The sequence below is a fragment of the Streptomyces sp. NPDC025784 genome (genome assembly GCF_055558435.1).
In genome coordinates, this window is record NZ_JBVHMN010000007.1 from 112,909 (window position 1) to 167,168 (window position 54,260).

Genomic DNA, 54,260 nt, shown 5'->3' on the forward strand with positions numbered 1-54,260 from the left:
TCGGCGGGCTGCTGGGTGTCGCGGTCCTGCGTGGGGTCGGGCGTGCTGGGCGATTCGGCCATAGGTCCCTCCTTCAGGCGCGAAGGCGTGCGAGGCACACTGCACCGCACAGCTCCTGTCGCCCATTTCATGCCCAGTGCGGCAGGCGCATCAACGGCGCATTGAGGTGCACACGCGCCCCACAGCGGGACGACGACCGCCGGACGAACCCCGATCGAGCCCCCGCAGAACCCAGATCGAGCCCCGGCCGTGGGCCGTGACCGAGTTCCTGCGGGGACCCTGGCCGAGCCCCCGCAGGGATCCGGTCGTGCCGCCCGCAGGACCCCGGTCAGGCCCCCGCGAGGCCTCTGATCAGGCCCCCTCGACTCCCGTCACCGGCTGGATGTCCTGCTGGAGGTCGTCCGCGTGCTCGCCCGTGACCAGGTACACCACCCGCTTGGCGACCGAGACCGCGTGGTCGGCGAAGCGCTCGTAGTAGCGGCCCAGCAGCGTGACGTCGACGGCCGTCTCGATGCCGTGCTTCCAGCGGTCGTCCAGCAGGTGCTGGAAGAGCGTGCGGTGCAGCAGGTCCATCTCGTCGTCGTCCTGCTCCAGCTGGAGGGCCAGGTCGACGTCCTTGGTGATGACGACCTCGGCGGCCTTGGCCATCAGGCGCTGGGCGAGCTGGCCCATCTCCAGGACGGTGGCGTGCAGGTCGCTGGGGACCGCGCGCTCCGGGAAGCGCAGTCGGGCCAGCTTCGCGACGTGCTGGGCCAGGTCGCCGGAGCGCTCCAGGTCCGCCGACATGCGCAGGGACGTGACGACGATGCGCAGGTCCGTCGCCACCGGCTGCTGCCGGGCCAGCAGCGCTATCGCCCGGGCCTCCAGGTCGTGCTGCAGATCGTCGACCTTCTGGTCGGCCGCGATCACACTCTCGGCGAGCTTCAGGTCGGTGTCGAGGATGGCCGTCGTGGCGCGCCCGATCGCCGACCCGACGAGCCGGGCCATCTCGACCAGGCCCTCGCCGATCGAGTCCAGTTCCTCGTGGTACGCGTCCCGCATCTGGTTGTCCCTCTCTCACGTCGGCTTGGGGGTCCGGGGGCAGGGCCCTGACCTCGGACAGGCCCCATGAACCCCACGCTCCCACGTTCCGGCCCGTACGCGTCCGTTTCCGTCACCTCAAGTGAACCGACCCTGGCTCCCAGGTGAACTCTGGGCGACGAGTGTTCGAGGTCGCACTGTGATGGCTGTGGCCAGGCATGACGGCATGCCTAACCTGGACGCATGGACGTGAACGCGGCGGTCGCCGCAGCGGCAGCGATCGCCGGAGTGCTCACCGGTGTCATCGCCATGCTGGCGTTCCGCTGGAGCGAGCGCGACCAGAAACGCCCTACCCGTACTTCACTGCACACGGACCCGGTGCTTCCGCCGGGTGTCGACACCGTGCTCTCCGTGCTCCGGTCCTCCGCCGTCGTGCTCGACGAGGCGGACGCCGTGGTCAAGGCCAGCTCGGCAGCGTACGCGCTCGGGCTGGTGCGCGGCGGCAAGCTGTCCGTGGAGCCGATGCTCCAGATGGCACGTGACACCCGCCGCGACGGGGAGATACGCCAGGTCGAGCTGGACCTCCCGCGGCGCGGGACGGGCCGCGGCGAGGCCCTCGCCGTCTCCGCCCGCGTGGCACCGCTCGGCTCGCGGCTCGTGCTCCTGCTCGTGGAGGACCTGACGGAGGCCCGGCGCATCGAGGCCGTGCGGCGCGACTTCGTCGCGAACGTCAGCCATGAGCTCAAGACCCCGGTGGGCGCCCTCTCCCTGCTCTCCGAGGCGGTCATGGACGCCTCGGACGATCCGGAGGCGGTGGAGCGCTTCGCCGGGCGCATGCAGATAGAGGCCACCCGGCTGACCAACCTGGTCCAGGAGCTCATCGACCTGTCACGGGTGCAGAACGACGACCCCTTGGAGGACGCCGAGCCGGTGCGTGTCGACGAGCTCGTCGCCGAGGCGATCGACCGGTGCCGCCACCAGGCCGGCACCAAGCAGATCACCATGGCCGCGGGCGGCACCGCCGACCTGAGCATCTGGGGGAACCGCGGCCAGCTGGCCGCGGCCCTCGGCAACCTCGTCGAGAACGCCGTCAACTACTCCCCGGCCCGTACCCGTGTGGGCATAGCCGCACGCAGGGTGACCGCGCCGGGCGGGGACCTCATCGAGATCGCCGTGACCGACCAGGGAATCGGCATCTCCGACAAGGACAAGGAGCGCATCTTCGAGCGCTTCTACCGCGTGGACCCGGCCCGTTCCCGCCAGACCGGCGGTACGGGCCTCGGCCTCGCGATCGTCAAGCACGTGGCCGCCTCGCACGCGGGAGAGGTCACGGTCTGGAGCTCCGAGGGTCAGGGCTCCACGTTCACCCTGCGGCTGCCGGAGGCGGGCGCGGCCCGCGACCGTGCGCACGAACACCACATGCCCGGACTCGACGACGAGGACGAGACCGGGCAGCCCGACGGGACGACCACCGTCTCATCCCCGTACGAACCGCTTCCTGCCCCGGAGGTCCTTCCGTGACCCGTGTGCTCGTCGTCGAGGACGAGGAGTCCTTCTCCGACGCCCTGTCGTACATGCTTCGCAAGGAGGGCTTCGAGGTCGCCATCGCGACCACCGGGCCCGACGGACTCGACGAGTTCGAGCGCAACGGCGCCGACCTCGTCCTCCTCGACCTGATGCTGCCGGGCCTGCCCGGCACGGAGGTGTGCCGTCAGCTGCGCGGCCGCTCCAACGTTCCGGTGATCATGGTCACCGCCAAGGACAGTGAGATCGACAAGGTCGTGGGGCTCGAAATAGGAGCCGACGACTACGTCACCAAGCCGTTCTCCTCCCGTGAGCTGGTCGCCCGCATCCGCGCCGTCCTGCGGCGCCGCGGGGAGCCCGAGGAGGTCACCCCGGCCGCCCTGGAGGCCGGACCGGTCCGCATGGACGTCGACCGCCACGTGGTCACCGTCTCCGGCTCCAAGGTCGACCTCCCGCTGAAGGAGTTCGACCTGCTGGAGATGCTGCTGCGCAACGCGGGCCGGGTGCTGACCCGCATGCAGCTCATCGACCGGGTCTGGGGCGCCGACTACGTGGGCGACACCAAGACGCTCGACGTCCACGTGAAGCGGCTGCGCGCGAAGATCGAGCCCGACCCGGGTGCGCCGCGGTACCTGGTGACGGTGCGTGGCCTCGGCTACAAGTTCGAGCCGTAGACCGGCCTCACGTCCGGGCGCGTGTGAGGCGCGGTGCCGTCGCGGCGGCCCGGTCGCGCGAGTACGACGAAGGGCGGGACCCCTTTTCCGGGGGTCCCGCCCTTCGTCGTAGGGACAGGTCAGTGACCGGCCGAGGCGGTCGCCGTGCCCGTGGCGGTCGCCGTGGCCGTCGCGCTCGACGAGGCGGCGTCCGTGGGCTTGCCCGTGGCGGACCCGGACGGCGTGCCGGTCGCGCTGCCGGACGGCTTGGTGGTCGCCGTGGCGGTCTTGGAGGCTCCCGGGGCCGCCGGGATGTCGCTCGGGCCCCACTTGGAGAAGTAGCTCTCGGCCGGGACGACGAAGGCGCGCAGGCTCACGTCCCCGGTGCTGCTGAAGCTGAAGGTGACCTTCTGGGCGTTGCCGTCCTGGACGGCCTCGCTGCTGTTGTCGAGGACCGCGGAGGCGTTGCCCTTGCCGCCGATGACGACGGAGCCGCCGGCGGGGATGGTCAGCTTGCCGGAGCCCTTGGCGGGCGAGATCGTGGCCGTCTTGTTCGTCTCGGCGACGGTGATCGAGTCCAGCGTCTGCGGGGTGCGGCCGTTGTTGAAGATGGTCGCGGAGATCACGGCGGGGCCCGTCGACTGGAGGTCGGGCTGTGTGATCACGGTGGCGTTCTGGATCTTGATGGTGCCGACGGAGGTGGCCGCGTTGTCGGGCTTGACCTCCAGCGTCTGTGCGTTGCTGCCGGCACCGCACGCGGCGAGCGAGGCGATCGAGAACGCGATGGCGGCGGCGGCGAGAGCGCCGCGTCGAAGGCTGCTGCTCACGGCGGCGGCAACTCCTTGAACGTGGGCGAAGCAGGGCGACTTCGTTGTAAAGCCGCCCTAAGGGTCTGTCAGCGGCCTTAGGTTACCGAGCCGTTCCCACGCCACCGCACCCGACCCGCCTCTAAGCGTCGACGGGCTCCGCCGCGCGGGGTGCCCGGCGCGTCCGTCGCACACTTCACGGACGCGGCGGGACTGTTTTGGTGACACGCTGGTCCGCCATTCACATAAGTTCCCCCGTCATCGGCTTGCGGATTTTCCCGTAAGGCGTCGTAAGAGGGTGAAGGAATGCTCGGCGCTCTCTAAAATCGATCACGGACTGAACGGCGGTTGATCGCGGCCGGATGGCGGCCGGATCGGCGGTCGATCATGGGCCTTCTTGATCAATTCCGGATTCGACCCGTACTCGGCTCCGCTCCTCGAACGGAGTAGCGGAAGTCGCACCCTTGGAGCGGGACAAAACGGGATGTTCGGACGCTGGTCAGGGGCTCTCGTTGTGTGTAACGTGCGCGTTTCGCTCCCCCTGGACAGCGGCTCCGACCTGCGAATACCCTCTTCCGCTCGCCCCTCGCAGCACGTTCCTGTTGTGGTTGTCAAGCCCCGAGATATGCCCTGACCTGCGAAAACGCCATTCAGAAGACGCCGTATCCGTGTTACCCTGGATAGCCACGGAAGGGGTACCTGTCACATGACGTTCAAGGTTGGCGACACCGTGGTCTATCCCCATCACGGGGCCGCGCTGATCGAGGCCATCGAAACTCGCCAGATCAAAGGCGTGGACAAGACCTACTTGGTGCTGAAGGTCGCCCAGGGCGACCTGACGGTGCGTGTGCCAGCGGACAATGCGGAGTTCGTCGGCGTGCGTGATGTGGTCGGTCAGGACGGGCTGGACCGGGTCTTCGAGGTGCTGCGCGCGCCGTACGCCGAGGAGCCCACGAACTGGTCGCGTCGCTACAAGGCAAATCTGGAGAAGCTCGCCTCCGGCGATGTCATCAAGGTCGCGGAAGTCGTGCGTGACCTGTGGCGTCGCGAGCGCGAGCGCGGACTCTCCGCCGGTGAGAAGCGCATGCTCGCCAAGGCCCGCCAGATCCTGGTGAGCGAGCTCGCTCTCGCGGAGAACACGAACGAGGACAAGGCCGAGGCCCTGCTCGACGAGGTTCTCGCGTCCTGACGCAGGCCGCGGTCGCCGAGACGGTCGCCTTTTGACGGCGGTCCTCCCGACTACGCACACGCCCGCGCAGCTGCGCAACGAAATGCCGCGGTGCCCGATGACGCATTTGCTGTCGCCGGGCGCTGCGGCATGTTCGTACCCGCGGAAGTCTTTCACCCGCGCCCACTCGGTGTTCACCCGGGAATCCGGTCCCGGGTGACCGAAGTACCCGATACTGGCGTGCCGGGCCCGTGCAGTCGCTCGACCGGATGTCACGGAAGGGTTCCGGTCGAGGCGTCGCGCCCGGCACTCCCCCGAGCTCGGTGAGCCGGGGGTTACCCCCAGGGCCATACCCATCAAGGCCGAGCACACAAACCTGACAGGAACCGATGTCTGACGATTCGCGCCCTTCGCCGTCGGGCGCACGTACCGCGGTCGTGATTCCGGCCGCCGGCCGGGGCGTGCGCCTCGGTCCAGGCGCCCCCAAAGCGCTCCGCGCGCTGAACGGCACCCCCATGCTCATCCACGCGGTACGCGCGATGGCCGCGTCCCGCGCCGTGTCCCTGGTCGTCGTCGTGGCCCCGCCCGACGGCGCGGCCGAGGTGAAGGCGCTGCTCGACACGCACGCCCTGCCCGGGGACAACCCCAGCGGCAGCTGGGGGAAGACCGACTTCCTCGTCGTCCCCGGCGGCGACAGCCGCCAGGAGTCCGTGAAGTACGGGCTCGACGCGCTGCCACCCGGCATCGACATCGTCCTGGTGCACGACGCGGCCCGCCCCCTCGTGCCCGTCGACACCGTGGACGCCGTCATCGAGGCGGTACGCGACGGCGCCCCCGCCGTCGTACCGGCCCTGCCGCTCGCCGACACCGTCAAGGAGGTCGAGCCCGCGGCCGTCCCCGGGGAGCCCGAGCCGGTCGTCGCCACGCCCGCGCGGGCGCGGCTGCGCGCCGTTCAGACGCCGCAGGGCTTCGACCGCGACACGCTCGTGCGGGCCCACGAGACCGTGACGGACGACGTGACCGACGACGCCGGCATGGTCGAGCAGCTGGGGCTGCAGGTCGTGGTCGTGCCCGGACACGAGGAGGCGTTCAAGGTGACGCGTCCCCTGGACCTCGTCCTCGCCGAGGCGGTTCTCGCGCGACGGAGGCTCAACGATGGCTTCTGAGGCACCCGTGATCCCGCTCGTCGGGATCGGCACCGACATCCACGCCTTCGAGGAGGGCCGCGAGCTGTGGTGCGCCGGCCTGAAGTGGGACGGGGAGGGCCCTGGGCTCGCCGGCCACTCCGACGCCGACGTCGTCGCGCACGCCGCGTGCAACGCGCTGTTCTCGGCGGCCGGGCTCGGTGACCTCGGCGCCCACTTCGGGACCGGGCGGCCCGAGTGGGCCGGCGCCTCGGGCGTCACGCTGCTGACCGAGGCGGCCCGGATCGTCCGCGAGGCGGGCTTCACCGTCGGCAACGTCGCCGTGCAGGTCGTCGGCCCCCGTCCGAAGATCGGCAAGCGCCGCGAGGAGGCGCAGAAGCTGCTGTCGGAGGCGGTCGGGGCGCCCGTGTCGGTCTCCGGTGCCACGACGGACGGTCTCGGCTTCCCCGGTCGCGACGAGGGACTGATGGCGGTCGCCACGGCGCTGGTGGTGCGCACCGGCTGAGGCAGCCGGGAACCCCGGAGCAGCACCGACTTGCCGGGGTGTCACCCTTCGGACCCCCGGTACGGGCCCGACTTGCCCGGGTGTCACCCCTCCATGTCACGAATACGTGCCCCTTGAGCCGGAAGGGTCGCGGGGCACTACCCGGGGGCCACTACCCTGGAGTGGTGACTATTCGCCTGTACGACACCAGCGCCCGGCAGATCCGTGACTTCACCCCGCTCGTGCCGGGTTGCGTCTCGATCTACCTGTGTGGTGCCACCGTGCAGGCAGCGCCGCACATCGGGCACATCCGCTCGGGTCTCAACTTCGACATCATGCGCCGCTGGTTCGAGTACCGCGGCTACGACGTGACGTTCATCAGGAACGTCACGGACATCGACGACAAGATCATCACCAAGTCGGCCGAGCAGGGCCGCCCGTGGTGGTCCATCGGCTACGAGAACGAGCGCGCCTTCAACGACGGCTACGACGCCCTCGGCTGCCTCCCGCCCACCTACGAACCGCGTGCCACCGGCCACATCACCGAGATGGTCGAGATGATGCGCGGGCTCATCGAACGCGGCCACGCCTACGAGGCCGACGGCAACGTCTACTTCGACGTGCGCTCGTTCGAGGGGTATCTGTCGCTGTCCAACCAGGAGCTGGACAACATGCTCCAGCCGTCCGGCGAGGGCGAGACCGGCAAGCGCGACCTGCGGGACTTCGCCATGTGGAAGGCGGCGAAGCCGGGGGAGCCGAGCTGGGAGACGCCGTGGGGCCGCGGACGCCCCGGCTGGCACCTGGAGTGCTCCGCCATGGCCCACAAGTACCTGGGCTCCGCGTTCGACATCCACGGCGGCGGGATCGACCTGATCTTCCCCCACCACGAGAACGAGATCGCGCAGGCCAAGGCCTTCGGCGACGAGTTCGCCAAGTACTGGGTGCACAACGCCTGGGTCACCATGAGCGGCGAGAAGATGTCGAAGTCGCTCGGCAACTCGGTGCTCGTGAGCGAGATGACCAAGCGGTGGCGGCCCATCGTGCTGCGGTACTACCTGGGCACTCCGCACTACCGCTCGATGATCGAGTACAGCGAAGAGGCCCTGCGCGAGGCCGAGTCGGCGTTCGCGCGCATCGAGGGCTTCGTGCAGCGCGTGGTGGAGAAGGCGGGCGGGGTCGTGGCCCCGGCCGACGAGGTGCCGCCCGCCTTCGCGGAGGCCATGGACGACGACCTGGGCGTCCCGCAGGCGCTCGCCGTGGTGCACACCACGGTGCGTCAGGGGAACTCCGCCCTGGCCGCCGACGACAAGGAGGCCGCCGTCGCGCGCCTCGCCGAGGTCAGGGCCATGCTCGGCGTCCTCGGACTCGACCCGCTGGAGGCGCAGTGGGCCGGCGAGGGCGACCGGGGCGAGGACCTGCACGGCGTCGTCGACACCCTCGTACGTCTCGTGCTCCAGCAGCGCGAGGCGGCTCGCGGCCGCAAGGACTGGACGACCGCCGACGCGATCCGCGACCAGCTCAACCAGTCGGGTCTCGTGATCGAGGACAGCCCCCAGGGGCCGCGCTGGACGCTCGGACCGCGCTAGCGGCCCGCTGCGTCGACCTTGATCGATTGTGCCGCCCGGGCCTCCGGGCGGCACACTTCATATACGTACATACGCACGCTTCACACAGACAGGTAGGTCATGGCCGCTAACAACCGCCGCATGTCCGGCAAGAAGGGCGCGCAGATCGGCAGTGGCGGTCAGCGGCGCCGTGGCCTGGAGGGCAAGGGCCCGACGCCGCCCGCCGAGATGCGCAAGGGACACAAGAAGAACCGCATCGCCTCCGCCAAGACCAAGCAGGCGCAGCGCCGTCCCGCGCCGCGCGGCCGGGGCGGCAAGGGCGCCTCCGAGATGGTCGTCGGCCGCAACCCCGTCGTGGAGGCGCTGCGCGAGGGCGTGCCCGCCACGACGCTGTACGTCCAGCAGTTCATCGACAACGACGAGCGGGTGCGCGAGGCGCTCCAGCTCGCCGGCGAGCGCGGTGGCATCCACTTGATGGAGGCCCCGCGAACCGAGCTCGACCGCATGACCAACGGGCTCAACCACCAGGGTCTCGTCCTCCAGGTCCCGCCGTACGAGTACGCGCACCCCGAGGACCTCGCCGCCGCCGCGTACGACGAGGGCGCCGACCCGCTGATCGTCGCCCTCGACGGGGTGACCGACCCGCGCAACCTGGGCGCCGTGGTGCGGTCCGTCTCCGCGTTCGGCGGCCACGGTGTCGTGGTGCCCGAGCGGCGCGCGGCCGGCATGACCGCGGGCGCCTGGAAGACGTCCGCGGGCACCGCGGCCCGCACCCCGGTCGCCCGTGCCTCCAACCTGACCCGCGCCCTGGAGGCGTACAAGAAGGCGGGCCTCATGGTCGTCGGCCTCGCCGCGGACGGTGAGGTCGAGCTCGGCGAAATCGAAGCACTCGGCGGCCCCGTGGTGATCGTCGTCGGCAGCGAGGGCAAGGGACTCTCCCGACTCGTCGGCGAGACCTGCGACTTCCGGGTGCGGATCCCGATGCCGGGTGGCGCCGAGTCGCTGAACGCCGGTGTCGCGGCGGGAGTTGTGCTGTACGAGGCGGCACGGCGGCGCGCCTGAACAAGCGTGCGCGTCGTCACCCCCGTGGGTCGATCCGGACGTTCGGGACGACCTTGACGCGGTCCGGACAGATCGGTGCGGTCAAAGCAGTGTCCTAAACACACATCACTCGGTTAGATGAGTGTGGACACCAGAACACCCCGCACACCCACGGGGGACCGCTCGTCGGGATTCGACGACGCTCCCGCGCTGAGCATGGTGAAGGTGCCGAGCGATCCGGCGCAGGTCATCGTCAATCATGCGAGCTTCCGCGTGCAGCTAGGCGCCCCGGCGCGGAAACCATCTCCGCGCATCGCGCGGCACTTGAGCTCCACCGGCGACGCCGCGCGCTTCCCTGCCGTCGGCGCGGCGGGCAGAGCGGGGTCGGCGGCCGGGGGCCGCCGCCGCGCACCCGTCGTCTGGAGCGGGCGGTCCGCCCCGGACGACACCGGCGCCCACCGGCTGCTCCAGGCCGTGCGCGGCTCCAGCGTGGGCCCGGCCGACGCCGGGGCGACCCAGGTCATCCCGCGCGTCGGCGAACACCCGGGCTACGAGGCCGGCATGGGCGTCGACACGGTCGAGACGCCCATCGTCGACAGCCGGCGCACCCCGGAAGCCGGTGAGGCCCGGCTGCTGCCGCGCATGCGCACCGTGGGCAGCGCCTACGACGAACCTCCTTACACCGACGACCAGTTCGACGAGTACGCATACGAGTACGAGTACGAGGACGAACTCGACGAAGCGGACGACGAGGACCAGGACGGACGACGCGGCTCCAGGGCGGCGTCGGGCGCCTCCTCCGGGAGCGTCCGGCACGCCTACTACCCCGGCCGCCGCATGAACCTCGGGGTCGTGCTGCTCCCGCTGCGCGTCTTCCTCGGATTCATCTCCATCTACGCCGGCATGGGCAAGCTCTGCGACCCCGTCTACTTCGACGGCGGCAAGCGCGGCTCCATGGTGAAGTGGCTCGACACCCTGCACCCCTGGGAAGTCGCCGAGCCGCTGCGGCAGTTCGCGCTCCAGCACCCCGTCGGCGCCGGTCTCGTCATCGCCTTCTTCCAGGTCATCGTCGGCGTCCTCACGGTGCTCGGGCTGTGGCAGCGGGTCGCCGCCGTCGTCGGCGCGATGCTGTCCGCCGCCCTCATCGTCACCGTGAGCTGGAAGACGGTGCCCGCCTACGACGCGCCGGACATCATCTACCTCGCCGCCTGGTCCCCGCTGATCATCGCCGGGGCCCCCGTCTACTCCGTCGACGGACGCCTGTCCGGCGAGGCGTGGCGCACGCTCGGGCCGCGCGCGGAGCTCGGGGAGCTGCGACGGCGCGTGCTGCGCCGCGGCGCGCTCGTGTCGACCGTCGTCGTCGGCCTCACCCTGCTCATCGGCTCCCTCCTCGGCGGTGCCGTCCGCGACGCCGGCCGCGTCGTGGTGCCCGGCCCCGGTGAGGCGCCGCGCAACGAACTGCCCGGCTCCCCGCTCCCCGAGTCGCCCGGCGAGCGCCACCACAAGGCGTCCCCGTCGGCCTCCTCCGAGGCGCCCACGCAGGGCAGCTCCTCGTCCCCGTCGGGCGCGGCGGCCACCACGCCGGGCGCGACCCGCGGCAGCGGCACGGTCACCAGCGGCCCCAGCCAGACCCAGGGCACCGGCCAGGCGCCGCCCCAGCAGTCCTCCCCGGTGGACCGGGCCCCGAGCACCAGCGCGGGACCGACGTCCGGTGGCGGCACCGCGAGCGGCGGCACCACCGGAGGTTCGACGGGCGGCGGCTCCGGCAGCGGCGGCGGCAGCTCCTCCGGCGGTCAGCCGGGCCTGGTGGGCGGCCTGCTGGGCTGACCCCACCGGCCGTCGGTCCGACGCCCCGTCACCGGGGTGGACGCCGTCCGGCCACGACGACGAGGGGCCCCGCACCGAACAGCGTGCGGGGCCCCTCGTCGTCGTACGGGGTGTGGCCGGGCGGGGGCCGCTCAGCGCCCCAGAGCCGCGAGCTCCTTGGCCGCCTCGGTCAGGTCCTTCGCCGTGTCGATGGCGCGCCAGTAGGCGCCCTGGGGGATCGGGAAGCCGGCCAGGCGGCGTTCGCGGGCCAGGTGCGGGAACGTGGTGCGCTCGTGGTCGCCGCGCTCGGGGAGCAGGTCGGCGAACTCCGGCGAGAAGACGTAGACACCCGCGTTGATCTCGAACGTGGAGGGCGGGGCCTCGATGAAGTCCGTGATGTGGCCGAACCCGTCGGTCTGCACGGCGCCCCACGGGATGCGCGGCCGGGCCAGCGCGAGGGTCGCGACGGCGTCGCGCTCGGCGTGGAAGTCCGCCATCTCGCGCAGCGAGAAACGGGTCCAGATGTCGCCGTTCGTCGCGTACCAGGGCCTGTCGGGGTGAGGGAGGTGCGCGGCGGCGTACTTGAGGCCGCCGCCGCGGCCGAGCGGCTCGGTCTCGACGACCGTCTTGACGGTGACCGGGAGGTCCGCCGAGTCCAGCCACTTCTGCAGGACGTCGGCGAGATGGCCGCAGGAGATGACGACGTCGGTGACGCCCTCCTCGGCGAGCCAGGTCAGCTGGTGTCCGATGATCGGGGTCCCGGTGCCGGGGATCTCGACCATCGGCTTGGGCCGGTCGTCGGTGTACGGGCGCAGCCGGGATCCCTGGCCGCCGGCCAGGACAACGGCTTGAACGGGGCGCGACGCGGCGTTCGGATCGGTCATGCCCGAACTGTACGTGGCGCCCCGCTCGTGGCTTCCGGTGGCAACCGTTCCTTAACCAGCCGTTCCCCGGCGGCCCTGAACGGGCCGTTCGCGACGGCCGTCGGCCGGCTGCCCCCGCCCGTTGCGCGGGGGAGCGCCGCGGTTCAGAGACGGGTGGTCGCGACCCCGGACGCGAACGAGGTGTCGCACACCGGGCGGGCGAAGGACTGGGCGCGCGTCGGGCCGTAGGCGCGGACGGCGGCCCGGCCCAGCGCGCGGGCGATGGAGACGCAGTGCTTGGCCAGCGACGGCCGTCCGTTCACGGCTTCCTGGAGGTGGGTGAGGGCGACGCCGGGATCCTTCTCCTGGAGCTCCAGGAGAAGCTTGTCGCGCAGGACGTCCTGGGGAGTGCGGGAGGCGGCCCGGGTGGAGACGTCCGCCGGCGAGGCTTCGGCCGCGGTGAGCACCGAGTCCGCGGGATTCCCCGACCAGTTGACTCGGGTGACCGCGAGGGTCCCGGAGAGCACCAGGACGACAGGCAGAACGAGGGCGAGGGTGCGGCCGATCCGGCGGGCGGGGCCACGGCCACGCCGGGTCCGTTGGTTAGTGGTGGAGTGCTTCACGCGAGTGAGGGTAGCGCGGGGTGATGATTTGGCGACATTTAGTCACCGGTTCGGGGGATGGGAAATCGGCGTTCTTTGGGTAGTGGGTTGACGCACACGTATCGAAATGCCCGGTCTGCCGGGGTATTTGTCGACAACGAAGAGGGCCCCGCAGCAGGCTGCGGGGCCCTCTTCGTCAACTTGGGTGAATTCCACCCCTACGGGTGTGGAATCCGCCTCGGCGGTTGTCAGTCGGAGAGACGCTCACCCGTCGAGGTGGAGAACACGTGGGTCTCGCCTGGACGCGGCACGACGTGCAGCGTGGCGCCCTTCTCCGGGACCGCGCGGCCGCTGACGCGGACGACGAGGTCCTTGTGCTCGTCGCCGACCTTGGCGCTGCCGTAGACGTAGCCGTCGGCGCCGAGCTCCTCGACCACGTTCACCGACACGGCGAGGCCGGCCGGGGCGTCCTCGGTCTCCTTGGAGAGGGCCTTCGCGGCGCCGCCGTTCTGCTCGACGATGTCGAAGTGCTCGGGGCGGACGCCGACGGTGACCGTGCGGTCGCCCTTGTCGGCGGCGGCCTTGAGGGCCTCGCGGTTGACCGGGACGACGCTGTTGCCGAACTTCACGCCGCCGTCGGTGATCGGGACCTCGACCAGGTTCATGGCCGGGGAGCCGATGAAGCCGGCGACGAAGAGGTTGGCCGGGCGGTCGTACATGTTGCGCGGCGAGTCGACCTGCTGGAGCAGACCGTCCTTGAGCACCGCCACGCGGTCGCCCATCGTCATGGCCTCGACCTGGTCGTGGGTGACGTAGACGGTGGTGATGCCGAGGCGGCGCTGGAGCGACGCGATCTGCGTACGGGTCGAGACACGGAGCTTGGCGTCGAGGTTCGACAGCGGCTCGTCCATGAGGAAGACCTGGGGTTCACGCACGATGGCGCGACCCATGGCGACACGCTGGCGCTGACCGCCGGAGAGGGCCTTCGGCTTGCGGCCGAGGTACTCGGTGAGGTCGAGGATCTTCGCCGCGTCCTCGACCTTCTGGCGGATCTCCGCCTTCGGCACGCCGGCGATCTTGAGCGCGAAGCCCATGTTGTCGGCGACCGTCATGTGCGGGTAGAGCGCGTAGTTCTGGAACACCATCGCGATGTCCCGGTCCTTGGGCGGCAGGTGCGTGACGTCGCGGTCGCCGATGCGGATGGCTCCGCCGTTGACGTCCTCGAGCCCCGCGAGCATGCGGAGCGAGGTGGACTTGCCGCAGCCGGACGGACCGACGAGGACGAGGAACTCGCCGTCGGCGATCTCGATGTCCAGGCCGTCGACGGCGGGCTTCTCGGAACCCGGGTAGATCCGGGTCGCCTTGTCGAACGAGACAGTGGCCATGTGAATGGGCCCCCTTCACCGGCAGGAACGTGCCGGACGATCCGTTGTAAAGGTGGTGGTGTAGTCCACAAGGGTGAACTGGGTCAGGACGCTACCTGGCGTTCACGTGGTCTGTCAGCACCCGGAGCCCTGTGAACTTCGCGGAAATTTTCGACGGGGCCCGACGGGGAGGTGGGTACACTGCACGGGCACGCCCGCGCTGGGCGCGCGTGCAGGCCTCCTTAGCTCAGCTGGTCAGAGCGCCGCTCTTGTAAAGCGAAGGTCGTCGGTTCGAATCCGACAGGGGGCTCAATGCCCTACCAGGGTCAACGCCCCCGTGATCATGGATCACGGGGGCGTTGACGGTGGTTCTCGACGGCAGTCGCCCTCTGCCGTGCCGACCGTTTCTGCAGCCCCGGCGGGAGGTCCCGTGACTGACGAGGTATCGGTGTGGAGTCGGCTTCGTGAGGCCGGTGACCGCTTCAAGTGGACGCTCGGGGTGATCCTCTTGTTCGTCGTCCTCGCGGCGCTCACCCTGAATGCCGTCGCGAGCCTCCTGACTCCGCTCCTCTTCTTGCTGGGCGGCATCGACCACTGAGCGAGGCGTGGGCGACGTCCGTGCGTACGGGTCCAGCCGGACCCGGCGTGCGCGTCCCGGGGTCACCCGCGCAGCAGGCGTCCGATCTCCAGCTGCACGGCGTCCGGCGGGTGCCCGTCCGCGATCTCCCACAGGCAGTTCTGCAGTACCCGGGCCAGCGTCCAGGCGCGGGCGCGCTCGCGGTCGAGGCCGAGGACGCCGGTCAGCGCGTCGAAGCGCCAGCGCACCTCGCCGGGGTCGTAGCGGTTGCCGAGGGCCGGCAGCAGGTCGAAGCCCGGGTCGCCCGCCAGCGGTTTCGGGTCGATGGCCAGCCAGTCGGCGCGGTCGGAGCCGAGGACGTTGTCGAAGTGCAGGTCCCAGTGCAGGAGCCGGTCGCCGGGCTCGGGCAGCACCTCGCGCACCGCGGCGGCGCAGTCCCGGACCAGTCGGCGGTCGGCCGGGTCGGGGACGCGTGCCAGCGCCCACGGGACCTGTTCCAGCATGGCGTGGGCGATGTCCCCCAGTCGGCGCAGTCCGGCGGGAGCGGGTACGGCGGTGAGGCGGGCGAGCAGTCCGGCGATGACGAGGACGGCCTCGCGGGCGTCCGGCAGGCCGGTCAGCAGGCGTGTCTCGTCGAGCCGTTCGAGCAGGAGCGTGCAGGTGGACGCGTCGTGTTCCAGGAGCCGGACGGATCCGTCGCCGTCCCACAGGCGCAGGGCGACGGGCTCACCGGCGCTCTCCTCGTCGAGGAGCTGGAGTTTGAGCGCGGCCCGTGCCGGACCGCCGTGCTCGCCGCCCGGAGGGGAGCCGTGGCGTACCACCGGAAGGACCAGCGCGCTCACCCCGTGCATGGCGGGCCCGTCGATGCTCAGACCCCACAGGCCGAGGAAGTGGGCCGCCCGCCGGGGCAGGCCGGCGACGAACGCGCGGCCCGCGGCGCCGTTGAACTTCTCCTGCGCGGCCGCCAGCTCGCCAGGCACGTCGATCACCTTGCCGACCATACTTGCCGGTGTGAACCGGGTCGCGAGCACGAGGAGCCGGGGCCGTGGCGCGGAACGGGGCGGCCCGGCCGGAGTGCGCGCCCGCGTCCGCGGTGGCCTGGGAGGAGTGCGCGCCCGCGTCCGCACCGGCATGGGGACTGCGCGCGCCTACGTCCGCAGCGCCCCGGGGACGTACATCTGGCTGCTGGTCCTGTTCGTCACCACGGTCGCCCTGCACCGTATGTCGCCGGATTTCGAGGAGAACTTCCTGCGGCAGCGCTCGACCAACATCCACGAGCTGTCGAACGATCCGCTGCGGGTGCTGATCTCCAGCGCGATGTGGATCGACAGCGGGCACTGGCTGCCGTACGCCGCCCTCTACACGGTCTTCCACGCGCAGGCCGAACGCTGGCTGGGCACCGCGCGCTGGCTCGTCGTGTGCGTCGCCGCGCACGTCCTGGCGACGCTCGCCAGCGAGGGCGCCCTGCTGCGGGCGGTCAACGAGGGGATCGCCCCGTACTCGGCGCTCAACACGCTCGACATCGGGGTGAGTTACGCGCTGGCGGGGGTGATCGCCGTCCTGACGTACCGGATCGCCCCGCCGTGGCGGTACGCGTACGCCGGTGTCGTCCTGCTGGGCTACGCCGCTCCGCTCACGGTCAGCCCCACCTTCACCGATTTCGGGCATTTCATCGCGGTGCTGATCGGTCTGGCCTGTCGGCCGCTGACCCTGGGCCGCGGAAAAGCATGGAATCCGAAGGAGACACTGGCCGCGCTGAGGCGTTAACGTCCCGGCCATGAGCAGCGCAGACAGCGGTGTCGTCAACGGCGGCATCTCCTTCTGGTACGCGGACGACGGCCTCCCCCTGACGCGGGAGCCCCTCCCCGGCGACGCGACCGCCGACGTCGTCATCGTCGGCGGCGGATACACCGGCCTGTGGACCGCGTACTACCTGAAGAAGGCGGCGCCCTTCCTCCGCGTCACGGTGCTGGAGCAGAAGTTCTGCGGGTACGGGGCCTCGGGGCGCAACGGCGGCTGGCTCTACAACGGCATCGCGGGCCGCGACCGGTACGCGAAGCTGCACGGTCACGAGGCGGCCGTACGCCTGCAGCGGGCGATGAACGACACCGTCGCCGAGGTGGTGCGCGTCGCCTCGCAGGAGGGCATCGACGCCGACATCCACCAGGGCGGTGTTCTCGAAGTGGCCTACACGCCCGCCCAGCTGGCACGGCTGAAGGCCTTCCACGAGCACGAGCTGTCGTACGGCGAGAAGGACCGCGAACTGTACGGCGCCCGGGAGACCGCCGCGCGGGTGCGGGTCGCGGACGCGGTCGGCTCGACATGGACCCCGCACGGGGCCCGGCTGCACCCGGTGAAGCTGGTGAAGGGGCTCGCGGCGGCCGTCGAGGAGCTCGGAGTCACCATCCACGAGCAGACACCCGTGACGGAGATCCGGCCCAAGCACGCGGTGACGCCGTACGGGACCGTCCGCGCGCCGTACGTGCTGCGCTGCACGGAGGGCTTCACCGCGAGCCTCAGGGGCCAGAAGCGCACCTGGCTGCCCATGAACTCCTCGATGATCGCGACGGAGCGCCTGGCGCCGGAGCAGTGGGAGGCCATCGGCTGGGAGGGCCGCGAGACGCTCGGCGACATGGCGCACGCGTACATGTACGCGCAGCGCACCGCCGACGACCGCATCGCGCTGGGCGGGCGCGGGGTCCCGTACCGCTTCGGCTCGCGCACCGACAACGACGGGCGCACCCAGCCGGCGACCGTCGAGGCCCTGCGCGAGATCCTCGTGCGCTTCTTCCCGTCGCTGGCGGGCGTGCGGGTGGAGCACGCATGGTCGGGGGTGCTGGGGGTGCCCCGCGACTGGTGCGCCACCGTGACCCTGGACCGCTCCACGGGCCTCGGCTGGGCCGGCGGGTACGTCGGCTCCGGGGTCGCCACCACCAACCTCGCCGCGCGCACCCTGCGCGATCTGGTCCAGCAGGACTCGGGCCAGTCGGGCGCGACCGACCTGACCGGGCTGCCGTGGGTCGGCCACAAGGTCCGCAAGTGGGAGCCGGAGCCGCTGCGCTGGATCGGTGTGCACGGGATGTACGCGACGTACCGCACGGCGGACCGCCGCGAGCTGACCACGCACAGCGCGCGGTCGTCGCGTCTGGCGCAGGTGGCGGACCGGGTGGCCGGGCGGCACTGACCGGCCGGAGCCGGGCCGCGGCCGCCCCGCCGGGGTGCCGTCACCCCACCGATTCCGGCACCGGTGCTTTCGAGGGGAGGCGTGCGGAGGGCTTCGCGGTGACCATGAGGCCCGCGACCAGCCCGGCCAGGAGCATGATGCCGACGGCCCACCAGATGGCGACGGTGTAGCCGTGCACGATGCCCTCCCGCACGACCAGCTCCCGGTGTGCGGCATCGCCGAGGTGGGCGGCGACGAACGCCGTGCCGCTGGTGGTGGCGACGGTGTTCAGCAGCGCGGTGCCGATCGAACCGCCGACCTGCTGAGAGGTGTTGACGGTCGCGGAGGTCACGCCGGAGTCCCGCGGGGCCACCCCGGCGGTCGCGGTGGCGAAGATCGGCATGAAGATCAGGCCCATGCCGAGGCCCATCAGGATCAGTCCGGGCAGCAGCCGGCTCGCGTACGCGGAGTCGACCGTGATCCGGGTGAAGAGGAACATGCCGCCGGCCGCGAGGACCGTGCCGGGGACCATCAGCACGCGGGGCGCCACACGGGGCAGCAGCCGGGCCGATATCTGCGTCGAGCCGATGATGATCGCGACCGTCAGGGGCAGGAAGGCCAGCCCCGTCCGTACGGGCGAGTAGCCCAGGACGACCTGGAGGTAGTAGGTCAGGAACAGGAACATGCCGAACATGCCGATGACGGCGAGGGTCATCGTCAGGAAGCAGCCGGCGCGGTTGCGGTCCTTGACGATGTGCAGCGGCAGCAGCGGGCTCGGGGCCCTCGTCTGCCAGCGGACGAAGGCGGCCAGCAGCACGACGGCGAGCGCGAACAGCGACAGCACCAGCGGGTCCGTCCAGCCGCGCGGCTCCGCCTCGCTGAAGCCGTAGACGAGCGAGACCAGCCCGCCGCAGCCCAGCACCGCGCCGAGGACGTCGAGCCGGGCGCCCTTCTGCGCCGGGCTGTCGCGCAGCAGCGCGTACGCGCCGATGACCGCGGCGACGGCGATCGGGATGTTGACGTACAGGCACCAGCGCCAGTTCAGGTACTCGGTCAGCAGGCCGCCCGCGATGAAGCCGATCGCCGAGCCCGAACCGGCCAGCGCGCCGTAGATGCCGAAGGCCTTCCCGCGTTCCCTCGGGTCGGTGAACGTGGTGGTCAGCAGGCTGAGCGCCGAGGGGGCCAGCACGGCGGCGAAGGCGCCCTGGAGCGCGCGGGCGCCGAAGAGCATGCCGGGGCCGGTGGCGGCGCCGCCCAGCGCGGACGCGCCCGCGAAGCCGATGAGCCCGATGACGAAGGTGCGTTTGCGGCCGGCCAGGTCCGCGATCCGGCCGCCGAGCAGCAGCAGACCGCCGAAGGCCAGGGTGTACGCAGTGATGACCCACTGCCTGTTGCCGTCGGACATGCCCAGGTCGTGCTGTGCGGAGGGGAGAGCGATGTTCACGATGGTGGCGTCGAGCACGACCATCAGCTGAGCGAGGGCGATGATCACCAGGCCCCACCAGCGGTGGGGGTCGGTGCCCGGGGCACCTGCGGGAGCGGCGGATTCACCTGTTCGGGTGCGGCTCACTTGCCCAGAAGACCATGGATCGGTAGGGGTCGCATCTCCGGTCCGGTGCCTGGTCACGGCTCCAGCACCACCTTCCCGATCGTGCCCCGGGACTCCAGGGCCCGGTGCGCGGCGGCCGCCTCGGCGAGCGGGAAGCGGGTGACGGCCGGGGCGAGGCGGCCCGCGGCGGCTTCGGCGAGGGCGCGCAGTTCCAGGGTGCGTACGGGGCTGGGACCACCCGCCTTCCGCAGCATCGCCGGGCCGAGGACCTGTTCGGAGACGCCGTCGACGAGATAGGCGGAGCCGTCCTTGATACCTTCGCCGGACCAGCCGAAGACGATGTGCCGGCCGCCCGGGCCGAGGAGGGCGACGGCGGCGCGGGCGACGTCGCCGCCGACCCCGTCGAAGACGACCGTCGCCGTGCGGGTGCCGAGGAAGTCGCGCACGTGCCCGGGCCAGGCGGAGTCCGTGTAGTCGACGGCCAGGTCGGCGCCGTTGGCACGGACCCGGGCCACCTTCTCGGGCCCGCCCGCGAGGCCGATCACGGTGGCTCCCGCGTGCCGCGCGTACTGCACGAGGAGGGTGCCGATGCCGCCCGCCGCGGCGGGCACGACGGCCACGGAGCCGGGGCCGAGGTCGGTGAACTGCACGATGCCCATGGCCGTGCGGCCCGTTCCGATCATGGCGACGGCCTGGGCGAAGTCCAGGTTCTGCGGGATCTCGTGGAGGCGGTCGGCGTCCGTGACGGCGAGCTCCGCGTAGCCGCCGGGTGCGAAGCCGAGGTGGGCGACGACGCGCCTGCCCAGCCAGAGCGCGGCGACGCCCTCGCCGATGGACTCGACGGTGCCCGCGACCTCGCGGCCCGGGATCGTCGGCAGCGGGGTGGGCTCGGGGGCAGGGCCCTGCGCACCTTCGCGCAGGGCGGCGTCGAGGAGGTGGACGCCCGCCGCGGCGACGGCGATACGGACCTGGCCGGGTCCCGGCTCGGGGTCCTCGGCCTTCTCGTAGGTGAGGTTCTCGGCCGGACCGAAGGCGTGCAGGCGGACGGCGTGCATGGTGGGCTCCTCCCGGGCGCCTCGTCGTCGGGCGCCCCGCGTCGGTTTCTGTACGCGCCAGCCTTCAACCTCAAGCATGCTTGAGGTCAAGGCGCTGCCGGATCCGCAGGGCGAGAGCCACGGATTCGAGGGCGCTGTTGAAGGACACCTCCGAGAGCACCCCCGGGGCCGCGACCTGGTCGCCCGCCAGGTACACGCCGTCGCCGCGGTCGATCCGCGGCCGGTCGCGCCAGCTGGTCCCGGGCAGGTCCACCGCGCCGGTCCGGCCGTTCGCCACGGCCTCGCGCCGCCACACGAGCCGGTCGCGCCAGCCGTCGAAGGCGAGGTCGAGCAGGTGCTCGGCACGGGCCACGCCGTCGGCCCTGGACTCGTGCGGTGCGATGGGGATCTGTCCCTGGAGCAGCTGCTCGCCGGCCGGGGCGAGAGTGCGGTCCTGCGCGGTGAACCGCTCGATCCAGCCGGGCGCGTCCAGGTCGGAGACCGCGAACGCGTCGCCGCGGCGGGTGCGCAGGGCCAGGTCGACGAGCGCGGTACGGCCGCCGGTCCAGGTCAGCGACGGGTCGCCGAGGAGACGCCGTGCCGCGTCGAGGGAGGTGGCGACGACGACCGGACCACGGTTCACGGGGACCTCGTCCACGCGGGACAGCGTCTCCATGCGCACACCGAGGTTCCACGCCCGCGCCGCCATCCGGTCGATGACGCTCGCCCAGCCGCCGCGCGGGTAGTGCGCTTCCGGGGGCAGCCTCATGGCGCGGCGCAGCCGTTCCTGCACGAACGCGGCGGACAGTGCTCCGGGGTCGTGGTGGAAGAGGGCCACGGCGGAGTAGTTCGCGGCGGCCCGCGCGCCCTCCTCGCCCGCCTCCGCCGTGGCCCAGGTCATGAAGTCGACGTCCACGGGCGCCTGCCGAGAGGCGCGGCGCAGCAGCTTGAGCATCGCGAAGGGCGGGGTGCGCCGCAGGGCGCCCCTGTGGTGCAGCCGCAGCCGCGCGGCCTCCAGGGGCGGGATCGGCGCCAGCGGCCCGATCAGGTCGCGCTGCTTGAGCCAGGTCCAGTGCGGGCCGCCGCTGTAGAGGGCGTGCGGTCCCTCGTTGGTCCGGTACGGGCCCTCGGCGGTGCGGGCCCGGCCGCCGAGCGTGTGATGCGCCTCGTGCACGGTGACCTTGGCGCCCGCCTCGGCGGCGGTGATGGCCGCGGTGAGTCCGGCGAAGCCACCGCCGATGACGGTGATGTGATGCATGACTGGGGTCTCCCTCGCGTCGTCGTCCGCTGCCGGCTGTCCGGTGCTCCTCTTCTGCGCATACGACCGATCGAGCACCCCGGAATGTGACATAGGTGGCGTCTTCGCAGGTCAGGACGTTTGTCAGTGGCGCCGTGCAGGATGGGGCCATGGCGAGGCGAGCGACGGGCGGCAAGAGCGGGACACGCGGGGCGGGCGGGGGTGCCGGGGCCGGTGTGAAGGCAGCGCGGCGTCCGGAGATCCGGCTGCCCCCGCTGGAGCCTTTCGACGGTGGGGAGTTGGAGCCCGACGGGGACTACGACGGGCTGGAGTTCCTCCAGACCGACTTCGCCGGCCAGGACGGCGGGGGCGCCCGTTTCATGGACTGCGCGCTGACGGGCTGCGCGCTGGACGAGACCCGGCTGCACCACGCGCGCTTGCTGGACTCGGTCCTGACGGGCGCCCGGGGCGTGGGCACGGATCTCGCCGAGTCGACGCTGCGTGACGTCGAGTTGGTGGACGCCCGCCTGGGCGGGGTGCAGCTGCACGGCGCCGTGCTGGAGCGGGTCCTGGTCCGCGGCGGCAAGATCGACTATCTGAATCTGCGCACGGCGCGCCTCAAGGACGTCGTCTTCCAGGGCTGCGTGCTGGTCGAGCCGGACTTCGGGGGCGCCCGCCTGGAGCGGGTGGAGTTCGTGGACTGCGTCCTGAAGGGGGCGGACCTCACGGGGGCGACCCTCGTGGACGTGGACCTGCGCGCGGCGGCCGAGCTGGACATCGCGCGCGGTGTGGACCGGCTGTCCGGCGCGGTGATCAGCCCGACCCAACTGCTCGATCTGGCACCGGTGCTGGCGGCCGAGAGGGGAATCCGGGTGGACGGCGGGGCTGTGGAGGGCTGAGGGCCCTCGGAGCGGCCGGAGCCGGGGAGTGGCGCGTCGGTGGGCCGCGCCGGCGCCCGGTCGGTGCCGGGCGCGGGCTCCCGGGGCTCCGGGGCTACGAGACGCGGGGGAAGCGGGCCTGGAGCGTCCAGATCGCCGGGTTCTCGGCGAGGTCGTCGTGCAGGTCGGTGAGGTCGGCGATCAGATCGTGCAGGAAGTCGCGGGCCTCGCGGCGCAGTTCGGAGTGCGAGAAGGTCAGCGGTTCCTCGTCGCCGGGCATCCAGTCGGCCTCGATGTCCACCCAGCCGAATCGGCGCTCGAAGAGCATGCGGTCGCTCGACTCGGTGAAGTCCAGTTCGGCCTGCTGGGGGCGGGAGGCCCGGCTGCCGAGCGGGTCCCGGTCGAGCTGCTCCACGATGTCGCACAGCGCCCACGCGAAGTCCAGGACCGGCACCCAGCCCCAGGCCGTCGACAGCTCCCGGTCGGCCTTGGTGTCGGCGAGGTAGACGTCTCCGCAGAAGAGGTCGTGCCGCAGCGCGTGCACGTCCGCGCCGCGGTAGTCGGTCTGCGGGGGGTCGGGGAAGCGGTTGGAGAGGGCGTAGCCGATGTCGAGCACGTAGCCGATGGTGTCACGCCGCCGACCCGGCCGACGCGCGACGGTCGCGCACCGCGCGGCCACCGCGCGGGCACGCTCCCACCGACGGCGCCGGGCCACGACGGGCGCGGCCGGAAGCGGGCGCGGCCTGTCGCCGGGACCGTCGCCGGGATCGAGGCCGGCCGGGACGCGGCTCGTGGCCGGATCGAGTTCGGCCGGAGCGCGGATCGGAGCCGGGATCGAGGCCGCCGGGCGCGGCCTGTCGCCGGGACCGGGGCCGGCCGGGGCGCCGGGTGCGGGTGGAGCGTGTGGTGGGGCGGGCGATCGCGTCCGGGTGACGTCATCGGCTCGTAGGATCGTGGATGTGTCCCGATCTTCCGTCGCCGTCCCCTTTGCTCTCGCGTTCGCCCTCGTCCTGGCCGGATGCGACGGGGGCGGGGTGCATGGGAAGCCCGGAGCGGCCGGTGTCCGCGACCCGTACTTCCCGAAGCTGGGCAACGGCGGCTACGACGTCACGCACTACGGCCTGACCCTCGACTACGAGCCGTCCGGCCGGCAGCTGCGGGGGACGGCGGTGATCACGGCCCGGGCCACCTCGGACCTCAGTGCCTTCGACCTCGACCTGAAGGGGCTGGAGGTGCACGGTGTCACCGTCGAGGGGCGGGAGGCCCGCTGGAACCGGGCGGGCCAGGAACTGACCGTGCACCCGCGAAACGGCCTCGACGCGGGGGAGACGTTCCGCGTGACGGTCCGCTACTCGGGCAGCCCCGAGACGATCACCGACGCGGACGGCTCGCAGGAGGGCTGGCTGCGCACCGCGGACGGCTCGCTCGCGCTGGGCGAGCCGACCGGCTCGATGACGTGGTTCCCCGGCAACAACCACCCCTCCGACAAGGCGTCGTACGACATCACGGCCACCGTGCCGAAGGGCCTGCACGCGGTTTCCAACGGGGAGTTGACGAGCGAGACGACCAAGGACGGCCGTACGACGTTCGCGTGGCACACCGCCGAGCCGATGGCCAGCTATCTGGCGACGGTCGCGATCGGCAGGTACGACATCTCGCGCTCGACGACCGGGAAGGGTCTGCCGGTGTACGTCGCCGTCGACCCCACGCAGGCGGAGGCGGCCAAGAAGGTGCCGGACAGGATCGCGGAGATCCTCGACTGGGCGGAGTACAACTTCGGCCCGTACCCCTTCTCCTCCACCGGCGCGATCGTCGAGCGCCCCGGCGACGCGGGCTATGCGTTGGAGACCCAGAACCGTCCCGTCATCCCGGGCACCACCGACACCCGGATCCTCGTCCACGAACTGGCCCACCAATGGTTCGGCGACTCCGTGACCCCGAAGTCCTGGCGGGACATGTGGCTCAACGAGGGCTTCGCGACCTATGCGGAGTGGCTGTGGCAGGAGGACCACGGCGGGGACAGTGCCCAGGACGTCTTCGACGCCCTCTACGCGGGCGACTACTACAAGAGCGGCGCGGGCAACGAGGCCCTCTGGGCGTTCCCGCCGGGCGATCCCCCGAGCGCCGCGGAGGTCTCCGACCCGCCCGTCTACGACCGCGGCGCCATGGTGCTGCACAAGATCCGGCAGAAGGTCGGCGACGACACCTTCTACGACATCGTCCAGGGCTGGGCCGCCGCCCACCGTCACGGGAACGCGGACACCGGCGAGTTCACCGCCTTCGTCGAGAAGACGGCACCGGACGAGGACTTCGGCGCCATCTGGAAGGACTGGCTGTACGGCGAGGGCAAGCCCGCGAAGCCGTGACGAGGGAGCCGGGACCGCGAAGCCGTGACGAGGAAACACCTGACGGAGCCCCCGGCCCGAATGGGCCGGGGGCTCCGTCAGGTGGTGCGGGAGACGGCGGATCAGACGTTGACGCCGAAGTCCTGGGCGATGCCGACGAGGCCCGAGGCGTAACCCTGGCCCACGGCGCGGAACTTCCACTCGGCGCCGTTGCGGTAGAGCTCGCCGAAGACCATCGCGGTCTCGGTCGCGGCGTCCTCGGAGAGGTCGTAGCGCGCGATCTCGGCGCCGCCGGCCTGGTTGAGGATGCGGATGTACGCGTTGCGGACCTGGCCGAAGTTCTGCGTGCGGGTCTCGGCGTCGTAGATCGAGACCGGGAAGACGATCTTGTCGATGTCGGCGGGGAGGGCCGCCAGGTTGACGTTGATCGCCTCGTCGTCGCCCGCGCCCTCGCCCGTGCGGTTGTCGCCGGTGTGGACGATGGTGTTGTCCGGGGTCTGCTTGTTGTTGAAGAAGACGAAGTGGGCGTCCGAGTAGACCTTGCCCTGCGTGTTGACCGCGATGGCCGAGGCGTCGAGGTCGAAGTCGGTACCCGTGGTGGTGCGGACGTCCCAGCCGAGGCCCACGGTGACGGCGGTCAGGCCCGGAGCCTCCTTGGTGAGCGAGACGTTGCCACCCTTGGACAGGCTTACAGCCATTGTTGGGAGTCCCTTCCCTCGTTGCGTACGCGGTGCTTGTGCCTCGTACGTATGGGCTTCGAACGGCTTCGTACGGTCACGAAGCTACAGCTACCTCTATGAACGCCGAGAGGGGTACGGAAGGTTCCAGCTCTCTTTACTTTCTTTACCTTCGATTCGCTCCAACGGCGCAGGCGAGCGGAAAAACGGGTGACGCGGACCGGACATCCGCGCGACCATGAACCTCATGTCCGGTCCCTATGTCGTCCGCGGCTCCGTCTCCCTTCCCGAGGCCGAGCTCATGTGGCGTTTCTCGCGCTCCGGCGGGCCCGGAGGACAGCACGTCAACACCAGTGACTCGCAGGTCGAACTGCGCTTCGACCTGGCCAGGACCGAGGCGCTGCCGCCCGTGTGGAAGGAGCGCGCCCTCGCCAGGCTGGCCGGGCGGCTCGTCGACGGGGTCGTCAGCGTCCGGGCCTCCGAGCACCGGTCCCAGTGGCGCAACCGCGAGGCCGCCGCCGTGCGGCTCGCATCCCTGCTCGCCGAGGCCACCGCCCCGCCGCCCCGGCCCCGCCGCGCCACCCGCATTCCCCGCGGCATCAACGAGCGGCGGCTGCGCGAGAAGAAGCAGCGCTCGGACACCAAGCGCGGGCGCTCCGGTCGCGACTGGTCCTGACCCCCGCCGGGTCCCGGACGCAACGGCCCGACGGCCCGCGTCACATTCGCGTCCCGCGATCCGTCATGGCTGTGACGGACGGCGACGAGGAGACGGGACCCATGAGCGAGATGAGCGAAGCCGGCGAGCCGACGGGGCCGACCGGGCCGGCCCCCGGAGGGAACGAGTTCCTGGCCGAGCGGTTCGAGGCGCACCGCGGTCATCTGCGCGCGGTCGCCTACCGCATGCTCGGCTCGCTCACCGAGGCCGACGACGCCGTGCAGGAGGCCTGGCTGAAGCTCAGCCGGGCCGACGCGGGCCATGTCGACAACCTCGGCGGCTGGCTGACGACCGTCGTCGGACGGGTCTGCCTGGACATGCTGCGCTCCCGCCGGGCCCGCGGCGAGGAGCCTCTGGAGGACCGGCCCGGGGTGCGCATGCCGGAGCCGGTGCTCAGCCCCGTCAGCGGTGTCGACCCGGAACAGCAGGCGCTGATCGCCGACTCGGTGGGCATCGCCCTGCTGGTGGTGCTGGAGACGCTGACGCCGGCCGAGCGGCTCGCCTTCGTGCTGCACGACCTGTTCGCCGTGCCGTTCGAGGAGATCGCGCTCCTCGTGGGCCGTACGCCGGCCGCGTCCCGGCAGCTCGCCAGCCGGGCCCGGCGTCGGGTGCAGGGCGGGGCGCCCGCGCCCGACGCCGATCTCGCACAGCAGCGGGAGGCGGTCGACGCGTTCCTGGCGGCGGCGCGCGGGGGCGACTTCGACGCGCTCGTCGCGGTGCTCGACCCGGACGTCGTGGCGCGGTCGGAGGGCGGTGTGACGACCGGTGCGGTCGCCGTGGCCTCGGGCGCCATCGGTTTCGCCCATCTCGCGCACTCCGCGCGGCCCGCCCTCGTCAACGGCGTCGCGGGTGTCGTGGGCATCACCGACGGGCACCTGACCAGTGTTCTCGCCTTCACGGTCGTGCACGGCCGGATCGCCGTGATCGACATCCTCAACGACCCGGAGCGGCTGGCCGCGCTCGACGTCACCGTCCTGGAGCGCTGACCGTCCCACCCGTGCGGGGGCGACGCCGACGCCGTCCGCCGTGCGGGCGCTAACCCAGCTGCCGGTAGCGGCCCTTGAAGTACGTCAGCGGTCCTCCGTCGGCGCTCGGCACCTCGGCCGTGAGCACGCGGCCGATGACGAGGGTGTGGTCCCCGGCGGCCAACCGTTGCTCGGTGCGGCACTCCAGGGTCGCCAGGGCGCCGCCCACCAGCGGTGCCCCGGCCTCCTTGCCGCGCACGTACGGGATGTCCTCGAAGAGCAGCCGGTCGCTGATGCGGCCCTTCATGGCGAAGCGGCCGGCGATGTGGCGCTGGCTCTCGGAGAGCACGGAGACGGCCCACATCGGCTGTTCGGCGAGCAGGTCGTCCATGCGGGAGCCCTCGCGCAGGCTGACCAGGACGAGGGGCGGGTCCAGCGAGACGGACATGAAGGCCGTCGCGGTCATGCCGACGTCCTCGCCGCCCGGGCCCTCCGGGTCCAGCGCGGGCTCGTGGGCGGTCACCAGGACCACGCCTGCGGCCAGCCGGGTCATGGCGGCGCGGAACTCGTCGTTGCTCACCCCCTCAGCATGCCCGGATGCGGAGGGTGGAGCGGCAGGGGAAGTCTTCAGCACGCCGAAACGCTAGTCTCCGCTTCCCGGGCGGCGCATCGGCCCCCGGCCCGAGACAGGTCCTAGGACCGGAGACGGAGATCGCGACCGCACACGTTCGCGCGGCGCCCGGCCACAATCGCTCACAGTGTCGGCACAGCTCCCCACCATGCGTTCAGGAAACGCACGGTGAAAATGCAGAAACCCCACTCAATTGTTCATCTTCAGCTGTGACTTGAGTCACAGGTGCCATATTTTGTTGACCCTGTGTACCGAGTGGGGAGCGCGCTGTGATTCAGTGGCGGGGAAGCTGAGCACGAAGCTACCAAGCAGTACGTGGGAAAGCACCCGGCAGTCCACCGAGCGGTACACCCAGTCGTAAGCGCGAGAGCACGAAGAGCACCTGGTACGCCGAGAGAACCCTGGAGTTGCTGCGAGGTCTCGACGAGGGGGGAGGGCGAATGGAGACCGAGTCGGAGCCCTACGTCCGTCTGGCGACCCTGCGGCAGCTGCATCAGGTGATGGCGGACATGAACACCGCCCGCAGCCTGGCCGACACGCTGCAGACCGTCGCGGACGGCGTGGTCACCGGTCTCGGCTTCGAGCTCGCGTGCGTCAACCTCGTGCGCCAGGACGGCGACCTGGTCGTCGCCGCGCTCGCCGGGAACTCCGCCGCCGAGGCCCTGATCACCGGCCGCGTCGGGTCCCGCGCCTCCTGGGACCGCCGGCTCACCATGGGCGAGGCCTGGGGCGACCTCCGGTTCATACCGCACACCGAGGGCTGGGTCCTGGACGAGGACGACGTCCCGCAGTGGTACACCGACGGACCCGCGCCCCGCTTCGAGGACGAGTGGCACCCCTCCGACCGTCTCTTCGCGCCGATGTACTCGCCCGGCGCCTCCGGCTCGACCGGCGGTGGCGAGCTGATCGGCGTGCTGTCCGTGGACCGTCCGCGCAACGGCCGGCGCCCCGGTGCCTGGGGTCGCGAGGCGCTCCAGATGTACGCCTTCCAGGCCGCCATCGCGATCAGCAACGCCCGGCTGCGGGCCAACATGCAGCGCGCCCTGGTCCGCCTGGAGCGTGAGCAGCAGGCCCTGCGCGCCAGCGAGGAGTCCTTCCGCCAGGCCTTCGAGTACGCGCCCAGCGGCATGGCGATCGCCGAGATGGGCGGCGACCAGCACGGCCGCATCCTGCGCACCAACGACGCGCTGTGCCGTCTGCTGGGCCGCCCGGCCTCCGCGATGCGCCGCTACTCCTTCTCCGACCTCGTGCACCCCGAGGACATCGGCACCCTGCTCAGGACGTCCGCCGAGGGCGGCCGGGCCGAGCTGCGCCTCGGCCGCCGCGACGGCACGTACGTCTGGGTCCACCTGCGCAACTCCGTCGTCGCGGACGCCGCGGACGGCCCCCGCTTCCTGCTCACCCACGTCGAGGACATCGAGGAGCGCAAGCGCCGCGAGCTCCACCTCGCCCACCGCGCCTCGCACGACGCGCTGACCGGCCTGCCCAACTCCGCGGAGCTGCGTTCCCGGCTCGGCGCCCGCCTCTGCCAGCGCCCGCAGTCCCTGCCGCCCGGCGCCGTCGCCTCCCTGGACGCGGCGTACGGGCACGGCCAGTACACGGAGCTGCCGGCCGCCGCGAACGGCGGCTACGACGGCAGTGGCGCCTTCGACGGGCACGCCCACCCCGCCTACGAGGGCAACGGCCACGGTTTCGACTTCCGCTCCGGCCCCGAGGCCTACGACGCCTTCGACCACCACGTGCACACGGTGGCGCCCGAGGGCGAGACCGACGACGGCACCAAGGGGCTCGCGGTGCTCTTCTGCGACCTCGACGGCTTCAAGTCGATCAACGACCGCTTCGGGCACAACGCGGGCGACGCGGTACTCATCGAGGTGGCGCGGCGGCTCACCAGCGGCGTCCGCGACGGCGACACGGTCGCCCGGCTCGGCGGTGACGAGTTCGTGGTGCTCGCCGACGGACTCGGCCGGGCGGACGCGCAGGACCTCGCCGTACGGCTGCGGAACGCGATCATCCCGCCGATCCGGATCGACGGGCGGGCCGTCCGCGTGGGCGCCAGTTTCGGCATCGGATGGGCACACTGCGGGATGACGGCGGACGAGGTGTTGAAATCCGCTGACGAACGGATGTACGTCGAGAAACGGTCTCGTCCCAAACAACATCGGCGTGCCGGATAAAACGCAGGTCAGTGGGTTGATGCGGTGAAGACCCCCCGTTTGGACCAGCGAGAGCGGGTAGGCTCGCCATTCACCGTGTACCGCATCTGCTGAGGAGACCAAGGGATGACGCCCGGCGACAACGGCGCGAGCACGCCCGAGGACGACGACCCGTTCGGCTACCTGTACGCCGACGGTCAGGCCAACGGAGCCACCCCGCCCACCGGGGGTGGCGGCTACGGCTACCCGGGCTCGGTCAACCGGACGCGACCGGTGGGCCAGCGCCAGTACGGGCAGCAGGCACAGACCGCGCAGTACGGCCAGCAGGCCGCGACCGCGCAGTACGGCCAGGTCCCGCAGCAGCAGGGCTACGGTCAGCCGAACCCGTACTACGCGGCCCCCGAGACCGTCCCCGGCGGTGCGCCCACCACCCGGACGCCGCTGCCCGGCGACGGTGGCGGGCGTGGCCGCGGCCCCAACACCAAGGGCCTGCTGATCGGCGCGATCGCCGTGGTCGCGGCCGTCGTCATCGGCATCGGCATCGCCATGATGGGCGGCGACTCGAACGACGACGCCAAGGACGACGGCGGCGCGGACCCGGCCACGTCGTCCTCCGAGAGCGCCGCACCGAGCCGGTCCGCCACGGCGCCCGCTTCCGAGACGGAGCTTCCGAAGATCGACGCGAAGGCCATGAATTTGGGCGCCGGAGTCACCACGGCCTCGGACGTCGAGGGCGCCGAGTCGGACGGCGGTGTCTATGTCACGGGCCTGAACACCCCCGGAGCCCAGGTCACCTGGACCGTCAACGGCATCCCCAAGGACGGCATCTACACGCTTTTCGCGCACTACAGCACGGCGGGCCCCAACTCCGCGATGACGCTCACCGTCAACGGCAAGCCGTTCGGCAGCAAGCTGAGCATGAAGAACTACCGGCACGCCGCCGACGGCGACTTCGCGAAGGGCTGGACGAAGACCTTCGCGTGGCCCACCCTCAACAAGGGCACCAACACGATCTCCATCTCGTGCGGCGCCGGCGACAGCTGCAACGTCCTGCTCGACCAGCTGTACCTGAAGGCCGGCAAGGTCGACAAGTAGGGGCCCCTCGCGGTCCCCGCAGGCACCACAGTGACCCGAGGCGGTCGGCGCGCACACGCGTACCGACCGCCTCGGGTCACTCTTGTCAGATGCGGCCGCCCTCGACGCACATGATGGCCACCCAGCCGGTCCTGCCCGCCCAGCGCACCTTGACCCAGTCGTTGTCCCGGGGCCCGCCGGTCCAGCAGGTGTACGCACCGCCGCTGTCGTTCCGCCTGCACGGCGTCGTGGTGCAGGGAACCCGGGTATCGGGACTGGTGACGGTCACGATCTTGGCTGCGGTCGTGCTCGCGCTGGTGCGGATGGTGAAGGCATGGCCGTCCCGCATCCAGACGCCCGCCTGTTCCGCGGCAGAAGCCGTGGGACCGAAGGAGAAGGCGAGGCCCACCGAGGCGGCGCCCACGGCCGCGAGACGGGCGAACTTCTTCACTGTGTACATGTATTACCCCCATGAGAGACAGATCACTGGTCAGGTGATCCGTGGTCGCCGACGATCTTAACGAACACGTGATCGTCTGCGGAGTATGGGGTGATTACGCCGCGCTGGCCTCGGGGGTCACCGTGACCCGGCCGAGCAGGTCCTCGAAGACCGCGCGGTCGAAATCGCCCGCGGTGGGCGCCGTCACGGTCGCCGTGGACAGGGCGACGGCCCGGCTCAGCCGGGCCGGCCAGGGCAGGCCCTCGACGAGGCCCGACAGGAGGCCGGCGACGGCCGAGTCGCCCGCACCGGTCGGGTTGCCGCGGGCGCGGACCGGCGGGGCCGCCCGCCAGTGACCGTCCGGGGTGTGGGCGAGGAGTCCGTCCGGGCCGAGGGAGGCGACCACCGCGTGGGCGCCGCGGCGACGGGCGTCCCGGGTCGCGCGCAACGGCTCGTGGGAGCCGGTGAGTTCGGCGAGCTCGTCGGCGTTCGGCTTGACTATGTCGGGCCGGGCGGCGACCCCGCGGCGCAGCGGCTCGCCGCCGGTGTCCAGCAGCACCGGGACCGCCAGCGCGCGTGCCGTGCGGACGAGTTGGGCGTACGCGCCGACGGGCACTCCGGGCGGCAGGCTGCCGCACAGGGCCACCGCGGAGGCGGAGCACAGCAGTTGCTCGTACGCCGCCTGGAAGGCCGACCACTCGGCGGGGGTGATCGCCGGGCCGGTTTCGTTGAGCTGGGTCGTGTCGCCGGTGGCGGCGTCGACCACGGCTATCGTGCGGCGGGTCGAGCCGGTCACCGGCAGGAGCGCGTCCACCACACCCGCCGTCCGCGAGAGCAGTTCGCGCACCGTGTGACCCGTGGCGCCGCCGGCGAATCCCGTGACCGTCACCTGGTGGCCGAGGCCGGCGAGCACCCGGGCCACGTTCAGACCCTTGCCGCCGGGCCGTTCGGTCACCTCGGTCACCCGGTGCGAGGAGTGCGGTCGCAGGGAGGGCACGCGATAGGTGATGTCGAGAGCGGTGTTCAGCGTGACCGTGAGGATCACCTGGGACGACCTCCCCCGAAGAAATTCATGGAATGGACGCCGACTGAGCGCCTGCCGGCTGTTCCGGCGGTTCGATCATGCCAAAGACAACGGCGGTCGGCCCAGACCCCCGGGCCAACCGCCGTGCGGCAACGAGGTCGTGAATCATCCCAGTTGGGGATCGACCACCCATTCACCCCTGCGCATGACGCCCTTGAGGGCGAAGTCGGAGTCGAGGACGACCAGGTCGGCGTCCTTGCCCGGCTCCAGCGAGCCCACCTTGTCGTACAGGCCGAGCAGACGGGCGGGGTTGGCGGACAGGGCGGCCACGACGCCCTCGACGGGCAGCCTGTCGACCGTGACGGCACGCTGGAAGGCGCGGTCGAGGGTGAGGGTCGAGCCCGCGATCGAGCCGCCCTCCACGAGACGGGCGACGCCGTCGGCGACCTCGACCTCCAGGGGGCCGAGCATGTAGCGGCCGTCGCCGAAGCCCGCCGCGTCCATCGCGTCGGTGATGAACGCGACCCGGTCGGCGCCCGCGTGATGGAACGCCAGCTCCAGCGAGGCGGGGTGCAGGTGCACGCCGTCGTTGATGAGCTCGACCGTGATCCGCTCGTCCTCCAGGAGCGCCGCGATCGGGCCCGGCGACCGGTGGCCGAGCGCGGGCATCGCGTTGAACAGGTGCGTCGCCACGGTCGCGCCCGCGTCGATGGCGTCCCGTGTCTGCTCGTACGTCGCGTCCGTGTGCCCGATCGCCGCGATCACCCCGTGCTCGGCCAGCAGGCGTACGGAGTCGATGCCGCCCGGGAGTTCGGTGGCGAGGGTGACCATCTTCGCCCGGCCGCGCGCCGCGTCGATCAGCTTGCGGACCTCCGCGGGGTCCGGGTCGCGCAGCAGTTCCTCGGAGTGCGCGCCCTTGCGGCACGGGGAGATGAACGGGCCCTCGAAGTGGATGCCGGCGATGTCCCCTTGCTCCGCCAGTTCGGAGAGCATCCCGGCGCGCTGGGCGAGGCCGTGCATGTCACCGGTGACGGTCGAGGCGACGACCGTCGTGGTGCCGTGCAGGCGGTGCGTGTGCACGCCCCGGAGGACCTCCTCGACCGTCCCCGAGGTGAAGGACGCGCCGCCGCCGCCGTGGTTGTGGATGTCGACGAAGCCGGGGACCAGCCAGTGACCGGACAGGTCCAGGTGTTCGTGCTGCGGGGGAGCGCTCCCGGCGATCCGCGCGCCGTCCACGATCACGCGGCCGCCGTCCACGATCCCGGTGGGCAGTACCACCCGGGCGCCGGCGAGAACCTTGCTAGGGGCCATCAGGTGGTTACCTCCGAGCGGTCGATGGTGTCGGTGGAGCCGGTGGCGAGGAGATCCCAGGCAAGCAGGCCCGCGCCCAGGCAGCCGGCGGTGTCGCCGAGGGCCGCCGGGACGATGGACGGCAGTTTCTGGAAGGTGACGCGCTGTTCGACGGCGGCACGCAGCGGTGTGAACAAGGTTTCCCCCGCCTCCGCGAGCCCGCCACCGATGATCAGTGTGCGCGGGTCCAGCAGGGTGAGCGCGGTGACGAGGCCGTCGGCGAGCGCGTCGACCGCCTCCTGCCACACGGCGACCGCCCTGGCGTCGCCCGCCTCCACGGCCTTCGCGCAGCCGGCCGCGTCCGCCGAGGGGTCGTCCGATGCCTCGGCCCAGGCCTGGCTGACGGCCGCCGCGGAGGCGAAGCGCTCCAGGCAGCCGCGCTGCCCGCACGGACACGGGGTCCCTCCGGGGCGTACGACGATGTGGCCGATCTCGCCCGCGAAGCCGTGCGCGCCCTCCTCGACGCCGCCGTCGATGCCGATGGCCCCGGCGATGCCGGTGCCCAGCGGGACGAAGAAGAAACGGTCGGCGCCCTGTCCCGCGCCGATGCGTCCCTCCGCGAGTCCGCCGGTGCGTACGTCGTGCCCGAGGGCGACGGGCACGCCGCCGAGGCGGTCGCCGAGCAGACGGCGCAGCGGCACGTCGCGCCAGCCGAGGTTCGCGGAGTAGGCGGCGATGCCGTTGCGGGCGTCGACGATGCCGGGGACGGCGACTCCGGCGGCCACCGCGGGTTGGCCGAACTGCTCCTCGCCGTGCGCGCGCAGTTCGGCGGCGAAGCCGAGGATCGACTCGACGACCGCCTCCGGACCGCGTTCCCGGCCGGTCGCGCGGCGGGCCTGGTGGAGCAGCTCGCCGTCCGCGCCGACGAGGGCGGCCTTCATCCCGGTGCCGCCCACATCGAGGGCGATGACGTGTCTCACGGGGGACAGTGTCGCCCCTTACCCCAGGAGAGGTCTAGTCCACTCACGTGGTGTAGACCTTGTATCCGCATTCCGAGACGGATGCAACGGACGCAGAAGCAAAGCGACGGCCGGAGACGGTCCCGGGGTTGGGGAGAGCAACGCAGTGCAGCGGCGTAGGACAGGACTGATCGCGGTGGCGTGCGCCCTGGGCATGACGGCGACCCTCGCGGGCTGCGGCGGCCCGGGCGGCTCCTCGGACGTCACGCTCAGACTGGTGGCCGCCGACTACGGCGACTCCAAGGCCAACAGTTCCCAGAAGTACTGGGACAAGCTGGTCGACGCGTACGAGGCCGGCCACCCGGGGGTCCAGGTGGAGGTCAGCGTCTACCCCTGGACCGACGTGGACCGCAAGGTCAAGGAGATGGTCGCGGCGGGCCACGCACCCGACATGGCACAGATCGGTGCGTACGCCGACTACGCGTCCAAGGGGCAGCTCTACAAGGTCGACGACGTGCTCTCCATACCCGTCCAGGCCAACTTCGAGTCGCAGCTCACCGACGCGGGCGAGATGGACCGGACCCAGTACGGCATGCCCTTCGCGGCCTCCACGCGCCTGCTCTTCTTCAACAAGACGCTGTTCTCGCAGGCCGGACTGACGCCCCCGGAGACCTGGGACGAGCTCGCGGCCGACGCCAGGGCGCTCAAGGCCAAGGGCGTGAAGTTCCCGTACGCGCTGCCCCTCGGCCCCGAGGAGGCGCAGGCCGAGACGATGCAGTGGCTGCTGAGCGGCGGCGACGGCTACACCGACGACGTCGGCACGTACTCCATCGACTCCCCGCAGAACGTCGACACGTTCGACTGGCTCAAGGACGAACTGGTCGGCAAGGGCCTGACCGGACCCGTCGCACCTGCCAAGCTGAACCGCGCGGACGCGTTCGCGGCCTTCACCCGCGGTGAGGTCGGCATGCTCAGCGGGCACCCCACGCTGATGAAGACGGCCGCCGCGAAGGGCGTGAAGTTCGGCATGGTGCCGATGCCCGGCGTCGACGGCAGGGCCAAGGCCACCATGGGCGTCGCCGACTGGATGATGGCCTTCAAGAAGAACGGCCACGGCGAGCAGGTCGGCGACTTCCTCGACTACGTCTACGACGACAAGAACGTGCTCGCCTTCTCCCACGAGTACGACCTGCTGCCGGTGACGTCGTCCGCGTCCGACACCATGGCCGCGGACAAGGACGACGAGGATCTCGCCCCCTTCCTGGAGGAGCTCCCCACCGCCGTGCTCTACCCGGTCGGCAAGACCTCCTGGGCCGGTGTCAGCGCCGATGTGAAGAAGCAGATCGCCAAGGCCGTGAGCCCCGGGGGCAGCCCGGCCGGAATCCTCGGCTCGCTCCAGATCGCCGCGACCACGGCCGACAGCGCGGCGCAGAGCCAGGGCTAGGGGATCCCCTGGCGGTCTCGGTCTCGGTCTCGGCGTCGGTGTCGGTGCCGAGGGCTACGGTGCTGTGCATGGACGGCATGGATGAGCTCAGCGCCCGCGAGCGGGGAATTCTCGCCATGGAGCGGCGCGGTTTCTCCGGTCCCGGCGCGAAGGAGCGGGCGGTGCGGGAGCAGCTGGGCCTGGCCCCGGTCCGCTACTACCAGCTGCTCAACGCCCTCCTGGACGACCCCCGCGCCCTGGCCCACGACCCGGTCACGGTGAACCGGCTCCGCCGGGTGCGCGATTCCCGCCGCTCGGAGCGCTGAACCCGCGGACCCGGCCCGGACAGGACCCCGAGGGCGGGGTCCCTGGTCCGCGGGCGGCCGTGGGGCGGGGCACGACGGCCGGGCCCGGCGCGGACGTGTCGCGATCAGCCATGGGTGAGCCCGCCCGTCCGTGGATAGGGTCGTCCCATGGGCAGCCCTACGGAATCCCCGGACTCCTTGCCGACGCCCGCGACCCCCGCGGGACGCGACGGCCTCGACGCCATCCTCGCCCGGCCCGGCCGGGCCCTGATCGCCCTCGACTTCGACGGGACACTCGCCCCGATCGTCCCCGACCCGGACCAGGCCCGCGCCCACCCGGACGCGGTCCCCGCGCTCGCGGCGCTCGCCCCCAAGGTCGCCTCCGTCGCCGTGATCACGGGCCGCCCGGCCGGGGTCGCGGTGCGCAAGGGCGGCTTCGCGGACGTGCCGGGACTGGAGCACCTGGTGGTCCTCGGCCACTACGGCGCGGAGCGCTGGGACGCGGTGAGCGGCACGGTCACCGCCCCCGCGCCGCACCCCGGCGTCGCCGCCGTCCGGGCCGAGCTGCCCGGCGTGCTCGACCGGGTCGGCGCCTGGCAGGGCACCTGGATCGAGGAGAAGGGCCGCGCCGTCGCCGTGCACACCCGCCGCGCGAGCGATCCGCAGGCCGCCTTCGAGGCCCTGCGCGAGCCGCTGACCGACCTGGCGACCCGGCACGGCCTGATCGTCGAACCGGGCCGCATGGTCCTGGAGTTGCGCCCGCCGGGCATGGACAAGGGTGTCGCGCTCCTGGAGTACGCCCGTGAGATCGGCGCCGAGTCCGTGCTGTACGCGGGTGACGACCTGGGCGACCTGCCGGCGTTCGCCGCGGTCGACAAGCTCCGCTCCGACGGCGTCCCCGGCCTTCTCGTGTGCAGCGGCAGTTCCGAGGTCGCCGAACTGGCCGACCGGTCCGACACGGTGGTGGACGGCCCGGGCGGCGTCGTACGTCTGCTGGCGGCGCTGGCGGCTCAGCTCGGCTGAGTGCCGCCGAGTGCCTCCAGCGCGTGCAGCTGCTCCAGGAACCACCGGGAGGGCGGCAGTGCGGTCGCCGCGGCGGCCAGCCGCTTGGTGCGCTCCGCCCGCTCGTGGGCCGGCATGGTCAGCGCCTCGTGCAGCGCCCGCGCGGTACCGGTCACATCGAAGGGATTGATCTCGATCGCGTCCTCGCGCAGCTCCTCGAAGGCGCCGGCCTCCCGGGACAGCACCAGCGCGCAGCCCTCGTCGGAGACGACGGGGACCTCCTTGGCGACGAGGTTCATGCCGTCGCGGATCGGGTTGACGAGGGCCACGTCGGCGAGCCGGTAGGCGGCCAGCGACCGGGCGAAGTCGTCCTTGACGTGCAGCACGACCGGGGTCCATCCCGGCTTCCCGTACCGGGAGTTGATGTCCTCGGTGAGCCGCTGCACCTCGGCGGTGTAGTCGCGGTAGACGGCCAGGTCCTGGCGCGAGGGGTACGCGAAGGCGACGTGCACGACGCGCTCGTGCCACTCGGGGTGGTCGTCGAGCAGCTGCCGGTACGCCAGCAGTCCGCGCACGATGTTCTTCGACAGTTCGGTCCGGTCGACCCGCACGATGGTCCTGCGGCCCTCGCCGATCTGCTCGCGCAGCGCGGCCATCCGCTCGTCGACGTCCGGTTCGTGCGCGCGCCGGCGCAGGAAGTCCGCGTCCGCGCCGAGTCCGTGCACACCGATCTCGGTGGACCGCAGCGGAGGGCGGCCGGTCGGGGTGTGATCGACGGCCCTGCGCGGGTCGCCGCTCGGCCAGCTGGGGAAGATCCGCTCGCCGTCGGTCTGTCCGGCGCAGATCATGAAGGCGTGGGCCCAGCGCCAGGTGAGGAAGCCGAGCCGGTCGGCGCCGAGCATGCCCCACACCAGCTGGGCGCGGACGTCGTCCGGCAGCATCCGGAAGTACTCCGGCGGGGCCCAGGGCGTGTGCGAGAAGTGGCCGATCCTGAGGTCCGGGCGCAGCTCGCGCAGCATGCCGGGCACCAGACACAGGTGGTAGTCCTGCACGATCACCACGGCGCCCTCGGCCGCGGCGTCGGCCAGGGCCTCGGCGAACGCGCGGTTGTACGTCTCGTAGGCGGCCCACCGGCGTCGGAACTCCGCGTCGAAGACCGGCTCCAGGGGCGTCTGGTAGAGCATGTGGTGCACGAACCAGAGGACCGAGTTCGCGATGCCGTTGTAGGCGCCGGCGTGCACCTCGGCGTCGATGTCGAGCATGCGCACGCCCTCCTCGGCGACCCCGCGGCGCACCGCCTCGCGGTCGCCGTCGCCGAGCGCCGAGCACACCCACAGGGCGCCCGCGTCCGGACCGATCGCGGAGAGGCCGGAGACCAGCCCGCCGCCTCCCCGCCTGGCGTGCAGCGAACCGTCCTCGCGCACCTCGTACGAGACCGGGCCGCGGTTGGACGCGACGAGAATGCGGTGGGCAGCGCCCTGCGCAGAAGCCGTGGAAGCCATACGCCTCAACCTAGCCCGGCCCGGAAACGCTCAAACGTACGGACGACGGTACGAACAGGCCGTATACGACCGGCGGAGTCGGTCACTCCGTGTTTTCGCAGACCGGGGCTATGCCACTTTGCGTGACTGGTATTCGGCGATGTCCGCCATCGGTGGCCGCTCCTCCGTGTCGACGGAGTAGGTGCGCGGCTCGAAGCCGTCCTCGCCCCGCTCGAACTGGGTGAGGGCCGGGCGGACCAGGTGCCCGCGGGCCAGCCGGAGCTGTGCGGTGCGGTAGATGGCGGCGGCCATCCGGCCGAGCGCCTGGCCGTCCTGGTGGCGGTGCTTGCGGACGCCGACGTCGACCTGGGCGAGGGCGTCCAGACCCACCAGGTGCAGCGCGTCGACGAGCATGCCCAGTTCGACGCCGTACCCGACGGGGAACGGCAGCTGTTCGAGCAGGGAGCGGCGGGCCGCGTACTCGCCGCCCAGCGGCTGGACGAAGCCCGCGAGCTGCGGCCAGTGCATGTTGAGCAGGGGACGGGCCATGAGTTCGGTGACACGGCCGCCCTGGCCGGCCGCCGTCGCGCCGGACGCGGAACCGTCGGACACGGTCAGCGGCCGGTCGTACATCGCCTTGACGAGGTCCACACCCGGTTCGGTGAGCAGCGGGCCGACGATCCCGGTGACGAAGTCCGAGGAGAACTCCTTCAGATCGGCGTCGATGAAGCAGATGATGTCCCCGCTCGTCACGAGCAGCGACCGCCACAGCACCTCGCCCTTGCCGGGCACGGCCGGGATGCGCGGCAGGATGTCGTCGCGGTGCACGACCCGCGCGCCCGCGGCGGCGGCGACCTCGGAGGTGCGGTCCGTGGAGCCGGAGTCGACGACGACGATCTCGTCGACGAGGGGGACCTGTTCCATCAGGTCGTGGCGGATGATCGCGACGATGTCGCCGACCGTCTCCTCCTCGTCGAGGGCGGGCAGGACCACGCTGACCGTCGAACCGGTGGCGCGTTTCGCGGCCATGAGCTTGTGGAGCGGGCGATCGGACACGGACCAGGAGCGTGTGCCCAGCCAGCGCTCAACTTCTTCCAGCACAGTCTGCGGCTCCTCACTGTTTGATCACATGCTCTCATCGGCATGCCCGCCGTGGCAGCGGCTGATCGGCTAGGGCCGTCTCGCGGTTCGGACGACAGGTTCAACTGTCCTGGCCGTCGGTTACAGTCTTGAACAACGCGGGTGACCATCGCATGTCCTGGATCGTCGGCGCGTAAGCAGTTCAATAGTCAAACAATCAAATACCGCTCATCCAGAGGGGCAGAGGGATACGGCCCGATGAAGCCCCGGCAACCCTCCAGCCGGTCTCGTACCGATCGACGTCTCGATCGCACCGCGAGGCTCCCGGCTTGGGAAGGTGCCAAATCCGTCTCACGGCGAGATGCGTCGTGAGGAAGATGAGGAGAAAGGGCCTCGCCTCCATGGCTGCGCAGACAGTTGCAACCACCACGAACTCCGTCGACCTCGGTCCCGCCGCCGCCCTCTCGTGCCGGGAGTGCGGCCACCGCGTGCCCCTCGGCCCGGTCTTCGCCTGCGAGGAGTGTTTCGGCCCGCTGGAGATCGCGTACGACTACTCGGCCTACGACACCGAGGAACTCCGCAAGCGCATCGAAGCGGGCCCCGCGAACATCTGGCGCTACGCCCCCCTGCTGCCCGTCCCCGCGGACGTCGCCGAGAAGCCGAACATCAACCCCGGCTGGACCAAGCTCGTCAAGGCCGACAACCTCGCCCGCGAACTGGGCGTGACCGGCGGCCTCTACGTGAAGGACGACTCCGGCAACCCGACGCACTCCTTCAAGGACCGCGTCGTCGCGCAGGCCCTGGAGGCCGCCCGCGCCTTCGGCTTCACCACGCTGTCCTGCTCCTCCACCGGCAACCTCGCCGGCGCCGTCGGCGCCGCCGCGGCCCGTGCCGGCTTCCGCTCCTGCGTGTTCATCCCGCACGACCTGGAGCAGGGCAAGGTCGTCATGGCCGCGGTCTACGGCGGCGAACTCGTCGGCATCCAGGGCAACTACGACGACGTGAACCGCTTCTGCTCCGAGCTGATCGGCGACCCGGCCGGCGAGGGCTGGGGCTTCGTCAACGTCAACCTGCGCCCGTACTACGCGGAGGGCTCCAAGACCCTCGCGTTCGAGATCTGCGAGCAGCTCGGCTGGAAGCTCCCGGACCAGCTGGTCGTCCCGATCGCCTCCGGCTCCCAGCTCACGAAGATCGACAAGGGTCTCCAGGAGCTGATCAAGCTCGGCCTCGTCGAGGACAAGCCGTACAAGATCTTCGGCGCCCAGGCCGAGGGCTGCTCGCCGGTCTCCGTCGCCTACAAGGCCGGGCAGGACGTCGTCCGCCCGCAGAAGCCGGACACCATCGCCAAGTCGCTGGCCATCGGCAACCCGGCCGACGGCCCGTACGTGCTCGACATCGCGCGGCGCACCGGCGGTGCCGTGGAGGACGTGAACGACGAGCAGATCGTCGACGCGATCAAGCTGCTGGCGCGCACCGAGGGCATCTTCGCGGAGACGGCCGGTGGTGTGACCGTCGGCGTCACCCGCAAGCTGATCGAGAACGGTCTGCTCGACCCGGCCCTGACCACGGTCGTGCTGAACACCGGCGACGGCCTCAAGACCCTGGACGCGGTGGCCTCGGACACCGGCCTGACCGCGACCATCCGCCCGAACCTGGACTCCTTCCGAGAGGCTGGCCTCGCATCATGAGCGTCAACGTCCGCATCCCCACCATCCTGCGTACCTACACCGGCGGCCTGGCCGAGGTGAGCGCCGAGGGCGCGACCCTCGCCGAGGTCATCGCCGACCTGGAGAACAACCACACGGGCATCTCCGCGCGGGTCCTGGACGACCAGGGCAAGCTGCGCCGCTTCGTCAACGTCTATGTCAACGACGACGACGTGCGGTTCGAGCAGGGTCTCGAGACGGCGACGCCGGACGGTGCGGGCGTCTCGATCATCCCGGCCGTCGCCGGAGGCTGACGCCCGGGCGGTGACGTGCCGGCGGCCGGGCGCGAGTCCCGCGGACTGCCGTCACCGAGAGTGAGATCGTTACCGAGGGTAATGCCCATCACCGAGAGTTCATCGAATTGCCCCCTCCGTGAGAGAAACGGAGGGGGCAATTCTGCATGGTTGAGCACGGTACAGTTGGGGAACCCGCTTGGCATTTCATGCCGGACGCATATGAGTACCTGTGCGGCACCCGACAAGAAGTAGCCAAAGTGCCCCGCCTTTTTGAGCCGTTTATGGCATTTACGGGGCCCGACTTGCCCTGAATCTTCGCACATTCTCCGCATATTCCCGATCGGCCGTGCCCAGAATTCTCGTCCGATTGACCTGTTGCAGACGGCAGTTGGGCAGATACATTCAGCCGCGGTCGACGCGTTCCGGCGCACACCCCCAACCGTTGGGGGGTGAGGTCTGACCCGGATCCGCGAAGTGTGGATCTGTGCAAGGGCCAGTAATAGGGGAGTTAGGCATGGCTCAGGGCACCGTCAAGTGGTTCAACGCGGAGAAGGGGTACGGCTTCATCGCGGTCGACGGTGGTGCGGATGTATTCGTCCACTACAGCGCGATTCAGATGGACGGTTACCGCACCCTTGAAGAGGGCCAGCGGGTCGAGTTCGAGATCTCGCAGGGTCAGAAGGGGCCGCAGGCGGACATGGTCCGTTTGGCTGCCGGCTGAAGCACGCGCCGACTGATTGTTCGACGTGACGAAGGGCTCGTATCCCCATGGGGTACGGGCCCTTCGGTCTGTCCGCGGTCCGGGGGCCGTCCCGTGGTCCGCTCCCGTGCGCCCCCGTGTTCACCTGGGGATCCGCTGGAGCCGCTTGCACTCGACAGGGGCGAGTGCTAATCATTGGCGTTAGCACTCTGAAGGTGAGAGTGACAACGAAGGACCGGGTCGGTGAGGCCCGCAGGCCGGGTGGGGCAAGGAACCACGAGGCAGGCAGGCCGTCCGTCGCGGGCGCCAGCGCGGTCCTGTGAGCTTTCCACCCCAGTCCGGGAGGACCACTTCACATGGCCAAGATCATCGCGTTCGACGAGGAGGCACGGCGCGGCCTTGAGCGCGGTATGAACCAGCTCGCCGACGCCGTCAAGGTGACCCTCGGCCCCAAGGGCCGCAACGTCGTCCTTGAGAAGAAGTGGGGCGCCCCCACGATCACCAACGATGGTGTGTCCATCGCCAAGGAGATCGAGCTGGAGGACCCGTACGAGAAGATCGGCGCCGAGCTGGTCAAGGAAGTCGCGAAGAAGACCGACGACGTCGCCGGTGACGGTACGACGACCGCGACCGTCCTCGCCCAGGCCCTGGTCCGCGAGGGCCTGCGCAACGTCGCCGCCGGCGCCAACCCGATGGCCCTCAAGCGCGGCATCGAGAAGGCCGTCGAGGCCGTCTCCGGCGCGCTGCTGGAGCAGGCGAAGGATGTCGAGACCAAGGAGCAGATCGCTTCCACGGCCTCCATCTCCGCCGCCGACACCCAGATCGGCGAGCTCATCGCCGAGGCGATGGACAAGGTCGGCAAGGAAGGCGTCATCACCGTCGAGGAGTCCCAGACCTTCGGTCTGGAGCTGGAGCTCACCGAGGGTATGCGCTTCGACAAGGGCTACATCTCGGCGTACTTCGCCACCGACATGGAGCGTATGGAGGCCGTCCTCGACGACCCGTACATCCTGATCGCCAACTCGAAGATCAGCAACGTCAAGGACCTGCTCCCGCTCCTCGAGAAGGTCATGCAGGGCGGCAAGCCGCTGCTGATCATCGCCGAGGACGTCGAGGGCGAGGCCCTGTCGACCCTGGTCGTCAACAAGATCCGTGGCACCTTCAAGTCCGTCGCCGTCAAGGCTCCGGGCTTCGGTGACCGCCGCAAGGCCATGCTCGGCGACATCGCCATCCTCACGGGCGGCGAGGTCATCTCCGAGGAGGTCGGCCTCAAGCTGGAGAACGCGGGTCTGGACCTGCTGGGCCGTGCCCGCAAGGTCGTCATCACCAAGGACGAGACCACGATCGTCGACGGCGCCGGCTCTGCCGACCAGGTCGCCGGCCGGGTCAACCAGATCCGTGCCGAGATCGAGAACTCCGACTCGGACTACGACCGCGAGAAGCTCCAGGAGCGTCTGGCGAAGCTGGCCGGCGGCGTGGCCGTCATCAAGGCCGGTGCCGCCACCGAGGTCGAGCTCAAGGAGCGTAAGCACCGCATCGAGGACGCCGTTCGCAACGCGAAGGCGGCCGTCGAGGAGGGCATCGTCGCCGGTGGTGGCGTGGCCCTGCTCCAGGCCTCCCAGGTGTTCGAGAAGCTGGAGCTCGACGGTGACGAGGCGACCGGCGCCAACGCCGTGAAGCTCGCGCTGGAGGCCCCGCTCAAGCAGATCGCCGTCAACGGCGGCCTCGAGGGCGGCGTCGTCGTCGAGAAGGTGCGCAACCTGGCCGTCGGCCACGGTCTGAACGCCGCGACCGGCGAGTACGTCGACATGATCGCCGAGGGCATCATCGACCCGGCGAAGGTGACCCGCTCTGCCCTGCAGAACGCCGCCTCCATCGCCGCGCTGTTCCTCACTACCGAGGCCGTCATCGCCGACAAGCCGGAGAAGGCCGCCGCGGCCGCTCCGGGCGGCATGCCGGGCGGTGACATGGACTTCTGATCGACCCCGGTCGATCACCGTCCTTCGTTCCGAGGGCGGCACCCTTTCCAGGGTGCCGCCCTCGGGCGTTTTCGGGTACGCGGTCCGGCTGTGTCCCCGGCGGGGCGTGGTCGGGATCACAGGTGCCGTGCGGGTGCGGCGGAATGCGGGGCCGGGGTCCGGGGGTTTACCGGGAGGGGTGGTTAATGCATGTGCACATACCACCCGGAATGTCCCGCTCGGCGTCAGAGTGACGCCTCTCCGACCCCACCCGAGGAGACCGCTCCGTGAGCGACACCGCCGCCTCCCGCGCCGCAGAGATCCTGTCCCGGCCCGTTTCCCTGAACGGGCTGACCGTCCCCAACCGGATCGTGATGGCCCCGATGACCCGCATGTTCTCCCCCGGGGGAATCCCGGGCGAGGACGTCATCGGCTACTACGCCCGCCGCGCCGCCGCGGGCGTCGGCCTCATCGTCACCGAGGGCACCTACGTGGGCCACGACTCGGCCGGGCAGAGCGACCGGGTGCCGCGCTTCCACGGCGCGGAGCAGCTGGCGGGCTGGACCAAGGTCGCCGACGCCGTGCACGCGGCGGGCGGCACGATCGTGCCCCAGCTGTGGCACATCGGCATGGTGCGCAACGCGGGCGAGCCGCCGTTCGCCGACGCCCCCGCGGTCGGCCCCTCCGGCCTCACCTCGGCCGGGGCGGACGTCACCGGCAAGGCCATGACCCAGCAGGACCTCGACGACGTCGTCGAGGCGTTCGCCGAGTCCGCCGCCGCCGCGGAGCGCATCGGCTTCGACGGCGTCGAACTGCACGGCGCCCACGGCTACCTCATCGACCAGTTCCTGTGGGAGGGCACCAACCGCCGCACGGACGCCTACGGCGGCGACCCGGTGGCGCGCGCGAAGTTCGCGGCCGAGATCGTGGCCGCCGTCCGCGCGGCGGTCTCGCCGGACTTCCCCGTCATCTTCCGCTACTCGCAGTGGAAGCAGCAGGCGTACGACGCGCGGCTCGCCGAGACGCCGGAGGAGCTGGACGCGATCCTCACGCCGCTCGCCGCGGCCGGTGTGGACGCCTTCCACGCCTCCACCCGCCGTTACTGGCTCCCGGAGTTCGACGGCTCGGACCTGAACCTGGCCGGCTGGACGAAGAAGCTGACCGGCAAGCCCACCATCACCGTCGGCTCGGTGGGCCTGGACGGCGACTTCATCAAGGCGTTCCAGGGCGAGGGCGCCCCGGTGGCCGGCCTCGACAACCTGCTGGACCGCCTGGAGCGCGACGAGTTCGACCTCGTCGCCGTCGGCCGTGCGCTGCTCCAGGACCCGGAGTGGGCGGCGAAGGTCCTCGACGGACGGTTCGAGGAGCTGGCGCCGTACGACGCGTCGGCGCTGCGCTCGCTGAGCTGACCCTGCGCCGCCCGGGCGGCACCCGTCGCGTGAGCCGCGGGTGCCGCCCCGACGTGTGCGCGTGAACGCCCTGACCTGAAGCGGGGTCTGCCGGCCGGCAGACCCCGGTGGTCAGCGCTTCAGGTTCTCGACGAAGGCCGTCCACGCCTCGGTCCGGAAGGTGAGTGCCGGACCGAGAGGGTTCTTGGAATCCCGGACCGGCACGAGTGCGGGGTGACCGTCGCCCACCTCCAGGCAGTCGCCGCCGCTTGCTCCGCTGTAGCTCGACTTGCGCCAAGTAGGCACGCTCAGAGCGTTATCAAGGCTGTTCCACATGAGCGTAATCCTCTGCCACCGAGTCGACCAGGGCCAGGGATTCCTGCGCCGAGAGCGCACTTGCCCCGAGAAGGTGGAAGGTCAGGTCGTGGTGGGCCACTGACGCCGGGTCGTCCTCCAACCGCCCTGTGCCCAGCCCTTGGAGGTAGGCGAGCGGGGGTGCGTCTTCGAAGGTCATCAGCTTGAGGGGGCCCTCCATCGCCATGTGGGCTCCCGCCGTGAACGGCAGCACCTGCACGATGATTCGGTGCCTGCGCGCGAGCCCTGTGATGTGGCGCAGCGCCTCGGCCATGACCGGTGCGCTGCCCACCTTCCGGCGCAGTACGGCCTCGTCCAGAACCGCCCACAGCAAGGGCGTTGTCGGATCGTCGAGAAGACGAGCCCGTTCCAGGCGGGTGGCGACCAAGTCGTCGATGGTGTCCTCTGTGGCGGTCGGGCGACCTCCGCGGAACATGGCTCGCGCGTACCCGTCTGTCTGCAACAACCCGGGGATCAATAGGGGCGCGTACTCTCTGATCGCCGTGGCGATCGCCTCCGCCTCCGCCGCCTCCGCGAAGTGGTCGGGGTACTTGGACTTGGCGAGAGCCTTGCAGTTGCGGGCGAAGAAGCCGTTCGTGCTCAGGATCTCGTCTATCTGGACGGCGTATTCGAGGTGGAGGCGGCGGGTCCCGGCCTCCAGCTGGCCGATGAACGAGCCGCTGACGAAGAGCGGTTCGCCCAGCTCGGCCTGGCTGAGGCCGGCGTTCTCGCGGGCGTGCCGCAGCTCCGCGCCGATCATGGCCCGGGGCGACGCGGACGGGTCGAGGTCCTTGGGGCGTCCTGGCATGGCAACTCCCTGTCGCGCAGGAGGGGTTGTTGAGGTGCCGTCTCCGGCCAGGTTAGAGAGCGGTCGGCCACGCTGTGTGCCGAACGTCGATACTCGGAGTGAAGGAAAGCGGTGCCGCCGGGCGAGGGCTACAGATTCCCCATCGGCTCGATGTCGACCCGGACGGGCGTGCCCCAGATGCGCAGGACCTCGTAGTCCGTGAACTCGTGGACCAGGCGGTAGGCCATGCCCGGGTGGGGCGTCCTGCGCTCGGCGGTGAGATAGCGCTCGGCCTCGTGGCGGTCGCGGCGCGGGGTGCCGCACAGCTGCCATTCCTGGCCGTTCCACACTTCCGGGAGCCAGCGCTGCTGGGGCTGGGGGCGGTCGCCGCGCACGCCGTAACGCGAGGTGGCGCGCTCGGGGGACTCGTCGGGGCCGGGGCGGCGGGCGCGTCCGTACGCGTCGTTGACCTCGGTGCGGCGGGCGGTGCGGCGCCGGGTCTCGCAGAGCAGGCACAGATCGGGGGCGCCCTCGTCCACCGGCCCGTTCGGATGCTCGGAGCAGCGCGTCGCGGGCGCCGCGGTCGTCACCGTCTCGTCCAGCAGGTCCAGCGCCCGCTTCAGGTCCGCCTTGACCTCGTGCAGCTTCGCGTCGGGCGTGTCGGCGGTGAGCGCGTCGCCGTGCTCGCCGAGCACGCGAAGGGCCCGGCCGAGGGCGGTCAGCTGTGCGTGGTTCATGGCTCCACCCTCGCACGCGTCACCGACAATCCGGCGAGGCCGTAGAAATAGGTGGCCGCGAAGCCGACGACGTAGCCCGTCAGCAGGCCGCCCGCGTAGACCGCCGCGGCGAGGACCGGGCCCCTGCTGCCGTTCAGGAGCGGGAACAGCGCCCAGCCCGAGGGGCCGATGGCCGTGGAGCCGACCTTGTCGCCCAGCATCGAGAAGAAGCCGACGAAGGCGCCGCCCGCGGCTCCGCCCGCGCAGGCCGTGACGAAGGGGCGGCCGAGCGGCAGGGAGACGCCGTAGATGAGGGGTTCGCCGACGCCGAGGAGGCCTGCGGGCAGGGCCGACCTGATCGTCGTGCGCAGCGACGTGTCGTGACGCAGCCGGACGTAGACCGCGAGGGCCGCGCCGACCTGGCCCGCGCCCGCCATCGCCAGGATGGGCAGCAGGACCGTGTACCCCTGCTGCTCGATGAGGGTGGTGTGGATGGGGATCAGTGCCTGGTGCAGGCCCAGCATCACCAGGGGGAGGAACAGACCGCCCAGGACCAGGCCCGCGAGGGCGCCCGTGTGGTCGAGCAGCCAGTTCGCCGCCGTGCCGATGGCCGCGGCCAGTTCACCGGCCGCGTACATCAGGCCGTAGAGCGTCACCAGGCCGGTGATCAGGACGGTGAGCGTAGGGGTGACGAGGACGTCCAGCGCGTCCGGGACCCGGCCGCGGATCCACTTCTCCACGTACGTGCCCAGCAGCGCCGCGGCCAGGGCGCCCAGGACGCCGCCCTGGCCGGGGGACAGCGCCGTGCCGGACACCGTCACCTTGGCCACCCCCGCGTACACCACGATCGCCGCCACCGCGCCGCCGAGGACGGGCGTCCCGCCGAACTCCTTCGCCGTGTTGTAGCCGACGAAGACGGGGATGAGCGCCATGAAGCCGGAGGCGATCGCGGTCAGCGCCGGGGTGATGCCCGGGAGCCATCCGAGGTTGATCAGCAGGCCGTTGAGGCCGGCGACGACTCCGCAGCCGATCAGGGCCGGGATCAGTGGGACGAAGATGTCTGCGATCCGGCGCAGCATGATCCGCACGGGTGTGGAGTTGCGCCGGCGCCGGTCGGCCTTCAGCTCCGCGCCCCTTGCCGCCAGCCGTCCGGCGGTGCTGTCCGCCGGGGGGCCGGGCGGGGCGGTGGCCGGGCGGCCGGGTGCGCCGGCCGCCGGCCGCTCCGCGGCGCCGGCCGGAGCCGCGGTCAGCAGGACCTCGAACGCGGGGGTGACCCGGGCGACCGTCCCCGGGCCCAGGACGATCTGGTAGGTGGCGTCGTCGGCGACGACGCCGAGCACGGCGGGCAGCGCCCGCAGCGCCGCCTCCTGGACCAGGCTCCGGTCCCGCAGGCCCAGCCGGAGGCGGGTCATGCAGTGGGCGACGGAGACGACGTTCGCGGGGCCGCCCACGAGGGGCAGGATCGCTTCGGCGGTGATGCTGTCCGGTGTGCGCACTCCCCGAGAGTGCTGGTCAGCCGGCCGTGGCCGCCAGCGCGGCGCGCAGATGGCCGCTGCTCTCCTTCAGAAGGCGGGCGGCCGTGGGAGCGTCCACCTCGCCGAGGATCGTGAGGATCGCGTTCTTCACCTCGCCGTCCGTGGCGGCGAGCGCCCGCTCGATGTCCTCGTCCGGGGCGCCCGTCGCCAGCGCGACGATGCGGCGCGAGCGGGCGCGGAGCTTCTCGTTCGACGCGCGTACGTCGACCATCAGATTCCCGTAGGTCTTGCCCAGGCGGATCATGGTGATCGTCGAGAGCATGTTCAGGACGATCTTCTGGGCCGTGCCCGACTTCAGGCGCGTCGAACCGGTCAGCAGTTCGGGGCCCACCACGACCTCGATGCCGTGGTCCGCGGCCGCCGCGAGCGGGCTGCCCGCGTTGCAGGACAGGCCGACCGTCAGGGCGCCCCGCGCGCGGGCGTGCTCGACCGCGCCGACGGCGTACGGGGTGCGGCCGGAGGCGGAGACTCCGACCACCGTGTCGTCGGGGGTCAGCGACAGTGCCTCCAGGTCGGCCGCGGCCAGTTCCCTGGAGTCCTCCGCGCCCTCGATCGAGGTCACCATGGCGGTCGGGCCGCCCGCGATCAGGCCGACCACCTCGGACGGGTCGGTGTTGAAGGTGGGCGGGCACTCGGAGGCGTCCAGGACGCCGAGGCGGCCCGCGGTGCCCGCGCCCGCGTAGACGAGACGGCCGCCGCGGGACATGCGGTCGGCGATGTCGTCGATGGCGGCGGCGATGAGCGGCAGCTGAGCCGCGACGGCCGTCGGCACCGTCGCGTCCTCACCGTTCATGATCCGGGCGATCTCCAGCGTGGCCAGCTGGTCGATCTCGGCGAGTTCGGGGCGGAACGCCTCGGTGGTCATCGAGTCCAACTGGTCCCGCAAGTCACGGTAGTTGGAGGAGGCGTCGGCGGTTGAGGTCATGGAGGGCGGCTCTTTCCAGTGCGGTACGACGACTTCTGGTGCTGTGTGAAGAAGGGCCCCGTCGGTCAAGAGGCGCGGCCGGGCGCCGGTGCGGCCGGCCCTCCCCGGCTAGCGGGATCCGCCGCCGCGAGGGGTGTGCCGGTGCGCCAGCGCCTCGTACGAGGCGGAGAGTGCCGGTGCCGCCTTCTCGTACGTCCGTTGTGCGACGCCCACGAACAGGCAGTCCACCACGAGGAGCTGGCTGGTGCGCGACGACATCGCCGCCGGACGCAGTTCGCTCTCGCGGGCGGTGGACGTGGTGAGGATGTGGTCCGCGTACTGCGTGACGGGCCCGCCCGGCCGGCCGGTGACGGCGACCGTCGTCGCCCCGTGCTCGAAGGCGACCCGGAGCGGTTCTATGACGTCGCCGGTGGAGCCGGAGTGCGTGATGGCGATCGCCACGTCCTTGGCCCGCAGTTGCACCGCGTTGGTGACGGCGAGGTGCGGATCGCTGTGCGAGTGCGCTATGAGTCCGATGCGCAGCAGCTTCTGGGCGAGGTCCTGGGCGACCAGGCCGGAGGCGCCGACGCCGTAGATGTCGACGCGGCGGGCCGCGGCGAGCGCGGTGACGGCGGCGGCGAGCTGGACGGTGTCGAGTCCTGCGGCGGTGTCGGCGAGGGTCTGCTGCTCGTCGTACGCCAGTTTCGCGACGACGTCGGCGATCGGGTCGTCGACCGCGATGTCGGCGGTGACGGCGGGCGCGCGGCCCGACTGCTGCTGGGCGGCGAGCCCGGCGAGTGCCAGCCGCAGGTCCCGGTACCCGGGGTAGCCCAGGAGGCGGGCGGTGCGGACGACGGTGGCCTCGCTGGTGCCGGTGAGCTCGGCGAGGCCCGTGACCGTGAGGGCAGCGCAGCCGGCGGGGTCGCCGGCGACGGCCTCGGCGACGCGCTGCATGGAGCGGGTCATCGAGGGGGCGAGCGTCCGCACCTTGGCCGCGAGGGCGGCGGGGGCGGGCGGCGCCTCTCCCGCGAAAATTTCCTTCACGTCATTGGTCACATGATGAAAGATATTTTCCTTTGGGGCATACGGTCAAGGGTGCGCACAATGGGGACATGGACCCCATCAGCCCCCTGGAGCAGGCCCTGCATGCCGCGCGCGCCCTCGTACTCGCCGACCTGGTCGCAGGTGAGGTCGCCGAGGCGGACGTCGTCAGCCTCGTGGAGGAGTCGGTGGTGCAGCGCCGCTGGTGGGTCGAGCAGTGGCCGGAGGGCGCGGGCTATGTCGCGGGGCTGGTCGCCCAGGACGTGCAGGACGCGCTGCTGGAGAAGTACGGGCGGTGGCCGCTGTGCCCGGTGTGCGGCTCCGGCGATCCGCACGCCCTCGACGTGGAGCCCGAGTTGGGGCCCGACCCGCACTGGGTGTGCCACAAGGTGGGCGTGAAGGTGGCCTCGGTGGGCTCGCTGGGTGCGGCGTCGGGCGGGGGCCCCTCCTCGTGACGGTCTACATCGACCCGCCCACCTGGCCCGGGCACGGTCGATGGTGGTCCCACCTGATCAGCGACGTCTCCTACGACGAACTGCACGCGTTCGCGGCCGGGTTGGGCGCACCCCGGCGGGCCTTCGAGCGCGACCACTACGACATCCCGGAACACCGCTACGCGGACGCCGTCGCGGCCGGTGCGGTGCAGGTCAGCAGCCGCGAGGTGGTGCGCCTGCTGCACGCCGCGGGGCTGCGCCGGCGCAAGCGGCGCGGGTGACCGGGGAGTCCGGGGCGGGCCGAGCCCGCCGGAGCCTCAGTCCGTGAACACCGGGTCGAGGGTGTGCCACCAGCTGGTCAGCGCGGCGGGGTCCGCCCCGGTGACCTGGAACAGGGCCGGGCGGTCGTAGTACGTGCAGAAGATGACGTACCGGGTGGTGTCGGCGGTGTAGCAGGCCATGTCCCCGGCGGGGGCGGAGGAGTCGTTCTCGTGCCACGTGCCGCGGACGTTCATGGTCTGGTCGCAGTTGCCCTCCGGCAGGTTCGCGGCATAACTCCGGTACACCTGCTGGAGCTTGCTCCTCGACGGGTACAGCGCGATGTCCGCCTTCGTGGTGACGGTCCCGGCGGTGGCGTCGGACGTCGTCACCGTGCACTTCAGCGCGGCCGTCGCGCCCGGTGCCGTCTCGCGCTCGCAGCTCTCGCGGCGCCACTGGTCGCCGTTGAGCGAGTCGCGCAGCGCGCGCTCGGCGGCGGTCAGCCCGCTGCCGTCGTCGGGCGGTGAGGTCACCGGTGACGTCGCCGGCGCCGTCACCGGCTGCGTCACCTCGGACGGGCCGGGGCCGCCGTTCGTGCCGGAGGAGCCCGCGCTCGAACCCCCGCGGGCGGTGTCGTCATGGCCCTGCCGTGCCTGCACCACCAGACCGACGACCGTCAGCAGGGTGCTGACCAGCACACCGATGATGGTCCACCGCACCCCTGTGCGGGCCAACAGATGGCCGGGGTCCGGCGGCGCGGGCGGTCCGGGCGGTTGCGGCTGCGGGTCGTGCCGGCTCATCGTGTTCCCCCGATCCACGACAACGGCGCGGCGCGCACGCCGCGGTGAAGGCATTATCGGGAGCGGGCGCGGGTGCCGGGGGTGCGGAACGCCACGGATCCGCCTGAGGTACGCCACCCCGCTGGACGGGGGTGCGCCGATGGACGCAGACAAGGCGGGCGGGTCCGGCGGTACCGGCCCCCGGCGGGGCGGCCGCGGAGCCGGGTCAGCTCTCGCGGGCGTAGAGCCGCAAGGAGCGGTCCAGGCCGCGCAGTTCGTACGCGTACTGCTCCACGTCCTCACTCACCCGCGTGAACCCGGCACGTGAGATCACGCCCTGGGACGGGGTGTTGGACCGGTCGATGGCGGCGAAGAGGGTCGTGACGTCGTCGCGGGCCAGGGCCTCGGCGGCCAGTGCGCGCAGCGCCTCGGTCGCGTAGCCGTGGCCGCGGGCGTGCTCCGCGAGGTCGTAGCCGACCTCGGCACGGCCGTCCTCGTCGGGTGCGGCGTGGAAGCCCATGCCGCCGACCGCACGGCCGTCCTCCCGGCGCACCAGGACGAACATGCCCCACTCCGGCCGGTGCACCCCGCCCTCGTACGCCTTCACGACCATCCCGGCGGCATCCCGGGTGCCTTCGAACGGACCGCCCTCGATCCAGGCGAAGCCGCCCGTGCCACCCGTGCTCAGATCGGCCGCGGCGGCCGGGGTGACTCCCTGGAGGGTGAGCCGCTCGGTGCCGATCACCAGATTGTTGCTCCAGCGCCACTCGGTGACCGGGGCGCGGCCCGGCAGGTCGCCCCGGCCGGTCGCCCACAGCAGGGTGCGCCAGTGGTCGGGGCCGGGCCGGACGTGCGGGAAGATCCGGGTCAGCACGGCCTCGCAGAGCGCGGCCGGGGGCTCGTAGGCGAGTCCGAGGCCTTCGGCGATGTCATGGGTGTGCAGGAGGACCTCGGCGACGCCCATCGCGGCGAAGCCCTCACGGTTCGCGCTGCGGAACGGGTACGGATGGAACGCGCGCGCCTCGCGCGGCGTGGTGCGCACGGCGGCGGCCAGCAGCGCGCCCGTCGTCTCGATCACGTCGACGACACCCGCGTGGTCGGTGCCGTCCTCCATCACGATCTCGAAGGGGACGTACGCCTCGGTGGCCCGCCCGGCCAACTGCCCCGCGTACGCGATCAGATCACCGGCGATGTGCTCCGCCGTCCGCCGGCAGCTCCATGCGAGACGGCCGGCCGGGGCCCTTTCCCAGTCCAGCCCGGCCGCGGCGCGCAGCACGGCCACGCTTCCCTCGACGGCCTCCGACACCTGATCCCCGCCCATGTCTGCCATGCGGGCGAGGATAGGTCCCCTCACGCCTTCGTGCGTACCGAATTGTTCGCCGTGCCGGCCGCGGTCACGACCCGTGAATTCCCGTTCCC

The 54,260-nt window shown here is 71.5% G+C and carries 55 protein-coding genes, 1 tRNA gene and 1 riboswitch (2 of these 57 only partly in view); of the genes, 28 read left to right on the top strand and 28 right to left on the bottom strand.

The window, feature by feature from the left end; genetic code table 11:
* Together ACZ4IF_RS17815 and phoU are read right to left on the bottom strand one after the other, a co-directional pair.
* On the bottom strand, positions 1-62 hold the 5' end (the start) of the coding sequence (locus ACZ4IF_RS17815; protein WP_167455652.1) for a hypothetical protein. The gene continues 91 nt to the left of window position 1, outside the view; only the first 62 of its 153 coding nucleotides appear in the window; it begins with the start codon at positions 60-62; its stop codon lies beyond the left edge, outside the window.
* Between the two features lie 289 nt (positions 63-351).
* The gene (phoU, locus tag ACZ4IF_RS17820; protein ID WP_345646714.1) at positions 352-1,041 is read right to left on the bottom strand and encodes a phosphate signaling complex protein PhoU; all 690 of its coding nucleotides are present in this window, start codon (positions 1,039-1,041) and stop codon (positions 352-354) included.
* Positions 1,042-1,263: 222 nt separating this feature from the next.
* Between phoU and phoR the strand changes: the two genes are divergently transcribed.
* Positions 1,264-2,541, top strand: coding sequence for a two-component system sensor histidine kinase PhoR (phoR, locus tag ACZ4IF_RS17825; protein ID WP_359488708.1), 1,278 nt, complete (start codon positions 1,264-1,266; stop codon positions 2,539-2,541).
* 5 nt (positions 2,542-2,546) lie between these two features.
* A complete protein-coding gene (phoP, locus tag ACZ4IF_RS17830) occupies positions 2,547-3,218 on the top strand; it encodes a two-component system response regulator PhoP (protein ID WP_010985401.1) in 672 nt (223 codons plus the stop codon).
* 119 nt (positions 3,219-3,337) lie between these two features.
* On the opposite strand, the gene ACZ4IF_RS17835 is transcribed toward phoP, so the two are convergent.
* Positions 3,338-4,024, bottom strand: a complete 687-nt coding sequence (locus ACZ4IF_RS17835) for a copper chaperone PCu(A)C domain-containing protein (protein ID WP_359488706.1) — start codon at positions 4,022-4,024, stop codon at positions 3,338-3,340.
* Positions 4,025-4,709: 685 nt separating this feature from the next.
* On the opposite strand from ACZ4IF_RS17835, the gene ACZ4IF_RS17840 reads away from it, so the two are divergent.
* From ACZ4IF_RS17840 to ACZ4IF_RS17865, 6 genes are all read left to right on the top strand, one after another.
* Positions 4,710-5,192 carry a CarD family transcriptional regulator gene (locus ACZ4IF_RS17840; RefSeq protein ID WP_003953493.1) on the top strand — a complete coding sequence of 161 codons (483 nt, stop codon included), beginning with the start codon at positions 4,710-4,712 and terminating at the stop codon, positions 5,190-5,192.
* A gap of 368 nt (positions 5,193-5,560) precedes the next feature.
* Positions 5,561-6,337, top strand: coding sequence for a 2-C-methyl-D-erythritol 4-phosphate cytidylyltransferase (ispD, locus tag ACZ4IF_RS17845; protein ID WP_467563898.1), 777 nt, complete (start codon positions 5,561-5,563; stop codon positions 6,335-6,337).
* Positions 6,327-6,821 carry a 2-C-methyl-D-erythritol 2,4-cyclodiphosphate synthase gene (gene ispF, locus ACZ4IF_RS17850; RefSeq protein ID WP_359488702.1) on the top strand — a complete coding sequence of 165 codons (495 nt, stop codon included), beginning with the start codon at positions 6,327-6,329 and terminating at the stop codon, positions 6,819-6,821. The genes ispD and ispF overlap by 11 nt, the downstream gene beginning before the upstream one ends.
* A gap of 164 nt (positions 6,822-6,985) precedes the next feature.
* The gene (gene cysS, locus ACZ4IF_RS17855) at positions 6,986-8,386 is read left to right on the top strand and encodes a cysteine--tRNA ligase (RefSeq protein WP_467563900.1); all 1,401 of its coding nucleotides are present in this window, start codon (positions 6,986-6,988) and stop codon (positions 8,384-8,386) included.
* Between the two features lie 99 nt (positions 8,387-8,485).
* Complete coding sequence (rlmB, locus tag ACZ4IF_RS17860; RefSeq protein WP_467563902.1) at positions 8,486-9,427, top strand: 23S rRNA (guanosine(2251)-2'-O)-methyltransferase RlmB; 942 nt, start codon at positions 8,486-8,488, stop codon at positions 9,425-9,427.
* A 117-nt stretch (positions 9,428-9,544) separates the two neighbouring features.
* Entirely contained in the window at positions 9,545-11,233 is a 1,689-nt protein-coding gene (locus ACZ4IF_RS17865) for a DoxX family protein (protein WP_467563903.1), read from the top strand.
* 131 nt (positions 11,234-11,364) lie between these two features.
* On the opposite strand, the gene ACZ4IF_RS17870 is transcribed toward ACZ4IF_RS17865, so the two are convergent.
* The 3 genes from ACZ4IF_RS17870 to ACZ4IF_RS17880 form a co-directional block, all read right to left on the bottom strand.
* On the bottom strand, positions 11,365-12,096 hold the full coding sequence (locus ACZ4IF_RS17870; protein WP_028805686.1) for a nucleotidyltransferase family protein: 732 nt from the start codon (positions 12,094-12,096) through the stop codon (positions 11,365-11,367).
* A 143-nt stretch (positions 12,097-12,239) separates the two neighbouring features.
* The gene (locus ACZ4IF_RS17875) at positions 12,240-12,698 is read right to left on the bottom strand and encodes a hypothetical protein (RefSeq protein WP_467563905.1); all 459 of its coding nucleotides are present in this window, start codon (positions 12,696-12,698) and stop codon (positions 12,240-12,242) included.
* A gap of 227 nt (positions 12,699-12,925) precedes the next feature.
* Positions 12,926-14,062 carry an ABC transporter ATP-binding protein gene (locus ACZ4IF_RS17880; protein WP_095935142.1) on the bottom strand — a complete coding sequence of 379 codons (1,137 nt, stop codon included), beginning with the start codon at positions 14,060-14,062 and terminating at the stop codon, positions 12,926-12,928.
* Between the two features lie 215 nt (positions 14,063-14,277).
* Here ACZ4IF_RS17880 and ACZ4IF_RS17885 point away from each other — a divergent pair.
* Both ACZ4IF_RS17885 and ACZ4IF_RS17890 read left to right on the top strand, forming a co-directional pair.
* A tRNA-Thr gene (locus ACZ4IF_RS17885) sits at positions 14,278-14,351 on the top strand.
* A gap of 120 nt (positions 14,352-14,471) precedes the next feature.
* Complete coding sequence (locus ACZ4IF_RS17890) at positions 14,472-14,639, top strand: hypothetical protein (RefSeq protein WP_467563907.1); 168 nt, start codon at positions 14,472-14,474, stop codon at positions 14,637-14,639.
* A gap of 62 nt (positions 14,640-14,701) precedes the next feature.
* On the opposite strand, the gene ACZ4IF_RS17895 is transcribed toward ACZ4IF_RS17890, so the two are convergent.
* Positions 14,702-15,619 carry an aminoglycoside phosphotransferase family protein gene (locus ACZ4IF_RS17895; RefSeq protein ID WP_467563909.1) on the bottom strand — a complete coding sequence of 306 codons (918 nt, stop codon included), beginning with the start codon at positions 15,617-15,619 and terminating at the stop codon, positions 14,702-14,704.
* 130 nt (positions 15,620-15,749) lie between these two features.
* Here ACZ4IF_RS17895 and ACZ4IF_RS17900 point away from each other — a divergent pair, with 130 nt between their 5' ends.
* Positions 15,750-16,385 carry a rhomboid-like protein gene (locus ACZ4IF_RS17900; protein ID WP_467564284.1) on the top strand — a complete coding sequence of 212 codons (636 nt, stop codon included), beginning with the start codon at positions 15,750-15,752 and terminating at the stop codon, positions 16,383-16,385.
* A 10-nt stretch (positions 16,386-16,395) separates the two neighbouring features.
* Positions 16,396-17,802 (top strand): NAD(P)/FAD-dependent oxidoreductase, encoded by a 1,407-nt coding sequence (locus ACZ4IF_RS17905; RefSeq protein WP_467563911.1) that lies wholly within the window; start codon positions 16,396-16,398, stop codon positions 17,800-17,802.
* Between the two features lie 40 nt (positions 17,803-17,842).
* Here the strand turns inward: ACZ4IF_RS17905 and ACZ4IF_RS17910 are convergent, their stop codons facing one another.
* The 3 genes from ACZ4IF_RS17910 to ACZ4IF_RS17920 all read right to left on the bottom strand — a co-directional run bounded on the left by ACZ4IF_RS17910 (position 17,843) and on the right by ACZ4IF_RS17920 (position 21,622).
* Positions 17,843-19,351 (bottom strand): MFS transporter, encoded by a 1,509-nt coding sequence (locus ACZ4IF_RS17910; protein ID WP_467563913.1) that lies wholly within the window; start codon positions 19,349-19,351, stop codon positions 17,843-17,845.
* 53 nt (positions 19,352-19,404) lie between these two features.
* Complete coding sequence (locus ACZ4IF_RS17915) at positions 19,405-20,385, bottom strand: zinc-binding dehydrogenase (RefSeq protein ID WP_467563915.1); 981 nt, start codon at positions 20,383-20,385, stop codon at positions 19,405-19,407.
* 70 nt (positions 20,386-20,455) lie between these two features.
* Positions 20,456-21,622: an FAD-dependent oxidoreductase gene (locus ACZ4IF_RS17920; protein WP_467563917.1), complete on the bottom strand. Its 1,167-nt coding sequence runs from the start codon at positions 21,620-21,622 to the stop codon at positions 20,456-20,458.
* Positions 21,623-21,771: 149 nt separating this feature from the next.
* Between ACZ4IF_RS17920 and ACZ4IF_RS17925 the strand changes: the two genes are divergently transcribed.
* The gene (locus ACZ4IF_RS17925) at positions 21,772-22,500 is read left to right on the top strand and encodes a pentapeptide repeat-containing protein (RefSeq protein ID WP_467563919.1); all 729 of its coding nucleotides are present in this window, start codon (positions 21,772-21,774) and stop codon (positions 22,498-22,500) included.
* A 94-nt stretch (positions 22,501-22,594) separates the two neighbouring features.
* Here ACZ4IF_RS17925 and ACZ4IF_RS17930 read toward each other — a convergent pair whose 3' ends face one another.
* On the bottom strand, positions 22,595-23,095 hold the full coding sequence (locus ACZ4IF_RS17930) for a hypothetical protein (protein ID WP_359488676.1): 501 nt from the start codon (positions 23,093-23,095) through the stop codon (positions 22,595-22,597).
* A gap of 343 nt (positions 23,096-23,438) precedes the next feature.
* Between ACZ4IF_RS17930 and ACZ4IF_RS17935 the strand changes: the two genes are divergently transcribed.
* Complete coding sequence (locus ACZ4IF_RS17935; RefSeq protein WP_467563921.1) at positions 23,439-24,845, top strand: M1 family metallopeptidase; 1,407 nt, start codon at positions 23,439-23,441, stop codon at positions 24,843-24,845.
* A gap of 101 nt (positions 24,846-24,946) precedes the next feature.
* Here ACZ4IF_RS17935 and ACZ4IF_RS17940 read toward each other — a convergent pair whose 3' ends face one another.
* On the bottom strand, positions 24,947-25,522 hold the full coding sequence (locus tag ACZ4IF_RS17940) for a TerD family protein (protein WP_359488668.1): 576 nt from the start codon (positions 25,520-25,522) through the stop codon (positions 24,947-24,949).
* Positions 25,523-25,739: 217 nt separating this feature from the next.
* Between ACZ4IF_RS17940 and arfB the strand changes: the two genes are divergently transcribed.
* A complete protein-coding gene (gene arfB, locus ACZ4IF_RS17945; RefSeq protein ID WP_359488666.1) occupies positions 25,740-26,177 on the top strand; it encodes an alternative ribosome rescue aminoacyl-tRNA hydrolase ArfB in 438 nt (145 codons plus the stop codon).
* Positions 26,178-26,287: 110 nt separating this feature from the next.
* Positions 26,288-27,202: a sigma-70 family RNA polymerase sigma factor gene (locus ACZ4IF_RS17950; RefSeq protein WP_359488913.1), complete on the top strand. Its 915-nt coding sequence runs from the start codon at positions 26,288-26,290 to the stop codon at positions 27,200-27,202.
* A gap of 49 nt (positions 27,203-27,251) precedes the next feature.
* On the opposite strand, the gene ACZ4IF_RS17955 is transcribed toward ACZ4IF_RS17950, so the two are convergent.
* Positions 27,252-27,734, bottom strand: coding sequence for a flavin reductase family protein (locus tag ACZ4IF_RS17955; RefSeq protein ID WP_359488911.1), 483 nt, complete (start codon positions 27,732-27,734; stop codon positions 27,252-27,254).
* 518 nt (positions 27,735-28,252) lie between these two features.
* Here ACZ4IF_RS17955 and cdgB point away from each other — a divergent pair.
* Both cdgB and ACZ4IF_RS17965 read left to right on the top strand, forming a co-directional pair.
* Complete coding sequence (gene cdgB, locus ACZ4IF_RS17960; RefSeq protein WP_467563923.1) at positions 28,253-29,989, top strand: diguanylate cyclase CdgB; 1,737 nt, start codon at positions 28,253-28,255, stop codon at positions 29,987-29,989.
* 105 nt (positions 29,990-30,094) lie between these two features.
* The gene (locus tag ACZ4IF_RS17965) at positions 30,095-31,063 is read left to right on the top strand and encodes a carbohydrate-binding protein (RefSeq protein WP_467563925.1); all 969 of its coding nucleotides are present in this window, start codon (positions 30,095-30,097) and stop codon (positions 31,061-31,063) included.
* Between the two features lie 85 nt (positions 31,064-31,148).
* On the opposite strand, the gene ACZ4IF_RS17970 is transcribed toward ACZ4IF_RS17965, so the two are convergent.
* The 4 genes from ACZ4IF_RS17970 to ACZ4IF_RS17985 form a co-directional block, all read right to left on the bottom strand.
* Positions 31,149-31,502, bottom strand: a complete 354-nt coding sequence (locus ACZ4IF_RS17970; RefSeq protein WP_467563927.1) for a hypothetical protein — start codon at positions 31,500-31,502, stop codon at positions 31,149-31,151.
* Between the two features lie 94 nt (positions 31,503-31,596).
* A complete protein-coding gene (locus ACZ4IF_RS17975; RefSeq protein ID WP_467563929.1) occupies positions 31,597-32,526 on the bottom strand; it encodes a 1-phosphofructokinase family hexose kinase in 930 nt (309 codons plus the stop codon).
* A gap of 144 nt (positions 32,527-32,670) precedes the next feature.
* Complete coding sequence (nagA, locus tag ACZ4IF_RS17980) at positions 32,671-33,816, bottom strand: N-acetylglucosamine-6-phosphate deacetylase (RefSeq protein ID WP_467563931.1); 1,146 nt, start codon at positions 33,814-33,816, stop codon at positions 32,671-32,673.
* Complete coding sequence (locus tag ACZ4IF_RS17985; RefSeq protein ID WP_467563933.1) at positions 33,816-34,775, bottom strand: ROK family protein; 960 nt, start codon at positions 34,773-34,775, stop codon at positions 33,816-33,818. The genes nagA and ACZ4IF_RS17985 overlap by 1 nt, the downstream gene beginning before the upstream one ends.
* A 145-nt stretch (positions 34,776-34,920) precedes the next feature.
* On the opposite strand from ACZ4IF_RS17985, the gene ACZ4IF_RS17990 reads away from it, so the two are divergent.
* The 3 genes from ACZ4IF_RS17990 (at position 34,921) to otsB (ending at position 37,505) form a co-directional block, all read left to right on the top strand.
* A complete protein-coding gene (locus ACZ4IF_RS17990) occupies positions 34,921-36,198 on the top strand; it encodes an ABC transporter substrate-binding protein (protein WP_467563935.1) in 1,278 nt (425 codons plus the stop codon).
* 77 nt (positions 36,199-36,275) lie between these two features.
* Positions 36,276-36,503 carry a DUF3263 domain-containing protein gene (locus ACZ4IF_RS17995; protein ID WP_095935276.1) on the top strand — a complete coding sequence of 76 codons (228 nt, stop codon included), beginning with the start codon at positions 36,276-36,278 and terminating at the stop codon, positions 36,501-36,503.
* 147 nt (positions 36,504-36,650) lie between these two features.
* Complete coding sequence (gene otsB, locus ACZ4IF_RS18000) at positions 36,651-37,505, top strand: trehalose-phosphatase (RefSeq protein ID WP_467563937.1); 855 nt, start codon at positions 36,651-36,653, stop codon at positions 37,503-37,505.
* On the opposite strand, the gene ACZ4IF_RS18005 is transcribed toward otsB, so the two are convergent.
* Both ACZ4IF_RS18005 and ACZ4IF_RS18010 read right to left on the bottom strand, forming a co-directional pair.
* Positions 37,493-38,986 carry an alpha,alpha-trehalose-phosphate synthase (UDP-forming) gene (locus ACZ4IF_RS18005; protein ID WP_467563939.1) on the bottom strand — a complete coding sequence of 498 codons (1,494 nt, stop codon included), beginning with the start codon at positions 38,984-38,986 and terminating at the stop codon, positions 37,493-37,495. The genes otsB and ACZ4IF_RS18005 overlap by 13 nt on opposite strands.
* Positions 38,987-39,094: 108 nt before the next feature.
* Positions 39,095-40,066 (bottom strand): glucosyl-3-phosphoglycerate synthase, encoded by a 972-nt coding sequence (locus ACZ4IF_RS18010; RefSeq protein WP_095935116.1) that lies wholly within the window; start codon positions 40,064-40,066, stop codon positions 39,095-39,097.
* Between the two features lie 204 nt (positions 40,067-40,270).
* Positions 40,271-40,429: riboswitch (SAM riboswitch) on the top strand.
* 17 nt (positions 40,430-40,446) lie between these two features.
* On the opposite strand from ACZ4IF_RS18010, the gene thrC reads away from it, so the two are divergent.
* The 5 genes from thrC (at position 40,447) to ACZ4IF_RS18035 (ending at position 46,054) form a co-directional block, all read left to right on the top strand.
* Positions 40,447-41,733 (top strand): threonine synthase, encoded by a 1,287-nt coding sequence (gene thrC, locus ACZ4IF_RS18015; RefSeq protein ID WP_467563941.1) that lies wholly within the window; start codon positions 40,447-40,449, stop codon positions 41,731-41,733.
* A complete protein-coding gene (locus ACZ4IF_RS18020; protein ID WP_467563943.1) occupies positions 41,730-42,005 on the top strand; it encodes a MoaD/ThiS family protein in 276 nt (91 codons plus the stop codon). The genes thrC and ACZ4IF_RS18020 overlap by 4 nt, the downstream gene beginning before the upstream one ends.
* Positions 42,006-42,501: 496 nt before the next feature.
* Positions 42,502-42,708, top strand: coding sequence for a cold-shock protein (locus tag ACZ4IF_RS18025; RefSeq protein WP_005486335.1), 207 nt, complete (start codon positions 42,502-42,504; stop codon positions 42,706-42,708).
* Between the two features lie 335 nt (positions 42,709-43,043).
* Positions 43,044-44,666 (top strand): chaperonin GroEL, encoded by a 1,623-nt coding sequence (gene groL, locus ACZ4IF_RS18030; RefSeq protein ID WP_028802875.1) that lies wholly within the window; start codon positions 43,044-43,046, stop codon positions 44,664-44,666.
* 266 nt (positions 44,667-44,932) lie between these two features.
* Entirely contained in the window at positions 44,933-46,054 is a 1,122-nt protein-coding gene (locus tag ACZ4IF_RS18035; RefSeq protein WP_359488650.1) for an NADH:flavin oxidoreductase, read from the top strand.
* 111 nt (positions 46,055-46,165) lie between these two features.
* On the opposite strand, the gene ACZ4IF_RS18040 is transcribed toward ACZ4IF_RS18035, so the two are convergent.
* From ACZ4IF_RS18040 to ACZ4IF_RS18065, 6 genes are all read right to left on the bottom strand, one after another.
* The gene (locus ACZ4IF_RS18040; protein WP_467563946.1) at positions 46,166-46,369 is read right to left on the bottom strand and encodes a DUF397 domain-containing protein; all 204 of its coding nucleotides are present in this window, start codon (positions 46,367-46,369) and stop codon (positions 46,166-46,168) included.
* Positions 46,353-47,195 carry a helix-turn-helix domain-containing protein gene (locus tag ACZ4IF_RS18045; protein ID WP_467563948.1) on the bottom strand — a complete coding sequence of 281 codons (843 nt, stop codon included), beginning with the start codon at positions 47,193-47,195 and terminating at the stop codon, positions 46,353-46,355. Before ACZ4IF_RS18045 ends, ACZ4IF_RS18040 begins: the two co-directional genes overlap by 17 nt.
* Positions 47,196-47,323: 128 nt before the next feature.
* Positions 47,324-47,911 carry a hypothetical protein gene (locus ACZ4IF_RS18050; protein ID WP_467563950.1) on the bottom strand — a complete coding sequence of 196 codons (588 nt, stop codon included), beginning with the start codon at positions 47,909-47,911 and terminating at the stop codon, positions 47,324-47,326.
* Positions 47,908-49,386, bottom strand: a complete 1,479-nt coding sequence (locus ACZ4IF_RS18055; RefSeq protein ID WP_467563952.1) for a PTS transporter subunit EIIC — start codon at positions 49,384-49,386, stop codon at positions 47,908-47,910. Before ACZ4IF_RS18055 ends, ACZ4IF_RS18050 begins: the two co-directional genes overlap by 4 nt.
* Positions 49,387-49,402: 16 nt before the next feature.
* Entirely contained in the window at positions 49,403-50,350 is a 948-nt protein-coding gene (gene murQ, locus ACZ4IF_RS18060; protein ID WP_467563954.1) for an N-acetylmuramic acid 6-phosphate etherase, read from the bottom strand.
* Between the two features lie 108 nt (positions 50,351-50,458).
* Positions 50,459-51,385 carry a MurR/RpiR family transcriptional regulator gene (locus ACZ4IF_RS18065; RefSeq protein ID WP_359488640.1) on the bottom strand — a complete coding sequence of 309 codons (927 nt, stop codon included), beginning with the start codon at positions 51,383-51,385 and terminating at the stop codon, positions 50,459-50,461.
* A 56-nt stretch (positions 51,386-51,441) separates the two neighbouring features.
* Here ACZ4IF_RS18065 and ACZ4IF_RS18070 point away from each other — a divergent pair, with 56 nt between their 5' ends.
* Positions 51,442-51,825: a hypothetical protein gene (locus ACZ4IF_RS18070; protein WP_359488638.1), complete on the top strand. Its 384-nt coding sequence runs from the start codon at positions 51,442-51,444 to the stop codon at positions 51,823-51,825.
* Positions 51,822-52,085 carry a DUF4031 domain-containing protein gene (locus tag ACZ4IF_RS18075; protein WP_467563956.1) on the top strand — a complete coding sequence of 88 codons (264 nt, stop codon included), beginning with the start codon at positions 51,822-51,824 and terminating at the stop codon, positions 52,083-52,085. Before ACZ4IF_RS18070 ends, ACZ4IF_RS18075 begins: the two co-directional genes overlap by 4 nt.
* 36 nt (positions 52,086-52,121) lie before the next feature.
* On the opposite strand, the gene ACZ4IF_RS18080 is transcribed toward ACZ4IF_RS18075, so the two are convergent.
* From ACZ4IF_RS18080 to ACZ4IF_RS18090, 3 genes are all read right to left on the bottom strand, one after another.
* Positions 52,122-52,862 (bottom strand): hypothetical protein, encoded by a 741-nt coding sequence (locus ACZ4IF_RS18080; RefSeq protein ID WP_467563958.1) that lies wholly within the window; start codon positions 52,860-52,862, stop codon positions 52,122-52,124.
* Between the two features lie 205 nt (positions 52,863-53,067).
* Positions 53,068-54,171 carry a GNAT family N-acetyltransferase gene (locus ACZ4IF_RS18085; RefSeq protein WP_467563960.1) on the bottom strand — a complete coding sequence of 368 codons (1,104 nt, stop codon included), beginning with the start codon at positions 54,169-54,171 and terminating at the stop codon, positions 53,068-53,070.
* Positions 54,172-54,191: 20 nt separating this feature from the next.
* Positions 54,192-54,260: the 3' end of a Cmx/CmrA family chloramphenicol efflux MFS transporter gene (locus tag ACZ4IF_RS18090; RefSeq protein ID WP_467564287.1), read on the bottom strand. Its footprint extends 1,146 nt past the window's final position; only the last 69 of its 1,215 coding nucleotides appear in the window; its start codon lies off the right edge, out of view; its stop codon occupies positions 54,192-54,194.

Excerpts from the sequence above, each read along its gene's own strand:
- ACZ4IF_RS18025 (WP_005486335.1), top strand. The coding sequence starts at position 42,502 with ATGGCTCAGGGCACCGTCAAGTGGTTCAACGCGGAGAAGGGGTACGGC.
- ACZ4IF_RS17970 (WP_467563927.1), bottom strand. The coding sequence starts at position 31,502 with ATGTACACAGTGAAGAAGTTCGCCCGTCTCGCGGCCGTGGGCGCCGCC.
- ACZ4IF_RS17880 (WP_095935142.1), bottom strand. The coding sequence starts at position 14,062 with ATGGCCACTGTCTCGTTCGACAAGGCGACCCGGATCTACCCGGGTTCC.
- ACZ4IF_RS17955 (WP_359488911.1), bottom strand. The coding sequence starts at position 27,734 with ATGACCCGGCTGGCCGCAGGCGTGGTCCTGGTGACCGCCCACGAGCCC.
- ACZ4IF_RS18040 (WP_467563946.1), bottom strand. The coding sequence starts at position 46,369 with ATGTGGAACAGCCTTGATAACGCTCTGAGCGTGCCTACTTGGCGCAAG.
- rlmB (WP_467563902.1), top strand. The coding sequence starts at position 8,486 with ATGGCCGCTAACAACCGCCGCATGTCCGGCAAGAAGGGCGCGCAGATC.
- phoR (WP_359488708.1), top strand. The coding sequence starts at position 1,264 with ATGGACGTGAACGCGGCGGTCGCCGCAGCGGCAGCGATCGCCGGAGTG.
- otsB (WP_467563937.1), top strand. The coding sequence starts at position 36,651 with ATGGGCAGCCCTACGGAATCCCCGGACTCCTTGCCGACGCCCGCGACC.
- ACZ4IF_RS17905 (WP_467563911.1), top strand. The coding sequence starts at position 16,396 with ATGAGCAGCGCAGACAGCGGTGTCGTCAACGGCGGCATCTCCTTCTGG.
- ACZ4IF_RS17895 (WP_467563909.1), bottom strand. The coding sequence starts at position 15,619 with ATGGTCGGCAAGGTGATCGACGTGCCTGGCGAGCTGGCGGCCGCGCAG.
- phoU (WP_345646714.1), bottom strand. The coding sequence starts at position 1,041 with ATGCGGGACGCGTACCACGAGGAACTGGACTCGATCGGCGAGGGCCTG.
- ACZ4IF_RS17900 (WP_467564284.1), top strand. The coding sequence starts at position 15,750 with ATGGGGACTGCGCGCGCCTACGTCCGCAGCGCCCCGGGGACGTACATC.
- ACZ4IF_RS18045 (WP_467563948.1), bottom strand. The coding sequence starts at position 47,195 with ATGCCAGGACGCCCCAAGGACCTCGACCCGTCCGCGTCGCCCCGGGCC.
- ACZ4IF_RS18070 (WP_359488638.1), top strand. The coding sequence starts at position 51,442 with ATGGACCCCATCAGCCCCCTGGAGCAGGCCCTGCATGCCGCGCGCGCC.
- ACZ4IF_RS18085 (WP_467563960.1), bottom strand. The coding sequence starts at position 54,171 with ATGGCAGACATGGGCGGGGATCAGGTGTCGGAGGCCGTCGAGGGAAGC.
- ACZ4IF_RS17925 (WP_467563919.1), top strand. The coding sequence starts at position 21,772 with ATGGCGAGGCGAGCGACGGGCGGCAAGAGCGGGACACGCGGGGCGGGC.
- ACZ4IF_RS17840 (WP_003953493.1), top strand. The coding sequence starts at position 4,710 with ATGACGTTCAAGGTTGGCGACACCGTGGTCTATCCCCATCACGGGGCC.
- ACZ4IF_RS17950 (WP_359488913.1), top strand. The coding sequence starts at position 26,288 with ATGAGCGAAGCCGGCGAGCCGACGGGGCCGACCGGGCCGGCCCCCGGA.
- murQ (WP_467563954.1), bottom strand. The coding sequence starts at position 50,350 with ATGACCTCAACCGCCGACGCCTCCTCCAACTACCGTGACTTGCGGGAC.
- ACZ4IF_RS17915 (WP_467563915.1), bottom strand. The coding sequence starts at position 20,385 with ATGCACGCCGTCCGCCTGCACGCCTTCGGTCCGGCCGAGAACCTCACC.
- thrC (WP_467563941.1), top strand. The coding sequence starts at position 40,447 with ATGGCTGCGCAGACAGTTGCAACCACCACGAACTCCGTCGACCTCGGT.
- ispD (WP_467563898.1), top strand. The coding sequence starts at position 5,561 with ATGTCTGACGATTCGCGCCCTTCGCCGTCGGGCGCACGTACCGCGGTC.
- ACZ4IF_RS17870 (WP_028805686.1), bottom strand. The coding sequence starts at position 12,096 with ATGACCGATCCGAACGCCGCGTCGCGCCCCGTTCAAGCCGTTGTCCTG.
- ACZ4IF_RS17940 (WP_359488668.1), bottom strand. The coding sequence starts at position 25,522 with ATGGCTGTAAGCCTGTCCAAGGGTGGCAACGTCTCGCTCACCAAGGAG.
- ACZ4IF_RS18050 (WP_467563950.1), bottom strand. The coding sequence starts at position 47,911 with ATGAACCACGCACAGCTGACCGCCCTCGGCCGGGCCCTTCGCGTGCTC.
- ACZ4IF_RS18080 (WP_467563958.1), bottom strand. The coding sequence starts at position 52,862 with ATGAGCCGGCACGACCCGCAGCCGCAACCGCCCGGACCGCCCGCGCCG.
- ispF (WP_359488702.1), top strand. The coding sequence starts at position 6,327 with ATGGCTTCTGAGGCACCCGTGATCCCGCTCGTCGGGATCGGCACCGAC.
- nagA (WP_467563931.1), bottom strand. The coding sequence starts at position 33,816 with ATGGCCCCTAGCAAGGTTCTCGCCGGCGCCCGGGTGGTACTGCCCACC.
- ACZ4IF_RS18005 (WP_467563939.1), bottom strand. The coding sequence starts at position 38,986 with ATGGCTTCCACGGCTTCTGCGCAGGGCGCTGCCCACCGCATTCTCGTC.
- ACZ4IF_RS17995 (WP_095935276.1), top strand. The coding sequence starts at position 36,276 with ATGGATGAGCTCAGCGCCCGCGAGCGGGGAATTCTCGCCATGGAGCGG.
- ACZ4IF_RS17920 (WP_467563917.1), bottom strand. The coding sequence starts at position 21,622 with ATGCATCACATCACCGTCATCGGCGGTGGCTTCGCCGGACTCACCGCG.
- ACZ4IF_RS17865 (WP_467563903.1), top strand. The coding sequence starts at position 9,545 with ATGAGTGTGGACACCAGAACACCCCGCACACCCACGGGGGACCGCTCG.
- arfB (WP_359488666.1), top strand. The coding sequence starts at position 25,740 with ATGAACCTCATGTCCGGTCCCTATGTCGTCCGCGGCTCCGTCTCCCTT.
- ACZ4IF_RS18020 (WP_467563943.1), top strand. The coding sequence starts at position 41,730 with ATGAGCGTCAACGTCCGCATCCCCACCATCCTGCGTACCTACACCGGC.
- cdgB (WP_467563923.1), top strand. The coding sequence starts at position 28,253 with ATGGAGACCGAGTCGGAGCCCTACGTCCGTCTGGCGACCCTGCGGCAG.
- groL (WP_028802875.1), top strand. The coding sequence starts at position 43,044 with ATGGCCAAGATCATCGCGTTCGACGAGGAGGCACGGCGCGGCCTTGAG.
- ACZ4IF_RS17965 (WP_467563925.1), top strand. The coding sequence starts at position 30,095 with ATGACGCCCGGCGACAACGGCGCGAGCACGCCCGAGGACGACGACCCG.